Source organism: Micrococcaceae bacterium Sec5.1 (assembly GCA_039636795.1).
Lineage (GTDB): Bacteria > Actinomycetota > Actinomycetes > Actinomycetales > Micrococcaceae > Arthrobacter.
On sequence record CP143430.1, the window covers coordinates 2,239,041 to 2,296,711 of the forward strand.

Sequence of the window (57,671 nt, forward strand, 5' to 3'; positions counted from 1 at the left end):
GCCGAGACGCTGTCTTCGGAGAGTCTGGTGGGTTCTCCCGTGTGAAGGCTGTTGAACAACGGTCGCGTTGTCGGCGGGATCGCCTGTCGGGGATGGAACTCCTTAAGATAGGCCTGAAGGTATCCGACGGTCGCGTCATCCAGTGGCCCGATGCGGCTTTTGTCCCGTTTTCCGGTCAGCGTCAGGTGCGCCGGATGCTCTAGTTGGAGATCGCCCAGGGTCAGTGCGGTGAGCTCGCTGACGCGTGCGGCGCTTTCGTAGACGAGGATCAGGAGCATTCGATTGCGCAGCGATTTGATGCTGGAACCGTCGTAGGCCGCGAGGATCGCGGCGATTTCGTGCTCTCGCAGGTATTCGATGGGTATTTTGGGCGGGGCGGGGCCATGAGCGCCTTGGTCGCGTCATGCGGTGCGACCAGCCGGAGATCTTCGCTGGATGTGTAGTGCAGGAACGCTTTGATGGCGGTCATGCGCAGGTTCACGGTTTTTGGCTGGTAGTTCTTGGTCTGCTGCATCCAGGACAGCCATGCCTTGATGAATCGTCGTTCGAAGTGCTCGAAGCCGATGTCCTTACGCTCGATGTGCTGGACGCCGATCAGGTAGTCCACGTAGCACTCGAGAGAAATGCGGTAGGCCTCGATGGTTTTCGGGGACAGCGCCCTGACCTTGGGCATGTGGTCGTGCAGGTAGCTGCGCGCGTATCCCCAGAAGTTCGGACATCGTTGCGGGCGTGGCGTTTCATTCGAATCCGACCTGGGGCAGTATTCCGCGGGTATCGCGGTTCGCCTCGGCGTATCCGTCCATGAAATCCGGGGACGTGTGGATGTAGTAGTAGGTGCTTTTCAGCGAGGCGTGGCCCATATAACGGGCCAGATAGGGAAGCGTGGCATTGACGTCGACGCCCTCGGCCATCCACCGTTCGATGTTCGCGTAGGCGAAATGATGCCGGAAGGCGTAGGGCGTGGGTCGCTTTCCGTCCAGAGGCCGAGGCAGCCCGGCCCTATCCCAGATCCTTCCAAACTTATCCCGATAGCAGTCGCAGACACCTAGGTCCCCCTGGTGGAGACGAAGAACGTGGTGCGTGTCTGGCCAAAGGCCCGCTTCAGTTCCTGATCGCATGCGGCCACGATCCCCAGGATCTGCTCGGTGAGGGGTAGCTGTCGGCTGCGGTTGCCCTTGGACCAGCGCACGTCGATGTATCCGTCGGCGAGATTCACGTCGTTGACCGCCAACCGGCGGACCTCGCAGGTGCGCAGCCCACAGGAGTGCATCAGCGCGAAGAACGCGAGTCCCTGCCAATTCCACGGCGCTGCGATTCCCGCCTCGGCCGCCGCCTGAAAGAACCCGGTCATCTCCTCTCGTGTGAGCAGATACGGCTGCGGTTCGGACGGAACGGGCTTTCCACTGATCCGAGAGCAGGTACGCATTCTCGTCGCCGTTGATGCGGAGCCATCGTCCGAAGTCCCTGATGTATGACATCCAGTTCCGATTCGCGCCAGGGTGGGCCGAGGCTCTGGAGGCGACCCACCCTTCAACGCTGGGGCGGTCGAAATCCCTCGAATACCAGAGTCGGGAGGTTCCCTGAACGCCGATGCTTTCCTTGAAGGCCAGGTAGCGTTCCAGCTTCGTCGCGAACCCGCCGGTGAACTCGGGCTGCTTCATCGTCCCGCTCCCTGCAGGGCCGGGAGCGGGATGAGGAGGACACACGCGCGCACCTGTTCGGTGTCCATGCCTAGATACACGTTGGTCGAATCGGGGTTCGAATGCCCGAGGATCGCCGAAATGGTCGGCAGCGGTGTTCCGGCGCGCAGGAGCCTGGTTGCTGCGTTGTGGCGCAGCAACCGGGTCCCGACCCGTGCACGGTCGGTCCCGGCCGCTTTGAAGACCCGTCTGATCACGTCATAGATGGAGCAGTGGGCAGGGAACTCGGTATGGGGCGCAACCGACCGCACAAACACGTGCTCGTCCCCGGTATCGGGACGCTCCTTGAGCAGATACTCCGCCAGTCGGCCTGCGATCAGAGGGGGTAGCGGCAACGTCAACGGATTGCCGGTCTTTTGCTGCACGATCCCGACCGCCGGGTTTCTCCAGTCAAGGTCTTTCAACCGCAGGGCTATCAAGTCGCACGCCCGCAGGGCCCGTCACCAGCGCCAGCAAGGTCGTCGCCGCATCCCGAGCGGGAATCGTCCCACTCGCGCAGGCCTGGATGACAAGTTGCTCTTCCCCGCTGCCCAGCACGGGAATGATGCCGTAATGGCGTTTCGCCCCGACCATGTTCACCGCGCCGACCAGATCAAGGCGCTGGGAGAAGTTCAAGAACGGGCGAAGATTCGTCGCTCCGGCCCCACGTCGAGTTTTCCGACCAGCGTCCCCGCATCGATTCCAGGAATCCAAGCACGCAGGGGCCCCGGCGGCCCTCAGCGAGGCGATGCCGTTGGCCTCCAAATACAACAGGTAAGCCCGGGTCGTGGGCCATAGGCGCTTCGCGTCGCGGCTGCCAGTCCACGTTCTTCAATCTCATCAGACCAGGAGGCCAACAGCGGGATGAACTCCTGAGACTGCGGTACCGCCCGTTCCTCGCCGTGGCGCTTGAGCGAAAGGTCCACCGTCCCGCTGAGCAGGCAGGAGTCGAACAGATCCACCAACCGGCGGTGCGCTTTACGCCGCTGATTGCTGAATCTCCCCGTGCGCGGACTCATTGTCATCGAGGCGAATTCGGCGCCCAAACCAGGCGTATAAATGCCGTCTTGTTCTCGGGACAGATCCTCCAGTCGTCGAATCCATTTGTCGTATTCGAAGACCGTCAACCGCGCATAGCCAGCCGCCTCCAACGCGCCAACAACGCGCTCACCAATCTCCCTGACCGTCGCATCCATGACATCCCCTTCCAACCTGCCCTATGGATACGACGAAAGTAATCCCGTGGAAGGTAGCGAACACTAAGCCGAGGAAATTATCCCAATCCCCGGTACGTTGTGGGCCAGTGCAGGGACCCTCGGCTTAGCGTTTTCCTCGGCATAATGGGAACTAACCTCGATTTTTCATGCCGGTCGGTGATGGTTGCTGCTTCGGCCTGGCTGGTTGGTCATGGGTTGTTTTCTGTTTTCGAGCAGTGTGGTTTCGCCCTTTGGTTCGCCTTGGGGTTGGCGCCGGTTCCACTTCCGGTGATCTGGCTGGTTGTCGGGATGGGTTTGGGGTGTCCGCTCATCTGGAGGCAGCGATTAGCGTTTTGAGGCGGATGGTGTTTTCCAGGAGTAGTCTCAGGAGGTCTTTCTCCGGTGCTGATTGGGGTAGCAGCAGCTGATTGTGGCGGGCGCGGGTGATGATTTTCCTTGCGGTGGCGAAGAGTCGGTAGCGCCAGCGTTTGATATCCCAGGCTTTGGCGTGGTGGCTGTGCGGTAGGGCGGTGAGCTGGAGCCAGGAGATGAGGTTGAAGGCCAGGGTGGCGATGTTCGCCCAGGCCTGGTTCGCGGCGAAGTCGAAGAACGGCAGCTCGCCCAGGCCGGTGTTTTTTAGGGTTTTGATCCGGTTTTCACACCGGCCCCGGGCGGTGCCTGGCGTCCAGAAACGGTCCGTGCCAGCGTGGGGAATTGGTCAGCAGGGCGGTGATCCGGTGTCCGTCGATATTCGAGCAGGGTCGGCCGCGCGCCGGGGTGCAGCGGCTCTGCCCGGAGGTAGAGGTTGGTCCCTGGTGGGAAGTCGGTGAGTGGAATGACGTCGGTGGCGTTGATGACCCAGGCGTCGGTCCGGTCGGCTCCGTGCTGGTCCAGGGCCGGCTGCCAGTACTGTTTGTCAGCGATCCACTCGATCATGTGTGCCTTGCCGAACGGGAGGGTGTAGTTGGTGGAGAACTGCACTCCGAGGCTGTGTAGGTGCCACAGGAACTTCCTCGAGGCACCGGAGCTGTCGGTGCGGACCAGGACCTTCTCCGCGGCCAGCGCCCCGGTTTCGTCGTAGAACGCCTCGGGCAGTTGGGCGACAGCGGTGTGGAAGATGCCGATGTGGTCCTCGGCATTGTTCGCTCCGGCGTTGCCTGGGCGCAGCACTGCAGCGAGTATTTCGCCGGAACCGCCTGCACCGTAGTCGACGCTGGCGATGAAAGGGGCGAACCCGTAGCCGCCTTTGTACGTCCCGTCGACGTTTTCCTTGTCCAACTCGCACAGGTTCGTGGCAAGTTGTGCAAGGTGGTGCCTGCAGCGCCCGGGTTGGGTCAGCGTGTGTTGGTCCGGCTTCGGTGTAGCCGGTCGCGGTCGACGTTGTCGGCGAGGTATCGCACCAGCCCGGTGTCGCGCATGCCCAGAACGGTGGCTGTGAGCTTGGGGTCGAGGTCGGTGACCAGCTGGGTCAGGCGGGTCTGGCGGCAAACGGCGGGGTTGGTTCCGGCTGGTGCAAGGAGTCGTGTGATGTAGCTCGAGTGCACCGGGGCGTCTCTGCTCCTGGTGATCCGGCTGAAGATGAGGTGAGGATTCATTGTGCCGGTTGCCTCCCGATCACGGCGGCACGCTTGGACCGCGGCCCAGGTCGCGGGGTCCATTGGGACCGGTGAAGGGCGACCGTGCAAGGTCAGTGCCTGGCGGACATGGTCGATGTCAGCCACGGTGAGCGCGCGGATCTCGGTGTTGGTGGCGGCATGCAGGATTGCCAGCAGACCGACAAGCCGCTCTTGCGAGCTGATGGTTTCGGTTATCCATCGGCGGAACAGGGAACGCTGGGTCGCCAGATCCAGCACGATGCCGGTAAAGGCAGGTTGGGCGCCGAGGGCAAGTGTGCGGGCGGGGTTGGCCAGGACCAGCCGGCGGCCCTTGGCCCAGGCGAAGAACCGCCGAAGGGCGTAAGTCTGCTGGTGCAAGGCGGCGGGTCTGCTTGCCAGGAATCCTTCAAGGTCAGCGGTGGTCACTTCGGCCCATCCAGTGACCAGGCGGCCGGCGCAGATGTGCACGGCGAGGTCACGGAGGATGCGGAGCCTGGTCGCGAGCGTGATGTCGCTGAGGGTCCGCCGTCCGGTGCGCGTCCGGCGGTCCTGCTCGCTGACCTGGGCGTCGTTGTACTGAGCGAGGGCCTGGCGCAGCGGGGTACGGATGGCGTCCAGATACCGCTGGCGCGTCGCGGCCGCGCGTGCCCGGGTGTCCGACTGCGCCAGGGTCAGGCTCTGGCTGGTGAAGAACGTGGCCAGGACGCGTTCGGTCGTTGCGCTAATCACTGCGCCGGCCGCGCGGCGGAGCTGGTGCGGCGTTACGGTCGGGTTGACGAGGAGAATACGTCCGGTTTCGCGTAGGATCGCCACCGTCCCGCCAGGGTAATAGCGGGCCGCAGCGAAATCCACTAGCAGATTCCACCACGGCGGTCGCGGCCGCATCCGTTGAGCCAGTGACGCGGCGTAGCGAAACAGCCGGTCCGGGTCGGCGATCAGGCACCGGTTACACAGCCCACGCCCGGCGTTACGTCGCTGCAGGCCGCAGTGACTGCAGGTGATGGTCTTGGCCGGAGTGCGCGGCGCGGCGGCGCGGACGCATCCGGCGCATCTTCCCTTTTGCAGGTGACGTGACTGTCCGCACTCGACGCAGGCCCGCTTCAGGGCAGCGCGCCCCGCGCGGCGGTGGCAGACGTGGCAGTAGTCCCGATCCAGGAATTTCACCGGCGCCGGGCAGCCCAGGCACCGGCGATAGCCGCTCAAAGCGGCGGCATCGAGCGGCCGAGGGCTGCTGCCTTGGGCTCGGCCTTGGCCTGGGCCGGCTTTACCGGCTGCGTCACCGGGGGCATGTCGACCTCAATCAGGTCATTGGGAGTGCGCTCCAGCGCCGTGCAGAGCGCGGCGAGGGTGTCGAGCTTGACTTGGCTGGGCTGCTTGGCGAACAGGGCCGATACAGACGCCGAGGACAGCTCAAGGCCTGCGCGTTCGGCCAGGAGCCGGCGCAACTGTGCCCCGGTCCAGATCTCCCGCTGTGCTGCGGCCATGCGCAGCCGCCACCTAATCTCCATTTCCCTCTCCTCCCAGCTCGGCCAGAGTCCCTGAGACCGCCCGGCGGTAAGCATCTTCAATGAACGTGGCCGACGGCGTCACATACCGCATCGTCGTCCCAACGTGCCAGTGCCCGAGCATCTGCTGGATGGCCACGAGGTCAACGCCACGTTCGTAATTGCGGGTCGCGCAGGCATGACGCAGCGTGTGCGGGCTAAACCTGACCAGCGTGGCCGAGTCTGTGTGGTCTTCGCCGCGGGCCGCCTGCTCAAGCTCAAGCAAATGAGCCAACCGGTTACGGATAGTGCCCCGGCTGATCCGTCCTCCACCCTCGTCCGAAAACAGTGACGGTCCATCGCCGAGACGGGGCGCGATCTCCTCCAGGTACCACCCCAGGATCAGGACGAGGCCATCGAGCATCGGCACCCACCGCGGCCGGGGTCCGGAGGTCTTGGCTCCCTTGCCAAAGCGGACGTGGACCTTCCCGAAGGGGCCGCGACCGAAGTGCACGTCTGCCCGATCCAGCGACGCCGTCTCCTCCGCCCGCAGCCCCGCGAGGTAGAGCGTGCGGAACATGGCATAGTCACGTCCGGCGACCGCATACTTGCGCGCCCCGGCGATGCGCTCCTTGAGGAAGTCGAAGAACTCCTCCATCCGTTCATCACTGGCTGGTGCGATCGCGGAAGGCGAGGAGGAGTCGACATGGCGTGCAGCGTTGAAATCATCGATCGGGTCAACCAGCCGGACGCCAAACACAGACTCGATCTCGTTGGCCTTGCGCACTGACAAAAACGCGTGGAATCCCTTGAACGCCTGAACATACCCACGCCGAGTCGCAGCCGACAGGCCAAGCTCGACAAGCCCGGCAACGACCCTGTCGACGTCCTCGGCCGTAACTTCCCATGCCGGTCGACCGCAAGCGGTCAGGAACCGATCGAGCACGCCGGCGTTGTTCTCCATCGAAGTTTGAGCGAACCCTCGCACGGCCTGGGAGGTCCTGAACGCCTCCACACACGAGTCCTGGAATGCCACAGGGTCCACCGGCGGGTCGATGGCAGGAGTGGGCGCGGCACCGCCGTGAACAAGACGCAACCCGTCACTGACCACGCACACCTTCTTCCGGGCATGTAACTGAAAGTGCCACCTTATCGAGCAAGGTGCTACCTTGAGCATCGCGACACGACGAATGACTCTATATGCCGGGGCCAGAGGGAAGATTCCGCCAACGAACCTGTGCCCATGCCAGTTGAGTGCGAGGTCACCAGGGTCCCGAACCCGTAGCTGAAAAGCTCCGGGTTGATCACTGTGCGCTCGAAGAACCGTGACACCGTCGCGTTCGAGGGCAGCTGGCCAAAGACCCCGGGTGCTGAGCGAAGGATGTCCAGGTCCGAGGCGTGTTCGCCTCCGGCGGCGAGCATCGCGGCCAGGGAACCGAGCAGCTTGCCTGGGATGCCGCGCCCCGGGAGTAACAAACTGGCCAAGCCTGTCCTCACACAGCCGGCCGAAACCAAGGGCGTCCATGAAGCCCGTGAGGACCTTGACCCCGGCATGGGAGATCAGCGACTGGCCGGTGAAAGAGACCGGGACGGAGGGGAAAACAGGGGTAGAGTGGTGCATCGAAAAGGTGCTCCTTCACGACCGGGATTATTGGCTTAGACACCACTATTTTCCCTTGTCAGAGCACCTTTTCGCCTTTAAACCCCCGCCTGGCTTCACCCCCATGAAAACCCAGGGCTAACCGCAATACCGTTTACTTAGCGTAAGTTCTGTTAATCTCGGGCATGGCGCGCAGCGGATGGATTAAGGCCGAAACCCCGGAACGTTTGAGTGACCACGTCTCTCTGGGTGTTTTGACGCGGGCCTTTCCACCGGATGTGGTGGACCGGGTGATCGCCCGCGCCGGGGCGGGCCAGGCGCGGAACAGGCTGTTGCCTGTCGCGGCTGGTGGTCTATTACGTGATGGCGATGGCGTTGTTCGCGGCTGGCTCCTATGAAGAGGTGATGCGTTCGCTGCTGGCGGGCATGGAGTGGGTTACGGGCCGCTGCAGGGATTGGCGGATGCCGACGAAAGCCGCGATTTTCAAGGCGCGCACGAGGCTTGGCCCAACAGTAATGGCTGAACTTTCCGTAGGGGTCGCCAAGTCGCTCGCTGCGCCGGGAAGCAGCGGATTCTACAAGGCCTGGCGGCTGGTCAGCGTTGACGGGACATGCCTGGACATCGCCGATACGCCAGCGAACGAGAAGTACTACGGACGGCCAGGCACGGCCACCCTGATCAAGGGCGCGTACCGCAGGCGCGGGTGCTTGGACTCGTCGAATGCGGGACGCATGCGATGATCGGGGCTGTGGTCGCCGGCTACGACACGGCCGAGCAGGACATGTTCCCGGGGCTCCATGCTGACCTGGACGCTCGATGCTGGTGATGGCAGACCGCGGGTTCTTCAGCTACCACGCCTGGCGGGACAGCGCGCGAACCGGCGCGGCACTGCTGTGGCGCATGAAGGCCAGCAACGTCCTGCCCGTGCACGAAGAACTGCCCGACGGCTCGTACCGCTCCGCGGTCTACGCCAACCCCAAGGCCCGCCGGAACAACACCGGCGATCCCCGTCCGGGTAATCGAATACACCGTCACTACCGGCACCAACACCAGCGATTTCCGCCTCATCACCACCATCCTGGACCCTGACACCGCACCGGCACAGGACCTGGCAGACCTCTACGGACGGCGTTGGGAAATCGAGTCCTGCTTCGACGAACTCAAAACCCACCAGCGCGGCCCTGGAATCGTCTTGCGCTCCAAAACACCCGACGGGGTCCTCCAGGAAATCTACGGCTACCTTTGCGTCCACTACGCCCTACGGTCCCTCATCGGCGAAGTCGCTTTGCTCTTCGACGAAGACCCCTTACGGTTTTCCTTCACACGCACCCTCCGGGCAGCCCGGCGAACCCTCGCCGACCGCCCGGCTTTTTCCCCCTGAAAAGCTCCGGAAAGCCTTCGCCAGCTTCACCGGCGAAATCCTCCACGCCCTCCTGCCACCACGCCAACAACGCACCAACCCCCGCGTCGTCAAACGCAAGATGTCCGGCTGGCAACTCAAACGGACACCCAAACCGCCTAAGTAAACGGTATTGGGGCTAAGGCTGGGCTAAGCCGAGTTCGGCTTAATTCCGATAACGGCTCGGAGTTCATCAACTGCGAACTGCTGACCTGGTGCGAACAGGAGAACCTGACGTTCACCCGGTCCTGGTCCGGGAACAAGAACGACGGCGCGCATGTGGAACAGAAAAACTGGCACATCGTGCGCCAGACCGTCGGCTACCACCGCTACGACACCGCCGCGGAGCTGGAACTGCTGAACAGGATCTAGCCGCTCCAACGCCTGCTGACGGATCACTTCGGGCCACAACAAAAGCTCCAGGCCAAGATCCGGACCGGAGCGAAGATCAGCAAAACCTACGACCGGCCGGCAACCCCATTCCAGCGCGTTCTGGCCGACACCGGTACCGTCTCCCGGGACGTGAAGACGCGGCTGCGGCGGGACAACAAGCCCCTGAACCCGGCCGCCATCCAACGCAAGATACAGGCACTGAGCGCCGAACTCCTGACCCTGGCCACCGCGAAACGGGCCACCAAGCCCCAGCCCGCCGGCCGGGCAAAATCAAATGATTCCACGATCCGCTCTCAACGGGCATCTTGACATGATTCCCGGGGGGCAGCTGGTGCTAAGTGGTCTCGCGTCGAATGATATTGAGGGCGCTGGTCCTGTCATACGCTGTCGGCGCGGGGAGTCCGTCGATGAGCGCAACGACTTCTGCTGCGATTGCGGCGGCAGCGGCGGAGAGGTCGATCGCGATGGTCGACAGGGGAGGAGAAGCCAATCGTGCGAGTGTGATGTCATCGACCCCGATCACGGCGAACTGCTGGGGTACCGACAGTCCGCGGGTCGTCGCTGCGGAGAGGAGCGACAGCGCGATGACGTCGTTGAACGCCGCCACAGCTGTCACGGGGAGCTCCGGCGTGAGTAGCACGGACAGCGCTGCGCCCGCGCTACCGGGTTCGTACCCGACTGCCTCGACGCGGAGCTCCGGCAGCCCCAGCTCAGCAACAGCTGCACGCGCCCCCTCGATTCGGAATTCAGAGATCGGAGTCTCGAGGCCCTCCGCCGCCGCATAGCCGATTCGGGTGTGCCCCTGAGCGGCGAGGTGCCGAATCTGACTCGCACCGATGGTCCGCTGGTCGACAGCCCCGCCCTGGAGGACGAGTCCGTCGAGAAGAGGCACGCGGCTCTTGCGGACCGTCTCGGCATCATGCGGTGAGAGTTTGTCGAGTCCGATGACTGCTGCGGGGTCAATGTGATTCCAGAAGCTTGGGGGAAGCTCGACACCGTTCAAGGTATGGATCATGACGCAGACATATCCCGTATTGGTGAGCGCGGCGCTCAGCTCCCGCTTGAACACCTCGATCGCTTCGGACACCCTCATTTCAGGCACGACCAGTGCGACGACCTTGCTGTTCCCGGAGCGAAGTGCACGCCCCGAGGCGGACGGCACGTACCCGAGCGTCTCGGCAGCCTCGAGTACGGTCCGGCGAGTCTGCTCGCTGATTCTGTCCAAATGGCGCCCGTTGAGCACGAAACTCACCGTCGCCTGGGACACCCCAGCGACACGAGCTACATCCTTACTCGTCGTCCGGGTCACCATGTGCCTCCCACCATTCGCATTCGCGTTCCGCCATCGGACGACAGCGGACCGAGCCGATCATACCGCTCCGCCGCCCAGCAGAGGAGCTAACCAGGGTCGATCTGCTTACCTTGGCGACGACGTCCCTACAGCCCGCTTTGAACTGGACCTGGCTGCAGTCGTATCGAAGGGACGCCCCGCGCGAAGAATGTTGCATCGGTGGTCGTTGGTAATGCGTCAGAGATCACGAAGAACTTTGCGCCTGCAGCGCCTCGGATATTCTTTGATATGCAGGAAACATCATATCTGACGCTTTATCGGACAACTTTTCATGGCAACGTTCGTCAAATCCGCTGTCCATTGGTCAACTACTTTGGCAATCGACATTGATGGTAGGACCTGGAGTGGCGCCGCTCGTCCCATTCTGCGTAACGCCGATAATGGTGGATCTGTCAGCTGGGCCGCGCCGGGGGAGAGGTCACGCCGACTCAGGAGCAGGGCAGGTAGGCCTGTAAAAAAATGGCTGGCATGGACAGAAGCTCGTGACCGCCAAGCAACCGCATCGCAGACCTCGTGTAGATGTTCAGCGCAACCGCAATGCGCTGCTGGAAACCGCCCAACGACATTTTCGCGAGCGCGGCGTTGACACGTCCTTGGAGGCCATCGCGAAGGACGCCGGTGTTGGGCCGGCCACGCTGTACCGTCACTTTCCCACCAGGGACGATTTGCTGGCTGCTGTCCTGCAGGTGAACTCCGATGAGCTGGCGCGGCAAAGGAAAGAGATAGAGAGCCTGAAGGCCCCAGCCGAGGGGCTGGATCTGTGGCTGCGAGCTCTAGGGGACTATTTCAGCGCCTTTCAAGGGCTGTCTGGTCCCCTCATGACGGCGGTACAACGACCGGACTCCGGTAACCCGCTCACGATCCCTCGCGATGCCCTCGTTCTCGCGACAGAACACTTCGTCAAGGCCGCACGAGGCGCGGGCTGTGTACGTCCCGATGTTCAAGGTTCTGACCTATTCTTGACGGCGTGTTCTGTCGCCTCGATTAGGCGCAACGGGGCGGACGAGAATTCCCTAGCCCGTCTGCGTTCAATGATCGCGAGTGGTTATCGCGAGTCGGATACGACGTCGTGATCGGATCTGCGGACGCGTTACCACATCGCCTCGGACACGAATCCGGATCGAGTTGTCTCCGGTTTTCACACCGAAGGCCGCATCTACGCACCCACGTCGGGGTCGCACGCACCGCGGCGACTGGGTGAACAGACATCCGCGCGTCCCCTCTAGCGAGGCGGGCGAGCGCAGCCGGGCGCAACCGATTCACGTGACGACCACTCCCATTGAGCTTGAGCAACGACTCAATCCTCCCGCCTCTCGACCGTTTCGGGTCACTCTGGCGCGCCTTCGCGGCGCCGGAGACTGAAGTACCCCCACCCGGACCCTCGCGAGGATTCGACATTAAGGACATCAGCGCGATGACAAAACAGATGACAAAAGACCTGGACCGACGGATTGACGACGTTTCCACCGGCGATACACCAACGCATGACCGTTCGGGCACCACCGAGCTCTTCGCAGGTGCGAGAGACACTGAGCCCGAGGACCTAGCGACGGTCACCTTTGGGGAGTACGAGCCCGCCCGGCGGGCACTTGTGCCCGTCCTGGCCTTCAGCGGTATCGCTATTGCCGCCATGCAGACCCTCACCGTCCCCATCATCGCTGACCCTCCTCGCCTACTGAACGCCACAGCATCCGACTCGGCCTGGGTTGTCACCTCGACGCTCTTGGCAGGGACGGTCGCCGCCGCGGTTTTGGGGAAACTCGGCGACATGTATGGCAGACGCAAACTGTTCCTCATTGCTCTCGGATTGATGGTCGCGGGGTCACTGATCTCGGGATTCAACTCGGATCTTGTGCCGATGATCATCGGCCGTGCCGTGCAGGGCGTCGCCCTGGGAGCCATTCCGCTGGGCATCGGAATCATCTGGGAGCAGGTGCCTCCCGATCGGCGGAGCACCGCGATAGCGGTGATGAGCGGCTCCATCGGAGTCGGTGGTGCACTCGCCATCCCGATCGCTGCGCTCGTAGCCTAAGAACTCGACTCGCACTGGCTGTTCTTCGGCACGGCTGCCCTTGGTGTACTCGCCATGATCGGACTGGTGTTCGTGGTTCCCGAAAGCCGGAATCGTGTCTCGGGCCGGTTCGATCTTGTCGGCGCGCTCGGACTCACGCTCGGCCTTGTCGCTCTGCTGCTCGCGATCTCTCGGGGTGCTGAGTGGGGTTGGGGAATGCCCTCACAGTAGGACATTTCATCGCGGCAGTTGTCGTCTTGCTGGCCTGGGGACTCTACGAGTTGCGCGTCCAGGACCATCTGGTGAACCTGCGCTCTGCCTCACGCCGCCAGGTCCTTCTCACCAACCTCTCCGCGATCAACGTGGGGTTGGCGTTCTTGGCAGTGACGCTGGTTCTCCCCCAAATTAATTGCACTTGCCGACATCCACCGGGTACAGAATGGGTCTGTCCATGGTCGCCGCCGGAATCTGTGGGGCCCCGATGGGACTTTCGATGATTGCGGTCGCACCGCTCGCGGCACGCCTGTCAACTGCAGGCGACGCGTTGATGTTTAAGCGACGAAGTTTTCGGTTCCAAGGTCGGCGCGGTAGCGCCCTGGTTGCGTGGAGGGCCCGCCCAGCGATCATGCGGCATATCAGAATGACAAGCAGCGATGGAACTTCTGCCTGTCCATCGATGCCGAGCAACCAAGCGGCATGACTTATCAAGACAAGGTCGGTTCAGAACGCGGCCGCCATTGCGGCTCGGCGTGGGGGAGGCTCCACAAAGGGGAAAGTGGCGGATTTTAGGATTGCAAATGTCTGTTGAAGGGGGAGCCAAGTCTGTGAGGAGAAAGGAAAAGCGCATCCCTTCGTTTTCGGAATGCGGTCGTAGGTTGAAGGCTTCAAGGGGACGGAAATCGGGGTGTGGACATTGTCCACAGTCTTGGCCTCGGACTGCGTAATACTGCCACCGTACTGCTTCGAATTCCGCATGTTTCCGCCACTCCCAGTGTTTACAAGGCTTGGAATCCCGTTCGAGTCCCACCGCGGGCACGGCATACCCCCTCGCCAGAGAGGGTTTTTGCGCGTGTACATTCTGGTTGGTCGGGTTCCCTCTGACACGGGCCGCGGGGTGTGCCTGGCGCCGCGGGTCGCCTTTTTGGTTGTGGGGGAGCGGTTCAGGGTCGGGGCTAGTGGGCCCTCCACTTGCTCTGAACTGGGGTTATGGGTTCCTCTCTTGGTTCGTCGGGTAGGTCGTGGTTGTCCTACACCTCTTCATGGGTACGTGTGCTGGGGGCAACATGACTTCGAGAATCTGCGTCAAAGGCCTGGTCTTGGCTCGCTGCTGGCATAAGGAGATCCACCTGGCCCGGTCCTTTTGTCAGGCCAAAGGGGGTTTGGACATTGTTCACATTTAGGTCTGCTCTATTCTGACTGATTGGAAACATTGGCTTGTCCCTCCTCTGGCCTGCATTTGCACTTCATTGCATCGGAGTGGCCATTGCGACAGGCCGCCGACGCGCAAGCACTGCAAGCCCAGGGCCATTCCGCTGCGAGAGCTCCGTCGTTACAGCCGACGGAGTGCTTTCAGGTTTGGTTTCGTGCGCGCCGTCATGCCGCGCTACGAATGAAGAGGCGGGGTCCCGCGCAAATTAATAGGGCGTAGCTCGCCCTCCGGAGCCCCATTGCTCACGCGATTGTCCGCTGAGCTTGTAGAGGCCGAAGAGTTTGCCGATAAGAACCCCTATGTCTCCATTATCGATGTAGTCTCGAATGACTGGTTGCCTGACACTTTGCCTGGTCGATGACGGGTTCGTTATGACCTCCCAACGTGATTCTCGCCCCTATGCTCGAACAGACGCCTCCACTGATGTTGAGGGCCCGTCGTCTTCGTAGCAGGTGATGCCGGCCAGGTCGCGTCCGGCGATGTATCCGAAGGTGAGGGCGGGGCCGAGATTGATCCCTCCTGCGGGGTAGTGGCCACCCATGACTGAGGCTTGGTCGTTGCCGGCGACGTAGAGTCCATTGATGGCTCGCCCTGCGTTGTCCAGGGCACGTGCGCGTGGATCTGTGGCAAGGCCTGCGAAGGTGCCGAAGGAGCCGGGGAGAACCTTGACGGCGTAGAACGGACCCTTTTCCAGGGGTCGGAGAGATGGGTTGGGTGTGTTCTTAGGGTCTCCGCCGTATCGGTTGAATTCGGTGGTTCCCCTGTTGAATTCGGGGTCGATGCCTTTGCGGGCGTTTTCGTTGAAGTCCGCCACGGTTTGTGCCAATGCTGTTGGATTAATGCCGCAGACGGCGGCTAGTTCTTCGATGGTGTCGCCTTTTTTCAGGTAGCCGGATCGGAGGTAGGGGAATAGTGGGACGGGGCGTGGTTTGGCCATTCCCAGGGGGAACTTGCGGACGTAGGCGGCGTCGGCGATTTGCCAGGCTTCGACCGGTTCGCCGTCGGGTGTTGCTTTGAGCATTCCTTCGACGTAGTCGTAGTAGCCGTTCGCTTCATTGACGAAACGTTTGCCGTTGCGGAGCACGCCGATGCTGCCTGGTTTGGCCCGGTCCATGATGTGGGGGAATGTTCCTGTGCGGCCGTTGCGGTAGGGAACCAGGGAGACCGGGCACCAGGCGGCGGGTGATTCGACGTTGGTGTCAAAGCTGGCCCCGACGGCTTGGGCCATCGTTATGCCGTCTCCGGTGGTTTCCTTGGGAGCCAAGGTCCAGTGTTCCTGGCCCGTGGGGGTTTTAGGGAATAGTTCTGCGCGGCGTGCCACGTCGTTGGGGAAGCCGCCCGTGGCGAGCACGACGCCGCGCGAAGCGTTGATGGTATACCTTCCGTCGGGTGAATGTACGACGGCGCCGCTCACCTTGCCTTCCTTGTCGGTGAGTAAGTGTTGGGCTGGTGTGGAGACGCGGATGTCAACACCAAGGTCGTCAGCTGATTTCAGGAGCCTGGCGATGAGTGCGGTGCCGTTGACGAGTTGCATGTTCCGACGGTGGATGAGCAGATCCAGAACGTGGAGTCCCACCCGCCATGTTGCATGGAGAAGGCCTTGGATGTTGCCCTGGGATGCGGAGAGGAATTTAGTCAGGTCGGGTCCGGCCATGACGCCCATGCCAAGGAATGAGGTTTCGTAGAGCTGGTGGCGCGCCTTTGCCCGTAGCTCGGGCTTGATATTGCGTGCATTGAGGGGTCTGGGGCCTACGGAGCGGTTTCCTGTGCCCGCGCCAGGGGTCTGCCCATAGATGTCTTTGATCTTGGCCCCGGGGACGAATTGGAGGCTGGTCTTGTTGTGGAAAAAGCCGACCATGTGAGGTACTGCTTCAAGGAAGGCCTCGATCCTATCCGCGTTATAGTTCCTGCCGATGCGGTGGCGCAGGTACGTGCGGAAAAGTTCCCGGTCCTCGTTGATTCCCGCGGCTTTGGCCAAGGGGTTACCTGGAGTCCAGGCCCACCCACCGGACCAGGACGTGGCACCGCCACAGACGTCCGCCTTTTCCACGACGATGACCTTCAGCCCGTGGTAGGCCGCTGTGACCGCTGCCGACAGGCCGCCTGCCCCCGAGCCGACGACGAGGACGTCGCAGTCAAACGTGGTGCCGGAGGTTGCGCTTGATTCATTGGTTCTTATGGTCATCACTCGGTTATGGCCTTCAGTGTTGTTGGGTGGTTTCGTGGCTGCTTTGGGTTTAGCGGTGTTCTTTGTTGGCCCACTTATAGGACCAAAGGCTTGAGACCAGTGCTATGAGGCAAAGCCCTGCGAGGAGTGCTGCTGCCGGCACCCAGCTGCCGCTGCTTGCCATCAGGGCGGTGGCGATCAGGGGAATGAAACCGCCGACGGCGCCAGCCAGTGCGTAGGCAAATCCGGCGCCGCTGTATCGGATCCGGACGTCGAACATGTCGGTGAACCACGTTTGCTGGACGCAGGTGGAGATGTTGTGTCCGAGGTTGATCAACGCGACGAAGCCAAGGATCATCGGGAACAGATCGCCGCTTTCAAGGGCCGCGAAGAACGGGGCTGCTGCAAGCGCTGCGGCCAGTGGGCCGATGATGTAGAACCATTTCCGGCCGAACTTGTCGGCGAGTCGGCCCCAGAGGGCAAGGAAGGGAATGGCCAGGACCATGGCGACCATGGAAGCGGTCAGGACGGTTGAGGATGGGGTATCAGTGAAGTTCTTGACATAGGCAAGTGAGAACGTGAAGCCCATGTAGAAGGTGCTTTGGTCCACCATTCTCATGCCGATCACTGCCAGGATCTTTTTCGGGCTTGTCCGCAGGGCTTCGGCCAAAGGTGCCTGGGCGGCTTTGTGTTCTTCCTTGGCTGCGGCAAACTCCGCTGATTCCGGCACGCCTGCCCTGATCCAGAGGCCGACGAGGGCGAAGAGGATGCTGATCACGAATGGCAGCCGCCAGCCCCAGGCAAGGAACTGTTCTGGGGTGGTCATGGCGGTGACCAGCGAGAACGCCGCGGTGCCGAGCAGCAAGCCAACGAACGAGCCGATCTGCACGCCGGTCGCCAGGAAGTTCCGCTTACCTGCGGGTGCGTTTTCCACCGCCATCAGGGCCGCGCCGCCCCATTCCCCGCCGACAGCCATACCTTGGATGGCCCGCAGGGTCACCAGCAGGATGGGCGCGGCGACACCGATGGCGGTGTAACCGGGGAGCAACCCGATGGCCGTGCTGGCCAGGCCCATCATGATGACGGTGATGAAGAGCATGGTGCGGCGGCCGTACTTGTCACCGAAGTGGCCGAAGATGGCCCCGCCCAGCGGGCGGAACAGGAACCCGACGGCGAAGGAACCCATGGATGCCAGCAGGCCGGCAACTTGGTTGTCGGACGGGAAGTACAGGGGACCGAAGACAACGGCAGCGGCTGTGCCATAGAGAAAGAAGTCGTACCAGTCAACGACTGCGCCGACTGTGCTGGCCAGTGCTGCACGGCGGCCTGCCCTGGCGCTGATCGTTACCGGGGGATGGGTGGGAGTGCTCATGGCGGCAGTGCTCCCTGTGCTGGGGGTTTGGGGACTCGTCATTGCGGTTCACCGCAACCTTTCTGTAGCTCGGCACCTTTGCCGGCGAGTGGGATAAGTGCTTTAATGACTACGCAGTCATTTAGTGATTTTGATCATACGCGCATCGTTGGATCGCGGTCAAACACCCATTAAGCAGGACGGAAGTTATGAACAGAACCATTGGTCTGGCCCACTTGTCAGCGTTGCATCTGAGCCCGCCCGAACTGGTCCAGGCTGCGGCCAACGCCGGCTTCACCTCTGTGGGCATCCGCGTTTACCCCGCGACAAAGGGCGAATCGAGCTACCCCATGGCGATTGGCTCCACCATGTTTGAACAGACGATTGATCGTCTCGCAGGGACGGGAATAGCGGTGCGTGATGTGGAGGTATTCACGCTCAACGGGAACCGTGGGCGCGCCGAATGGGAGGCCGTGCTTGAAGCGGGAGCTGCCCTGGGTGCGAGTGTTTTGAATGTGATCGGCAGTGATCCGGAGGGGGGCCGCCTAAGGGACAGCCTTGCGGCGCTGGTCGAAGATGCCCGCGCGTTCGGGATCAGGCCCTCCGTTGAGCCGATCTCCTACCAGCCCCTGGCATCCGTGCCTGGAGCGGGACTGCTTGTTCAGCAAACGGGATGTGGAATCATGCTCGATGTTCTTCACTTCGTGCGTGCTGGCGGCCGGATTGGCGAACTGAAGGAACTGCCGGCAGGGGCAGTGACTGTAATCCAGCTATGTGACGGCCCAGCCGACACCCCGGACTTGCCGGTCCCGCGTGCCATGCCCTTGGGACAGGACGTCAACGGATCCCCCCGGCAGATCGAATCCCGGTCAAAGAGGCTTGCCCCAGGGGAGGGTGTCTTCCCACTCAGGGAGATCCTGGACCTCTTCCCGGACACGCCGATCAGCGTCGAAGTCCCTGACGTCCTGGCTGTAGAGGCGCAAGGCACAGTTGCCCACCTCCAACATCTCTATGAGGCAGCCGCAACGCTGACCCGCACCCCCCCGAATACCGAAACGAAGTGAACACCATGAGCGAACTCACCCAAGAAACAACAACCCGAACCGCAACCCCGGAGACCTATTGGCCCGGTCGCTTCCAGGACCAGGTGATCCTGGTGACCGGCGCCGCTGGCGGCCTCGGCTCGGACACCGCGGACCGGCTGGCACGCGAAGGTGCCACAGTTGTCTGCACGGATGTCAGCGCCGGCGGCAGGGGTGACGGCAGCAGTCCGTCGAACTGCATGGCACTGAATGTCACCCAAAGGCCGGACTGGGACCACACCGTGCAGGCCGTTCTGCAGCGGTACGGCAGGATCGACGGGGCGCTCTTTGCCCACGGCATCCAGGGACCGGAGGTTCCCGTGACGGAGATGCCGGCAGAGGGATGGGCCAGGACTCTGAGCGTGAATCTGGACGGCTGCCTCCACGGCTTGGCCAGCATCCTGCCGGTCCTCACCAAGCAGGCCTACGGCAGGATTGCCATCCTGTCATCTATTTCCGCGCGTGAAGGGAATCCGCACCAGGCGGCCTACTCGGCGTCAAAGGCTGGCCTGGTTGCACTGGTGAAAACGGCGGCCAAAGAGGTGGCCCCTTACGGTGTTACGGTCAATTCCATCGCCCCGTCCATGATGAAAACCCGGCTCCTTCAGGACCTGAGCCCTGAACGAAACGCCCAGCTCCTCGCCAAGGTTCCCATGGGAAGGGTCGGGCTACCGGAAGAATTCTCGGCTCTGGCCTCATGGCTGCTATCCACCGAGGCCAGCTACATGACAGGCCAGACACTGGACCTCAGCGGCGGCCGCAACACCGCCTAAGCGGGCGGGCCCGTCGTCCCCCGCACCTGCATATGGACCGGAAACACCGTCTTCATCGTTTCGCTGGGAGGCTCACCTTCGATCCTCCCAGCAAGACGGTCCACTGCCAGATACGACATCTCCGGGATCGGCTGATGCACAGTGGTGAGGTTGATGAAAGCCCACCGCGCCGGCCCGGAATCATCGAACCCCACCACGGAAAGCTGCTGGGGAACACTGATCCCCAGTTGCGCAGCGGCGTCCAACACGGCAAACGCCAAAGCATCCGTCACGCAATAAATTGCCGTCGGCCGGTCTTGGGTATCCAACAACTCGAGCGCGGCCCGGACCCCTTCTTCATGGGTTAGCCTAAGATGCCGAATCCAGTCCTCACGAACCTGAAGTCCACGCCGTCCCATGGCCGCCCGGAACCCGTCCTCACGGTCCCGGCCATTGGACCGGTCCCTCAACGTGGTCAGGAGACCGATGCTCTTGTGCCCCAGGCCTTCGAGATGGGCCACGACGAGCTCGCCAGCGCGTCGGTCATCGGCAAGGACCGCCTCGACCTCAACAGTCGTATCGTCACGGCTAAGCAAAACCGCCGGTGTCCCGCGATCCAACACCCTGCGGACGGCGGCAGAAGATTCCCGGGCCGAAACAAAAATCATTCCGTCCACCGTTGCACTGTCCAGGACATCAACTGCCTCAGGGTCAGGTGAAATGTCCGGGTCCCGGATGAGGACCATCCGATACCCGCGCTCAAGAAGCCGATTCTGCAACGACTCAACAATGACCGGATAGATAGGGCTGGTCAGGTCAGCAACCACTACGCCCACAGCGTGTGTCCGCCGCGTCACCATCATCCGGGCAGCAGCATCGGGCACATACCCAAGCTCTCGTGCCACGGAAAGAATCCGCGCTTTCGTAGCCGGGGCAACGGATGGATGGCCCCGAAGGGCACGGGATACTGTCGACTGCGACAATCCCAAATGACGGGCCACGTCAACGCTGGTTACCATTCCACCATCGTATTTCACCTGCTGTAACGGGCGGGTGACACACCCGCCGTAAGGGAATCGGCGCTTATGGACGCGGTACCTTCCATCATGTTCGGGAGAATCGAGTGTCTTTAAGGGAGCTCCCTGACGTACAGGGCTGCTCCGACCAGGCCGGCGTTTTTGGCCGAGAGTGGCAGGGACAATGCGGGGCGACGATGAAAGGTCAGCAGTTCGTCCATCGCTTTTCGTAAGGCGACCAGCAGGCTTCCCCGGCTTGGGAGAGTCCACCACCGATGACGAAAACCTCCATGCGTAGGATGCTGACATACTGGCTGATGCCAAAGATCCCAGCGTCCCAGTTCCTCCGCCAGGCAGGCGCGGAGGCCGCGCGGCGTCGAGAGCCGCTCAGCTGGCTTGACCCGACTGGGCCAGCTCGGCCACGGAAAGTCAGTGTGGAAGAGTTGGACGCCTCCGACGAGGCCGGAGAGCCGGACGCTGCGGATGCCTGTCCCGCCAGGTCCGCCACGATGGCTATCGGTGCTTCAAGGGCGAGGGTGAGCCAGGTCCGCGAGGAGCATGGTGGATGGCAAGTCCGAAGAGTCCTCGACGCGTCTGAAGTGTTGCCATGACCAGTCCGGCCAGGCTTGATCGGACAGGTACCCCGCTATGCGTCACGTCGGGTGTGGAAGTGGGGGTGTCCCTATGCTTTTCACAAAGCGGCCTAGTACTAGAGTCGCGCTTATTTTCGGTGTTGTCGGGGTTCTAATCCGACTTCGGCCCTGGATCCTGTTAATCATGACGGGTGAGCGATGATGTTTGGGTGGCAGAAATCCGGGAATGGGCTCAGGGCCTTGAGGAAATCAGGGATCTGATCGGGGGTGAGTTCGCGCGCACGGAGCCGCGGAACAATGCGGTCAACTACATCCGCGGCCTGCTTTCGGATGAGGAGCGAAAGAACTCCTGGACCTTGTCCGAGCGCGCCGGGCAGGGCACTCCCGATGGGATGCAACGGCTGCTCTCGACCACGGACCTGGGACCCTGACGCCGTACGTGATGCCCTGGTTGTTACCTGAGAAGGCATCTGGGCGACGCCAAGGGGATTTTGGCCATTGATGAGACCGGGTTCCTGAAAAAGGGGACTGCCTCGGCCGGAGTGGCCCGCCAGTATTCAGGCACTGCGGGGCGGGTGGAAAACTGCCAGATCGGGTGTTCCTGACCCATGCCTCACCGGCCGGGCGGACGTTCCTGGACCGGGAACAGTACCTGCCCAAGGCCTGGATCGAGGACCGTGCCCGCTGCAATCGCGCGGGCGTCCCGGAGGAGCAGGTGATGGCCACCAAACCCGCTCTCGCGGCCGAGATGATTGAGCGTGCACCGGATGCCGGCATCCAGGCCGAATGGGCTACCGGGGACGCGGTCTACGGCCAACACGCCGGGCTGCGCCGTCGGCTGGAGGCCCGCGGCCTGCACTACGTCATGGCCGTTACCATGAACCAGCGCGTTATCGCCCCGGCTCCCGGTTCATTCGGCGCCGAGGGCAGGGCCGATGAACTCTTCGCCGCCCTCGACGGACGGTCCTGGCACACCCGGACTGCCGGGACCGGGACCAAGGGTGAACGGCTCTACGCCTGGGCGCGGATCCGCATCAACGGCCCGACCGAAACCGGGGAACACTGGCTGCTGGCCCGCCGCTCCCTGAAAGACCCCACAGACCTGGCGTACTTCATTTGCTTCACGCCCGAGAACGTCACCCTGATCGAAATGGCCAGAGCCGCCGGGGCACGCTGGGCCATCGAGGAAACCTTCCAAACCTCCAAGGGCGAAACAGGGCTGGACCACTACCAAGTACGTCAATACACCGGGGGTACCGGCACATCACGCTCTCCATGTTCGCCCACGCCTTCCTCAGCGTCATCCGCTCAAAAAAGGGGGGCCTTACCCGGGCTCCGTGCAGCTGGTAAGGCTCTCACTGCCCGAAATCAGGCACCTCATCACACGAATCGTCTGGCACCGACAACCAGACCCCCACCACGTTAGCCACTGCTCGTTCTGGCGACGAAAACACCAACACCGCGCCCAGCAATGCCACTACAAAGCACGCAGACAGACCCTACAAACGCGACTGTAGTACTAGGGGCGTAGCATCTTCCGTTGTCGGACTCGGCGTGCCACTGGGCGTCCGTATCTTCGTCAATGTCGTCGTCCATACCGGATAATTCTGGGGTTATGCGCCACTAGGAATATTCCTCGTCGTCGCAACCGTCGCGCTGATCGTGATCGCGCCGGAAGGAAGGGCTGATCGCCTCCTGCCGCCGGCACCCCAAACGAGGCGGACGACGCTGCAGGCGATTGGCGCCTTCCTGTCAGGCTTCGCCAAGCGGGCCTTCACCCTGGTCTTTCTGTCGCGCCTGTTCTTCTCGGTTGGCATCTTCTCCGTCTTCAATTTTGTCTACTACATCATCACCGACTACACTGGCGTGGCGAATATCCCTGCCGGTAGCCCCAAGGCTGCGGTGGCAACGATTGCATCGATGAACGTGATTAGCCAGATCGCGCCATCGCCTTGATCGGGTGGATTGTCGACCGGACGAACCGCCGGAAGCTGATTGTGGCCCTGGCTTCCGTCGGGACAGGCGTCGCCTTCCTGGCGCAGTGGTGTCGCCGAACTGGGCCGGGATGGTCTTCTATGCGATCCTCGGCGATGCGGCTACCGGCGTCTACCTTGCCGTCGACGTCGCCATCATGTTCCTAGTGTTACCGAACAAGGGGTATGAGGTCCGGGACATGGCGTTGCTTGCGTTGGCCACCATCGTTCCTGCCGCCATTGCGCCGCTTGTCGCTGCGGGGATATTCCAAGTGACAGGTGGATATATCGCCGTGTTCCTTTTCGCCGTGGTGTTTACGGTCCTCGGTGCGGTGTTCATGCTCCTTGTGAGGGGTGTCCGATGACCAACCTGCCTCAGAGAGACTCTGCCGTGTTGGGCGGCATTGCCTCTCCCGCCACGCAGGGCGGACCCGACTTCTCCGCGATCCGCCTGACGCGCCACGTGACGCGCATCTACGACCGGTTGATGAGCGTACAGATGTATCTCGTCGAGGGGGAGGATCGCGCCCTTCGCGTCGATACCGGCTTTGGCGTGGGTGAGCTGCGGTCGTTTGTGTCCGCCCTCACCGACCAGCCCCTGAGTGTCTTCGTAACGCACGGGCACCTCGGCCATGCTTTCGGCGTAGGGTGGTTTGACGACGTGTACATGAGCCATGCGGACCTCGGCACTCTTAGTCAGCAGACAACGCTGCTGCAGCAGGTGCACGACGAAGCTCTTAACGAGGGCCGCATACTGGGGCCGCCCATCCATTCGGCAGAGATGAAGGACATTGTTCCCGGTCAGATTTTCCAGCTTGGCTGTCTCACTGTACGGGCCGTTCCATTCCCGGCCACAGCCCGGGCATGTATGCACTTCTTCTCGAAGAGGAACGCACACTCATCACAGGGGATGCGGCAAATCAACTAACGTTCCAATTTATCCCGGGTTCTTCAACTATCTCCGAGTACCGCGAGACGCTTCGTGCAGTCGATGCAGAGACTGCCAGACGATATTACTGGATATACATCTCGCACGGGACGGGGAACGTGCCCATCTCCTTGTTCGCAGACCTTGATGCTCTGTGCGAGCAAATCCAAGATCGGACAGACGACGCCATCCCGTTTGAATTCATGGGTGCCAAGGGTCTCGTGGCTCGCCGCCCGTTGGAAGGCATAGAGGACCCCGGAGCGAACATCGTGTACCTCGCCGACCGGATCTGACCTAGGCAGACGCGGCGCAACCCGGCACACCGCGTCTGCCTAGGCGCGTCTCGGTCATGACCGAAGAGCACTTTCCCCGGGGGCACGCAGTTCGCTACGGCGGCAATTTCAATGCAACGCACCCGTCTGCATTCTGAGCTCAACATCGAAGGAGCTCCGCGAGGCTCCAAGGCCTAAGCCCTGTGTCCTGTCGGGATCAATCCCGTGCAGCCTACGCTCTTCATGGGCCGGGTCATACCCGGAATTATCACTTTTCCCGCGTTTCATATTTTCCCTCTCCGTTGCTAGCAGTTGCGCCGGTTCAGTGATGGCCTGCAGGATTGGTGTCCACAATTGCCTCACGTCAGGGTATCTAATGAAGGGAAGCCATGCGTTCCATGAGTCGATCACGCCTGCATGATGATTTGTCCTTCTGGGCGGCGGCGAGAGCCTGGCCGAAGTCCTCAAGCGCCAGCTCAGTGCAGTAGGCCGGAGTTCCGGGTTGCTGGCGCCACGGTTCAGCGAGGGAACCGTCGTCATAGGCCTCAAAGCCTGTGTGGTGCACCCACCGCATCAAGACTTCACGCTGAAGATATTCCCGCGGAGCCCTGCTTTGGTGACTTTCCGTTACTCCGGAATGATGTTGTACGTGTCACATCTATTTGCTTCCGGCAGTGTGCGGCCACGATCCTTGCAAGACCTAGTTTTTTTAGCGCTTGTCAGAGCGTGCCCAATGGAGGACACAATTAATGACTAACGTTCTTTGGTTTTCTGAGCTTGGCTTGTCCGACCTTGACCAGGTTGGCGGCAAAAATGCATCGCTTGGGGAAATGGTTCGGAATCTCGCCTCTGCAGGGGTGAAGGTTCCGGGCGGTTTCGCGACGACGGCGGACGCTTACCGGCGTTTTCTGGCGGAGTCAGGCCTGGATGCACGGATTGAAGGCATTCTTGAGGGTCTGGACAGTGCCGATGTGACTGCTTTGGCCAAGGCCGGCCAGGAAATCCGGACCCTGATCCGTGAGACGCCGTTCCCTGCCGGTTTCGAAGACGACATCCGCACCGCCTATCAGCGCCTGACCCAGGAGCATGGCTGGGACGTGTCGTGGGCGGTACGTTCCAGTGCCACGGCAGAGGATCTTCCGGATGCTTCGTTTGCGGGCCAGCAGGAGACGTTCCTGAATATCCGCGGCATCGGGAACATCCTGCTCGCCATCAAGGACGTGTTCGCGTCCTTGTACAACGACCGGGCCATTGCCTACCGCGTGCACCATGGGTTCACCCACTCTGAAGTGGCGCTTTCGGCTGGTATTCAGCGGATGGTGCGTTCCGACGTCGGCGCTTCCGGGGTGATGTTCACCATGGACACCGAAACCGGCTTCACTGACGCTGTCTTCATCACGTCCTCGTATGGTCTGGGGGAGGCCGTGGTCCAGGGCGCTGTGAACCCGGATGAGTTCTACGTGTACAAGCCGGCCTTGGCGGCCGGACGGCCCGGCGTGCTCAAGCGCGGACTGGGGGACAAAGCGGTGCAGATGGTCTACACCGATTCCGACGAGGTTGGCCGGACTGTTGACTTCATTCCGGTGCCCCAGGATTTGCGGTCCCGTTTCAGCCTGACTGATGCCGAAGTTGAAGAGCTTGCCCGGCATGCGGTGGCTATCGAAGCGCACTATGGGCGCCCGATGGATATCGAGTGGGGCAAGGACGGGGTGGACGGAGAGCTGTACATCCTGCAGGCTCGTCCCGAAACCGTGGAATCACGCAAGGCTGCCGGGACCACTTCCCGGTACACCCTTGCCGAGCGCTCCAAGGTACTGGTGGAAGGCCGGGCCATCGGGGCCCGGATTGGCGCCGGACAGGTACGCGTGTTGTCCTCGCTTGACCAGATGGCCTCGTTCCAGGAAGGCGATGTGCTGGTGGCCAACATGACGGATCCGGACTGGGAACCCATCATGAAGAAGGCCGCAGCAATCGTCACGGACCGCGGTGGGCGCACCTGCCACGCCGCCATCATTGCCCGCGAACTCGGCATTCCCGCCGTCGTCGGCACCGGTTACGCATCCCAGATCCTGAAGGACGGCATTCCAGTGACCGTTAGTTGCGCGGAGGGAGAGGCTGGGCTGGTCTATGACGGGTTGCTGGAATACTCGCTGCACGAAACCAGCCTGGAGACCATGCCGGAGGCTCCGGTGAAGATCATGATGAACGTTGGCACTCCGGAGCAGGCGTTCAGTTTCGCCAAACTTCCCAACCATGGTGTTGGCTTGGCCCGGCTTGAGTTCATCATCAATCGGCAGATCGGCGTCCACCCCAACGCCTTGCTTGCCGTTGCTGGTGAGATCGAGCGCCCTGCAACCCTGGATGACTTCACTGTCCGGCAGATCCAGGAGAAAACTGCCGCCTACGACGGTCCACGCGATTACTACATCAGGCGCCTGGCCGAGGGAATCTCGACCATCGCCGCGGCATTTGCGCCTGAGCCGGTGATCATCAGGCTCTCGGACTTCAAGTCCAACGAGTACGCCAACCTCATGGGTGGTCCTGCGTTTGAACCGGACGAGGAGAACCCCATGATTGGGTACCGGGGAGCGTCCCGGTACCTTTCTGCAGCCTTCCGGCAGGCCTTCGAACTTGAATGCGAAGCACTGAAGTACGTGCGCAACGACATGGGTTTGACCAACATCAAGCTCATGGTTCCGTTCGTGCGGACCCTGGAGGAGGCCAGCGGTGTGATCGACCTGCTGGCCGCCAACGGGCTGCGCCGGGGCGAGAACGGTCTGGAGATCGTGATGATGTGCGAGTTGCCGGCCAACGCGCTCCTTGCCGATGAGTTCCTCGAGTACTTTGACGGCTTCTCCATCGGCTCCAACGACCTCACCCAGCTCACCTTGGGCCTGGACCGTGACTCCGCTTTGGTGGCCGAAGGCTTCGATGAGCGGAACCCGGCCGTGACCAAACTGCTGGAAATGGCGATTACGGCGTGCCGGGCCAAGGGCCGCTATGTGGGGATCTGCGGCCAGGGACCCAGCGACCACCCGGATTTTGCCGAGTGGTTGCTGGGACAGGGCATCAGCTCGATTTCACTGAACCCTGACGCCGTCACCGAGACCTGGCTGCGGCTGGCACGCACCACGAGCACCGCGGTCTAAATGGCAGAGCATCACAGCGTGGGGGCGGGTTCACCGCCCGCCCCCACGGTGTTCTTCCTTTCGGACAGCACCGGGATCACCGCCGAGACGCTGGGCAACACGCTGTTGACCCAGTTCCCCGGTCAGCGGCTGGAACGGCGGACCATCCCGTTCATCACTACCGTGGAGCAGGCACGTGACGTTGTTGCCTTGATCGACAAGGTGGCGGCCTCCGGCCCGGTACCGATCATCTTCTCGACGGCGGTGGGGCCTGACATCCGTGCCGTCCTCGCCCAAAGCCGTGGTCGGCTTTTTGACCTGTTCGGTACCCACATTGGCCAGCTCGAAGAAACCCTCGGCGCCGCGGCCAACGGCAAGCCCGGCCAAGCCCACGGCGTAGGAGACGCTGTCCGCTACCAATCCCGCATGGCAGCCGTTGAATACGCCATCGAACACGACGACGGTCAGTCGCTCCGTGCGCTCGAACGCGCCGAATTGATTCTCATCGCTCCTTCCCGATGTGGGAAGACTCCCACCACCATGTACCTGGCCTTGCAGCACGGCATCCTGGCCGCTAACTTCCCTTTGGTCGAAGAGGATTTCGACAACATGGCGCTCCCGAAGCCAATTCAGCCATTCGCGGGCAAGTGTTTCGGACTGACATCCCAGCCCGTCCGTCTGAGCCAGATCCGTCAGGAGCGACGACCCGGCAGCAACTATGCATCGCTGAACCAATGCACGTTTGAGTTGCGCAACGCCGAGGACATGTACCGGGCCAACAACATTCCTTATGTGAACTCTGCCTCCATGTCCGTGGAAGAAATTTCCGCCACGGTCCTCCAACGCATGCGACTCCATCACTGACAGGACAATGGCGCGAGTGACTCCGTTTTGAGTCGTTGCCAGAAACTGGTGGAATGCAGCGAGTGCTCACTGTTTGTCTCTTCGGTGTCCGGGGTTCCGAGCTGGCAGAAGGAAAAGCCATGGCGAGATAACGGGCGGCTGCCAAGCACTTAGATCTTTACGAAGTTTGCCCGCGGTTCTTCGAGTCCAAGGCCTGCTGGTCGCAGTATTGACTGAGGACTCACCCGATGTCGAGGTGGGTTTTGTAGGCGGTGTCTTTGTTGGTGTTCCAGCCGGAGATGATTCCGGCTCCGAGCATTTGGTCGCTGAGTCTGGCGAAGCGGTAGCCGGGGTCGGTGTCGAGGGCTAGTTGCATGTATTGGTGTGCTTTGGATCCTCGGCCTTGCCACCAGTTGATGTAGCCGATGGTGGTGAGGATGGGTGCTGCGTGTTGGGGGCTGGTTCTGGTGTAGGCGTGGATGAGGAGTTGTTGCGCCCATTCGATGCGGGACCACTTCGGTGGGGTGTTGGTTTGGGCGAAGAGGATGTGTTGTGGTGGTTCGTCGATTCCGGGAATGTCTGCGATGAGCCGGTCGCGGACGTGAGGGAATTGGAAGTATGTGATAAGGGTGAGACAGTCCTTGTCGGTGGGGAAGTCCGGTGACTCCAACATGCTTGTCCAGAGCTGGCTTGCTTCTCGGACTGCTTCGTCAGGGGGCTGTGTGCGGATGGTGTTCATGCGTTCTTCGAGGGAGGTTGATTTTGCGGCTTCCTGTGTTGGGGCTGGTAGCACGATTTTGTTGGTGGGTTCGATGGTGCTGCCGTGGTAGATGAATTCGGCGTTGACTTGGCTGTACTGGGTGGTGCTGATGGGCAGGTTGATGTCCTGTCCGGGTTCGCTGTCATAGGGGGAGTAGGCCTCGTTGTCGACGAAGATCCCGTCTCGGATGGTGATGCCGTTTTCTGCGAGGACGCCCGTGAGGGCGGCGATGGTTGCCGCGTGCGGTTTGGGCTGGCCTGGTTCGCAGTGGGTCGAGGTGTAGACGGCGAAGAGGATGCTTGTCGCGGTGGTGTCGCTGGTGAGGTAGCTGGTGACGGTGCGGGCGTAGGGGAGTTCGTTGCCTGGTTGGCGGGGGAGGTCGATGCGTAGGGTGGCGCCGACCCTGTTGTCATCCAGGGTGATGCAGACGAGGCTTTCCTTGGGCCAGAAGCCCAGGGTGTGCCCGATGAAGCAGAGCAGATCTGCGGGGTCTTTGATGGTGAGCTCATTCATTGTCCTGTTCCTTTGCCCTGTGTGTATTTCCTGTGGTCGTTGGTTTTGTGCGTCGTTCTGATAGGGGACCTGGGCGCTGGGGTTAGGGGCTGGAGTGCAACTTGGGGGACCGGGGCAGGGGCGGAAAGTTCGGGAGGATGGGAGCGACGCAGGAGTGCCGAGCGAAGTTTCCGGTCCGGGTCCGGCGCGTGAGCGCCCTGGTTGCGCGGAGGACACGCCCAGCGATGATCGGAATATCAGAATGACAAACAGCGGTTTTGCTTCTGCCCGTTCATGGACGGACCTGCCCTCCACGCCATGACGCCAACGGCTCCTGATCCTCGGCTTGGACTCACAAGAATGAGTGATGGACCCGGCGCCGGTTGCAGGTACGGCTACGTCAGCGTTGTGCGCCTGGCGTCGAAATGCCAGGCCGACGCTGCCGGCTCAGTTTTCAAAGCCGCGGTGCGTACCGGCGTCCTGGATATTGCCGACGGGAAGGGCCAAGACGGTGAACGTGGATGAGTGGTGTGCTGGTTCTGTACATGCAGACATATGCGCCGTTATCGGCATCCCGCCAAGTGAGTTAGTGGCACGCTTGGACGTCGTTCCGATATTGCGGATGGTCGGTGCCTGCAACCGATCCACGGAAGCAGCTCACAGTGCATATCCGTCCGCCTTTGAGGCGGCATTGGGCGCTTGGAGAATAATCAAAAGGCCCGAGGAGGCATGCGTGGCCGCTGACTTCCCGGAGGCGGGCGTGGTGGAAGGGTGCCAGCACTTGCAATGTACGCTCAGCAGCGTGTTGACGTGCAGGTTGTCATTACTAATCGCCTTGTTAGCCGGGCTCACGCTACCAGCCACGAATCCTTTTGTTTTGGGGGGATCGACGAGGGTGCCCTTCGGCACCGCGTCGCTCCGACACGGCAACGAGGTTTGCACAACGATGCCTTGAATTCGGGGTTAGGCTAGCGGAACTAATCGAAATCCTTCCTGCGCCACAGAAAGACTCGACAAATGTTTCTTCTTACACCTGTGATCAGTGCGGCTCTAGGAGTCGCTGCCAAACGCACGGCTGACGCTCTGTTGGACCCTCAGCACAGGCTGGAGGACCGGCTCGTGTTAGAGGAGTACGTTCAAATTGGCGATCTTATGGAAGATGAAGAAGCAGTAATCATCACTGCGGAACAGGAAAATCTCGTCCTTAATGCCCTTCGGTCCGCTGAGTGTGGGCGGCTGATTCAGACGTTCATTCTCTCTAGGATGATCTTGGATCCTGCTGATCTGGACGGCATACGCGTCGAGTTCACTGAAGCGTTGAAGCGCCTGCTGGAGGTGGAGTTCAAAGACCAGGTCTTTATTGCTGGCGAGTTGGCACTATCCATTTGGCCGTTACTTGAAAACTTTGTGGCCCACGTTGGATCAGATGCACTGTCAAGCAACGTTAAGGGTCTACTGACTGCCAGGAGAGCCATAGACGCAGCCTCCGAGATATTGCAAGACAGCGCACCCGTTCCGTTGTACGTCCGCCAGCTCCTCGAGTCAATTTCCGATTTGGAACGCATCAAACTTGCTAGGAATGCAGCTTCTGACATCCGTCGTGAGATCCTGAGTTCATTCGATCAGATGTATATGGAACATCTACTCGAAGGAGATTTCCGTGTGGATAAGAAGGACGTCTTTATCCACCGCACCCTAACGGAAAGAGGACAGTCCACAAAGAGTGTGGAGACGACCGAATTGCCAATAGGACCCAATGGAATTGGTAGAGTTGTTGTCCTTGGTGATCCCGGCGTTGGCAAAACGACATTACTTCGCCACATCGTTGCAGAGATCTCTGCAAACGAAGACGGGGCTATGGTGCCTATTCTTGTAACATGCAGGAACTTTAGCCCGGATAACGCCTTTGAGATGGATAAGTGGGTCACCCGCGACTTTAGAGTAGTCCGGAGCTTGAATATCGAAGGTGCAGTGATCAAAGACCTTCTGGCAACGGGTCAAGCCGTGGTCCTCTTCGACGGCTTGGATGAAGTCATTGATCCAGGCCGTCGTAGTCAGCTGGTATCAGAGATAGAGGGCTTCGTTCGCAGATATCCGTTGTGCCCGGTCCTCGTCACAGCACGTCGAGTTGGCTATGAACGTATTGCACTAAAGGAAAACTTCCGAGTGTTCGGCCTGCAGGAGTTCACGAATGAGCAGGTTCGCGAATATGCGCGACTTTGGTTTCTTAAAAGAAATGCGCCTGAAGTCACGCCCCGCTTTCTTATGAATTCAGAATCGATTAAAGATATCCGCTCCAACCCCCTCATGCTCTCACTGCTCTGTGATGTATACCGAGCCAGAGGTCACCTCCCGCGTAATCGCTTCGAGGTGTACGGGAACTGTGCAGATCTACTGTTCACGCGTTGGGACTCGATGAGGGATATAGAGGCACCGCCAGACCACAGAAGTTATGGAGGCAGGCTTTTCGAAGAGCTAGCGTGGTTGTTTCATTCTAGCCAAAATGCACGCTCGGGTGTGGAGGAGCGACAGTTGGTCCGGCTTTTGGCGGAGTTTTTTAGGAGAAATGCCGGCGTCGACGTTAGTGAGTCTTCAGTAAGAGCGCGTCGGTTTCTTGATTTCTGTGCTAATAGGGCTTGGTTGCTTTCTGCACAATACCGCAATGATCGCGGTGAGAGGATTTTCAGCTTCACACACCGCACCTTCCTAGAATATTATGCAGCTCAAGCAATCGTTAAGCGTTCTGAACATCTAAATGAAATCGTCACGGCCATTCGTAATGCTTTTGTTCATGACCCCAGTTCGGTCCTTTGCGACCTGATTCTTCAATACTACGACAGCACTAAGTATGATGGCGGGGCAGATATACTCCTGGCGCTGCTCAAGTCCCACGAACACGAAGCCGAGCAGGCAGCCGAGGCGCGACTTTCACTGTGCCTTCGTCTCGCCGATGCCATAGCGCTACCGAGCCATGTAATGGATGTTCTTGTTGATTCTATCCGCAGCGCATGGTCCCACATGTTAGCCTCCTCCACTCGGGAGTCGTCGTTTGCGCTATTTGCGCTGAACCGCGATGCGCGGACCAGGATTATCTTGCGCGCCAAGGAGACCTACTCATTGAGACCGCATGCCGGCAAGCGTAGCCAGGACAATTTGTCTTTTCTCGAAGGGCTTGTTGAGCGATGGGTCTGGTTCGACGCTCTCGGCATGACAGCGCTGGCAGATGAAGGGTGGACAGAATCGATCAACGAAATAATTCTGTTGGGCCACGAACATGAACCCTGGAAGTCCGGGGAGGTCCTGAGCTACATACTTCGACACGCCCTTAAATGCGAAGTGACTTTAGCGGAGGTAACATTCCAGGACCTCCTAGCTCTCAACGCGTTTAACCAAGGTGCTCCGGGGTTGATAATAGACGCACTGTTCGCTCCACCGATGCATCCCGGTTCTCCCGTTGCCTGGGAGGACTTGGCTGTTCCCTTTAAGTCGTCAAGCAGCCGGGCTAGGAAAGTTGACTACGGGCTGGCACGACTAATCTGCGGCGCGTTGGAAGTAGGCAACTATAGGAGCTTGCAGCATGCGTCACGAGAAATGCTCTATTGGTTTGCCTTCGTCTCGTATGAATACTCAGGCGAAGCGTCCTTCTGCGAAGAAGTAGAGGATATGGCTTTCGATCGTTCACTTCTACCTGATATTTTGGATCAACGAAGTGCTGCTGAGGGGCGCGGCAAGGTGGAATCCCAAAGAGATCCTGTTCTGGACTCCCTGCTTAACGCAGTCAACGATGTCATTCCGGACGCCCAGGACCGGCGTTGGATAAGGCAATGGATAAGAGGGAACTCATCGTTGTTGACCGATAAGTAGCGTTGCTGGCTGCGAGCATCGCCTTTCCTCAGAATTGAGGAAATAGTTGCTACGCCTACTGACAATCAAAAGTCGATTCGTAGCTACATCGTTGGAGAACGCCGCCAGATTGCGGAGTAGTCCACTCCGAATGCAGACGTGGCAGCCACCACGGCGCTGCCGGGATCCTGCCGCCCTATGATGACATGCACCTGGGGAACAACCCAACCGCCCGGCCCGGTTACGAGATGTCGGTCGTGTAGATCACTGTAATCGGTATCTGTCATCGGCATGGTCTTTGTAGTTCAGGCCCACGCAGAGGATCTTGCCGGCCCTCGGTGACGCCGCGCGCAAGGTCACTTCGGATAGGGGAACCCGGGATTCGGTCAGACGGGCGGCACTGGCAAGGAGATCGGCGGAGGTTTCCGGTCCGATGTCGGTGAGCCCGGCTAGCGGGATGAGGTAATCGCCGTGAACTTCGCCGAGGTAGTTGTGACCCTTATACCGGTAGTTTGCGTAAGCCATTCGTTCTCTCTGGATGGTTGTGTTTGCTGATGAGGCTGCTGGGGTCGGACGTGCGAAGGGCATGGTTGTTCGCCTTGGCCGCCTCATGCAGGCGTCCGCGTCGGGAGCGGGCGTTAGTGTGCCGGGTGCACGCCAAAGGCGACGGCCAGTTTCATGATCTTTTCGGCGCGGCCCAGGCGGGGCAGGTCGGAACCGTCGCGGATGACGCGGCCGTTGGCTTCGAAGTCATTCATGAAGTCGGTGGCCCAGGCAACGTCTGACGGGGTGGGGCTGATGACCTCGTTGATCACGGGGGTCTGATCGATGGCCAGGCACAGCTTGCCGGTCATGCCCATGGTCACGGTGATACCGGTCTGCTCTCGAAGGATGGGGTGGTTGGTGCCTACAGTCGGGCCATCGATGGGGCCCGGCAGATTGCCCACGCGGCTGGCAACGACGAGCTTGGCACGCGGGTACGCCATGGCCTCGGGGTAGCGGCCATGCCGGTGTCGCGGCGGAAATCGCCGGAACCGAAGGCCACGCGGAACGCACCCTGGGCCCGGGCAATGTGGTTGGCTTCCTCGATGCCGAGGGCCGATTCCACCAGCGGGATCACGGGAGTCTTGCCGTCCATGCGGTGGTAGCTCTCGGTGACCTGGTCCGCGGACTCGGTCTTGGCGAGCATCACGCCCAGCAGCCCCGTGCCGCGCAGGCCGGCCAGGTCATCGGCCCAGAACGGGCTGGTGGCGTCGTTGATCCGGACCCAGGCCTTGCCACCGGCGGTCAGCCAGTCGATGACGTTGTTCCGGGCCTGGTCCTTCTGCGAGCGGTCCACGGCATCTTCAATATCCAGGATGATCGAGTCGGCGCGGGAAACGGCCGACTGGTCAAACAGTTCCGTTTTCATGGCATTGACCAGCAGCCAGGAACGGGCGATCTCTGCGGGGATATTGCGTTCAAGGACGACGCCCGGGAGCACGTTCCTTAGGACCGGGGTGGAGTAGGAGGTGTCGTCGGTGCTTTGGGGCATGTAGGTGGGCTGGGTCATGGGTCTCCGTGCTAGGTCAGTTCTGTGATGGTGCTGTCGATGTCGTCCGGTAGCAGATCCCGTCTTCGGCCTCTTCCGGGTGGGCCCACACTTCGACCCCGTGTGCGGCTTCGTACATGGAGCGTGGTTGGGTGGCGTCCCCTGCGATCCAGAGCGCTGTGGAGTCTGCCATGGCGTCATCCACGATTCCGATGCGGATGAGTTGGCCGTGCTGGCGGATCTGAACGGTCGCTCCTATGAGCCGTCGCCAGTGGAGGTGCTGGCGGAGCATGATCCGCTCTCCGACGGCGGGTGTGCGCCCGTTTCTGGGGCCGGTCGAGGGGGTCATGATGCAGTCAGGGCCGATGCCACGGCTTCGCCCAGTTCCTTTGTGGTGGCATTGCCACCCATGTCGGGTGTGAGTGCCTGATGTCCATCGGCGAGCACGGTTTCCATGGCGGTGGTGATGGCGGTTGCGGCCTCGGGTTCCCCCAGGTGGTCCAGCATCATTGCGGCGCACCAGATCTGGCCGATGGGGTTGGCGATGCCCTTGCCGGCAATGTCCGGCGCGGAGCCGTGGACGGGCTCGAAGAGGCTGGGGAATTTGCGTTCGGGGTTGATGTTGCCGCTGGGGGCGATGCCGATGGTCCCGGTGCAGGCCGGTCCGAGGTCCGAGAGGATGTCGCCGAAGAGGTTGCTGGCGACGACGACGTCGAACCAGTCCGGGTGCATGACGAAGTTCGCCGCGAGGATGTCGATGTGGTATTTGTCCACCTTCAGGTCCGTGAAACCCTTCGCCATGGCTTCCACGCGCTCGTCCCAGTAGGGCATGGTGATGGAGATGCCGTTGCTCTTCGTGGCGGAGGTCAGGTGCTTCTTGGGCCGGCTTTGGGCGAGGTCGAAGGCGTACTTGAGGATCCGGTCCACGCCGGTGCGGGTCATGACGGTTTCCTGGACCACGGTTTCGCGGTCGGTGCCTTCGAAGATTTTCCCACCGATGCTGGAGTATTCGCCTTCGGTGTTTTCGCGCACGACGTAGAAGTCCACGTCGCCCGGGACGCGCCCGGTGAGGGGGCTGGGCACCCCGGGAAGGAGCTTGACCGGGCGCAGGCTGACGTACTGGTCGAAATGGCGGCGGAACTGGAGCAGGCTTCCCCACAGCGATACGTGGTCAGGGACGACGTCGGGCCAGCCCACGGCGCCGAAGAAGATGGAGTCGAACTGGTTCAGTTCCTCAAACCACCCGTCGGGCAGCATTTTGCCGTGCCCGGCGTAGTAGTCAGCCGAGGCGTAGTCGAAGTGCTCGTATTTGAGGTTCAGGTCGAAGGCTGAGGCTGCGGCGTCCAGGACGCGCAGGCCTTCGGGCACGACTTCTGTGCCGATTCCGTCGCCGGGAATGACTGCGATGCGGTGGGGTTTCGACATCAGGGAACCTTCTTCGTCTTTGTCGGGTGTTTGGGGTTAGCGGTCGACCGGGTGGGCCGGTTCGCGGTTTTCGAGGACGTCGATGACGGCGTGTGCGGCAGCCAGACCGGCTCGTGCCCGTGCCTCAATCGTTTGTCCGGCGAGGTGGGAAGTGATGAGCACATTCTCCAGGCCGCGTAGGGGGCTGTCGCCGGACAGTGGTTCGCTCTCGAGCACGTCCAGCGCAGCGCCGGCGATGGTTCCGTCGTACAGCGCCGCGGCCAGGGCCTCTTCGTCCACGAGGGAGCCGCGTGCGGTGTTGATAAGGACTGCGGTGGGTTTCATTGTTTGCAGCCGGGGCGCGTCGATGAGTTTGCCGGTGCTTTGGCCTCCGCTGGTATGCAGGGAGAGGTAGTCCGCGCCGGCGATGACGGTGTCGAGATCCGTGAACTGGAACGTGGTATTCGCTGGGTCCGGGTGGGCGGTGCTGACCAGCACGTTCATGCCCAGGGCTGCGCCCAGGTTCGCGGTGGCGCGTCCGCTGGGACCGAAGCCGATAATTCCCAGGGTGGAACCCCGCAGTTCGTGGCCGGCTTCCCGGGGCCAGCCGCCCTGGCGGACAGCGGTGGTAACGTCCGCGAGATGGCGTGCGGACATGATGATCAGTCCGATGGCCAGTTCGGCGGCCGAGTGGTGGTTTGTTCCGGGGGCGTTGCAGACCCTGATTCCTTGTACGGCCGCGGCCTGGACGTCGATGGAGTCGTAGCCCACGCCGCTGCGGGCGATGACTTTCAGGGATGCGGCGGCGGACAGCATGTCTGCTGTGACCGGTTCGCTGGCGAGGATGGCTCCGGAGATGCCGTCGAACAGTGAGCGGCGTTCCTCCAGTGTCCGTGAGCCTTTGGACGGTGCGTAGACGGGTTCCAGGCCATGGTCGCGGAGGAGGTCGTAGACGGTATCTCCGGCGTGCAGGTAGTCGGTAGTGATGAGTATGCGCCGGGCCATGGTGTGGTGTTCCTCGTCGGTATAGCGGTGGGCTGGTGCTGGGTAAAGTGCACACTGGGCAGGGGGCCGCCCCCCGGGGAGAGAGGCGGCCCTGACAGGGTTTAGTGGGCGTCGACCGTCTCGGTCTCGACGTGGTCGTCCGTCCTTGGCGGAAGTTCGTTTTTCTTTCGACCCGATGCGTGTATCACGTTGCGGGCCTGTCCCAGGTCGAAGTCTTTCTCCCATTTGCCGACGACGACTGTTGCCAGCACGTTGCCGATGACGTTGATGAAGACGCGGCCTTCGTTCAGGAGGCGGTCAACGCCGACGATGAGGGCGAGGGCCGCGGTGGGGATCGCGCTGACGGCTCCCAGGGAGCCGGCGAGCACGATGAAGGCTCCGCCGGCGACGCCGGCTGTTCCCTTGCTGGAAATCATCATGATGCCGACCATGGCCAGCTGCTGTTCCCAGGAGAGGTGGATCCCGACGGCCTGGGCCAGGAAGACGGATGCCATGGTCAGGTAGATCGCGGATCCGTCGAGGTTGAAGGAGAACGCGGACGGGATGACGATGCCGACGGTCGGCTTGCCGACGCCCATGTTTTCGAGCTTCTTCATGACCTGCGGGAGCACGGCCTCGCTGGAGCATGTTGCCAGGGCGATCAGGAGCTCGTCTTTGAAGTAGCGCATGACGGTGAAGATGTTCAGGCCGCAGGTCCGGGCGATGATGCCGAGGACGACGAGGACGTAAACGATGCAGGTGGCGGTGAAGAGCAGGATGAGGAAGCCGAGCTGCTGAAGGCTGGTGGCCCCGTACTTGGCCACGGTAGCGGCGAGGGCGCCGAAGGTGCCGATGGGTGCCAGGCGCATGAGCCAGCCAACGATCCGGAAAATAACGGTGGATAGGGCGCGGATGCCGCCGGTGAGCAGGACACCGGATTCGCCTGAGAGGTTCAGTGCTGCGCCGAAGACGATGGAGACCAGGAGGGCGGCCGGGATGGCGCTGCTGGTGAGGGCGCCGAAGAATGACGTGGGGATCAGGCTGTTGACGAACTCGATGCCGTCAAAGCTCTTGCCGGCGCCGGGGATCTTGTCGGCGTTCAGCTTGGACACGTCAATGTTCATGCCGTCGCCGGGGTGGAAGATGTTGGCGACAAGCAGGCCGATGAGCATCGAGATGAGGGAGAGGACGATGAAGTAACCGAGGGCCTTGATGCCGATTCGTCCTGCTTTGCGGAGGCTGTCCATGGACGCAACGCCGAGGGTGACGACGCAGAAGACGACCGGGATGATGATCATCTTGACCAGGGCGATGAACCAGTCGCTGAGCGGGGTCAGCTGCGAGCCGACCTGCGGGATGAACATGCCTACGAGGATGCCGAGGACTCCTCCGAGGAGTACCTGGAACCAGAGTTCACGGATCAGACGCCCGAACCGGGACGACTGTTTGGGCGGGTGTGGGGAATGCTGGTGATCCTGCACAGTGTGGGAAGACATCTTGGGTGCTCCTTTGCACGTCAGACAGAGAAGTTAGCGGTGGTTGCCTGGTCCCGGGCAGTTCTGCTGCCCGGGACCAGACAGGTGTGGGTGGTTTACTCGTGCAGGCTGCGCAGGACCTTGTAGAACTCGGCCTTGCCTTCCAGACCAATGCCGGGCAGGTCGCCGGGGGCTACGCGGCTGTTGACGACGACTGCGTCGTCGGTGAAGCCGCCGGTGGGCTGGAATTCGCCGGGGTAGGACTCGTTGCCGCCGAGCTTGAGGGCTGCGGCGATGTGCAGGGAGAACTGGTGTCCGCCGTGCGGGATGCAACGGCGGGAGGACCAGCCGTGCTGAGCAAGCATGTCCTGGATCCGGCGGTATTCGGTAAGGCCGTAGCTCAGGGCAGGGTCAACCTGGATGAAGTCCCGGTCCGGGCGCATGCCGCCGTAGCGGACCAGGTTCCGCGCGTCCTGGAGGGAGAACAGGTTCTCTCCCGTGGCGATGGGGTTCCTGTAGTGCTCGGAAAGGGTGGCGTTCAGGGCGTAGTCCAGCGGGTCGCCGACTTCTTCGTACCAGAACAGTCCGTACTTATCGATGGCTTTTCCATATTCCAGGGCGGTGTCCAGGTCGAACTTGCCGTTGACGTCCACCATCAGGCGGGAAGCATCGCCGTCGAGGACCTCGATCACGGCCTCGATGCGGCGAAGGTCCTCTGCCAGGTCGGCGCCGCCGATCTTCATCTTGACAATGTTGTAGCCCTGGTCAAGGAAGCCGCGCATTTCGTTCTGCAGGTCTTCCAAGGTCTTGCCGGGGGCGTAGTAGCCGCCGGCGGCATAAACGAAGACGTCCTTGTCCGGATTGCCGTCACCGTAGTGGTCCGAGATCCAGCGGTACAAGGGGACGCCGGCGATCTTTGCGGCGAGGTCGTGCAGGGCCATGTCGGCCACGCCGACGGCGACCGACCGTTCGCCGTGGCCACCGGGCTTTTCGTTGGACATCATGATGTCCCATGCTTTTTCCGGTGACAGTTCGCCGTTCTCATCCATGAGATCCTCGGCAGGAGCATCCATCAGGCGCGGCAGGATGCGGTCCTGCAGGATGCCCGTCGCGTTGTAGCGGCCGTTGGAGTTGAAGCCGTAGCCGACCAGCGGCTTGCCGTCAACGAACACATCGGAGACGAGCGCGATGATTGTGCAGTCCATCTTGGTGAAGTCAATGAACGCGTTCCGGATGGAGGAACTGATGGGGATGGTGCCTACGTGGGCGGAAACGATTTTCATCTTCGAATCTCTCTTGGTCGGATCTTATTTCTTATAAGATAGATACTCGCGGCATGGCACTGGCCGCGTATCCGGCGGGTGGGGTATGCAAATATCTTATAAGACGTTGAATCGAGGTTAGCGGGCCGTGACCGGGAACACAAGCTCGGCGACGAGATTTCTTATAAGATGTTGATTGGAGGGCTACACTTAGCGGGACGGGGGCAACGCTCCCACAGATTTGGAGCGGCAGATGAGTACCAACGTCTTTTCGAGCAAGGGCAGCCTGGCGTACAGCGAATTGCGTCAGATGATCCTCTCCGGCGCCTTAGCCCCCGGCTCGCGCATCTCTCAATACGAGTTGGCCGAAAACATGCAGATGAGCATCACCCCCCTGCGTGAAGCCATCCGCCGGCTCTCGAGTGAGGGCCTGATCACGATGGACACCCACCGCGACTCCAAGGTGGCTGACATGAGCGCCGCCGAAGCCCGCGAACTGCTGGAAGTACGCCTTTCCCTGGAGCCGTCCGCAACGGAACTGGCCGCCTACCGCCGGACCGACGCTGACATTGCCATCATCCGGGCGGCCGCCGAAAAACTACTCCCCGTCACGCGCGTGTGGGGCGAAGACGCCATCATCGCTCACCGCGACTTCCACCGCGCCGTCTACACGGCTTCTCACAACGCAACCCTGATCAAGCTCCTGGATGACCTCTGGGACAAGTCCGACCGCTACCGGCGCATCGGCCTGGAGCTGCCTTCCGGTGACGAGCCCCGCACCATCGACCTGAACCAACACCACCAAATCCTTGAACTCGTCACCGCGGGAGACGGGCCCGGCGCGGCAGAACTCGCTCGCACCCACATCGCAAACAGCCTCTCAGCATCGGTGACAGGTGCCTTGGAGGAGCGGGAGAACGAATCCCCGTCCGACCTTGAGAGAACCGCCTAAAACCGCGCCGGCTTTTTGGGTCCGAGCTTCCTCATTCGCAGCGTCATCTGGGGCGACATTTAGTGTCGTGAAAATGCCGCCATATAGCGTCGCGAGTCACAGGCGAGGTTTCTCCTGAAGTACTGGGCGCGGGAGATCGTCGAAGGACGCGTCGATCTCCTCTCCGGGGCGAGGCTAATGAAGCAAAGCGGCTGGTTCCCCCTGGGACAACCCGCCGAACTGAACGAGCTCGTGTACCTCTTGGACGCCTGGGACGATATGCCGCAGCGCCGCGAGAAGATCGACCTTGAAATCCTCGAGATTTTTCCAGAAGTTCTTGAGCCGCGAAAGCTGACACAAGGCACAGTACTTCCAGATCTTTCCCGATCCTTCGGCAATTGGCGTATTAGCGGAGGACTCGTGATCGGTGCAGGCCTGTGCCAACTGCGGCCACCTGCCGATCACCGAGTAGGCTGGCGTTGCCGGGCCCACTCTCCTGCGTCCAGTTTCGAATGCTTCGGCACCATTCCTCACCTTCAGTCACTAGGAGCCTGAGCTGCCCGGAATCCACGAACCCAGCGTGATCGATCTCGTGACGCACGATCCGGTGCACGACGAATACAAGCTGATCATGGTCGAAGATCGACGGTGGGAGGGTGCACCCGACCAACTGGCACAGCTGAGGGAGAAGATCAACAACTACGCCATATTCGTCCTCGATCAGGGTCTCCTCCGCTCATACCCAGAGACGGCGGGACATTCTCTATGCATCCAACTGGATTGCGTGAGTACGCCTACGGCAGAGGTTCACGAACTCATTGACCTGGCCTCTGAAAGACTCCTCGTTCACGGCATCCGGTTCGCGGTAAATCTGCTCGATTGAAGATCGCCTAAGGAACCGATTGTCTGTGGCTTAGACTTTGCTGTCATGTTCAGCGTGTCGAGCAAAGTCCTCGCGTGCTTGCGATGGGATCCCACCATGTATCGGCTTGAATCCAGCGGCGAGCACAATTGCACGACTTTGCATGCGCTTGTTGCACTTCGCGCCTCGGAAGGATCGGGCAGTATGTCGTTTACCTGTCAGGCTCGTGGCGTGACGACATCACAACCCTTGGGCTAGAAACCGAGGTCTCGACCGGATTCTGACACCTGAGACAAGGATCTCGGATCACTTGCAGTTTTTGGATGACCGAAATACCCGAACCATGGGCTGAGTTGGTTGGCTTCATCCCCAAGACCTTGAGCGGGAAGCACCCGGATCAAATCAAGCTGACCTGTTGCTGACGGCCACGGCAGCCGTCGGCCGCTCCGGCTAAAGAACCGTCCGGCCGATAACCGGCGTTCTCTCGTCGGGTCGGTCGAAAGGTCTTGTCATGATGCTCGTGGCCTTCTCCGCCATGTAAATAATGAAGGAGGTGCCGCCATCGTGTTGGATGTTTCATCGTTCTGCCGGGAGGAGTGTGGCCGGATTTTGGGTTGTTCGTCCGATCGGTGTGAGTCCTGCCCCGGGGGCCGCCGCCTCATACCGGCAGGACACTCCCAGCGGGCTAAAAGGCTGAGTCTGAGCAGACGAACTGTAGTTTGTGGCGGCTCCTATTTGCTCGTGCCGGCCGGAGTGTGCAGATCAGCGTTGGGTCCCTTTCTCCGGTGGCGATCGAGCAAAAAAGAAGTGTGGACAATGTCCACACTTTCCACCTCCGACTGGCCCGTAAAGCCACCGGACTGGCCCGGATTCCGCATGTTTCCGCCACTTCCCAGTGTTTGCAAGGCTCGGAATCCCGTTCGAGTCCCACCTCGGGCACGGCATACCCCCTCGTCAGAGGGGGTTTTTGCTTTAAGGTGTGTACAAATCAGGTGGTCAGGTTCCTCTGACACTGGCCGCGGTGTGTGCCTGGCGCCACGGGTCGCCTGTTTGGTTGTAGGGGAGCGGGTTCAGGGTCGCGGCGGTGGGCCCTCCGCTTGCTCTGCACTGGAGTTATGCGTTCCTCTCTTGGTTCGTTCGGTAGGTCGTGGTTGGCCTACACCTCTTCATGGATAGGAGGACTGAGCACAACATGACCTCGAGACCCTGGGTCAAAGTTCTTGGTTTTGGCTCGTTGCTGGGGCGGGGGAGGCGTGGCTGGGAAAGCTTTGTCAGGCCAAAGGGGGTGTGGACATTGTCCACACTTAAATCTTCTTTATTTAGATCGTTTGCAGTCATCGCCGTCCCTCGTTCCGCCAACAATTACATTGCATTTGAGTGGCCACAGCGACATGACGGCCATCTGCAAGCGGAAGAAGTGCAGGGGTGCTCCCGACAGGCAGGCTCAGTCGCTGAGTTCGGCAGAGCGGTCTCGGGTTGGTCCCGAGTGCATCGTCGATGCGACGATATAGCATGAATAGGGAAGCGGTCCGCGAGCATACTAATAGGCCCTAGTGGGGCCTCCGGAGCCTTGCAGTTCAGGCGATTCTCGGTTGAGCATATCGAAGCATCAGCGTGCCGATAAGGGCCCACATGTCGCGCGGACGCCGGTCGTGTCAGGTTTGGATATAAGAGATTCTCAGACGGCTGTCCATGATGAACGTTTTCGACGGCAATCTGACGAGGTTTCGGCTGACGATCTGACATTAGGTGGGGTGTGCTCCATCCGGGATCCCTGGCGACTAGCCACTTTGGGGCTGTAGCTCTCTTCACCGACTCTGTGAGGGCTTCTACGCGCGCATAGCCTTCCGAATCGTCTGAAGCCTGGACAGCGGCGCCTGTTGCTTCACTGAGCCGCATCGAAAAGTGATTTTTGCTCATCTACCAGCTCAGGTATGGGTCTGGAACGGCTGAATGGGGTTATTCATTCACCGCTACCGCCTGCTCACTTGCGTGGGGCGAGGACTGGGCGAGCGCTTTTCGTCTGTTGGTCAAGATTTGGATCAACGCGACCAGCCAGAACGGGTACTGCAGGAGCCAGGCACACCGGAACGCGTCGAAGCTGTAGCCCCCCATCAGGTCGAGAATCAGCCCAATCAGCACGAGTAGAGCAAGAGTCGCCAGGAATCCACCGGAATTGGCCACAGCTTGGGCAACAGGCGAGCTGTCCGGGGGATTGGATGTTCGTCCGATGTCGAGTGCAACAACAGACGCTGGCCCGCCTCCAGCCAGTACACACACCAAGAAGACAAGAAGCCACAGCGGAGCCGGTTGGGGCAGCACCAAGATGACGCTCCACACCAAAGCTGGTGCCAAACTCATTCCTAACAGCAACCAGGGTCTCGCCCGGGGTGCTCTGGCAGAGAGGAGGCCCATGAGCGGGGCGATGATGATGGCAACGACCACCAGCAGCACCATCAAACCGCTCGCGGTTGCAGGTGACAGGCCCTGAGCAGAGATTAAGTAGGGAACGCCCCACAACAAGGTGAAGACCATCATCCAGAACTGCGTCGCCATATGGCCAAAGAAGCCCAGACGGCTTCCTGGCCGGTGCCAGACGCGATGCAGGTCTTTGAGGACGTCTTTGAATGCCCGCGTTTGGCATACCGGTTCAGACCCCACGGGCCCGTTGCGCAGGACCATCACCGAAAGGATGGCCACCAGCAGGCTTGTGGAAGCAGCCGCTACGAACGCCGTGGGCCAATCCGCAACATGCAGCAACAGCAAAAATGGTACTGCCGACAGCATCTGGCCGAGCTGCCCGGTCATCCCCGTCAGCTGGGTGATGATAGGAACGGCGCGTGGCGGAAACCAGCGAGGAATCAGGGACATCACTGCCACGAACGTAAGTCCGTCGCCCAGACCGATGATCACTCGGGCGGCAATTGCTAATCCGATGTGTGTGCTGATAGCCACGGTCAGCTGGCCTGCAGCGATCAGGATGCAACTGAAGAAAACCATACTGCGCGAACCCCACCGTTCAACCAGTATGCCGGCAGGAATCTGTACTGCAACATAGACCGCGACCTGGACAAAAACGAGCCACGACAGCGATGAAGGCGAAACCGAAAAGTGCTTCGTCGCTTCAAGCCCCGCCATGCCAAGAGTAGTACGCTGCATGACACTGACGATGAACGCCGTCACCCCGACAATCCATATACTGTACGACCTGGCAGAGGGTAACTTTATGGGGATCATCGGAGGGATATCGTCAAGTGAGCCGTCACTGACTGGGTGATTGCGGTCTATGAAATTCATGCCGGATTTTCTCCTGGTATCCGTCGCAGCTGCCTAAAGTCACGGCTTGTCAGGCCAAACTCAAATGCACGGTGCGCACGGGGAAGATCCACCGTGCGCACCAAGGGCATAGTTACCCAGCCATCACTTTGACAGGTCGCGGCCCCGCGGCTCCTTGATCATGCGAGCTGTTACCAAGGCAATTAATGCCAAGACGATGACGTAACCGGTAAACCACCAGGTGTTGAGATTAACTTCCGCCCAAGATCGAAGGAAGGGCGCGGTGCCCCCGAAAACTACGGCTCCAATGGATGACGGGATGCTCATGACCTGAGCTCGTACCTTGTTGGGGACAAGTTCATTATTCATTGCGAGTTCAGTGGAGCTGGCGCAGCCAAACAGCACCAAGCCGACCGTCATCGGGACGACGAGGCTCCAAAATGATGGTCCAAGAAGCAGCTGCAACGGTATCGCAAGGAGTGCGGTTCCACCGAAGGCCAGGGTGTAGTTGAACCGACGTCCTTTGGCGTCTGACAGCTTTGTCCAGAGTGGGACCGAGATGACGTACAGAACTTGAGCAATGAGGCCGGCCCAGAATGCGGTGTTCGCGTTAGCCCCTACACTCGTGATCGCGTATGCGGGGTAACCAACGGCAAAGGTGTAGTAGCCCAGAGCCATACCTGGCCAGAGCAGGAACAGGATTCCGATGGTACGGCGGTGAGTCCACACGTTCCGCCAGTAGCCTTTGTCCTCTTGGGCTGCCTGAACTTTCGAGTTTTCGAACGTGACCGGCTCCGGAAGTTTGCGGCGCATCAGAACGATGAACAGGCCGTACAGTGCGCCAAGGAAGAACGGAATTCGCCAAGCCCAACTGTGCATCTGCCCATCGGTAAACAGCGAGGTCAGTATGACGCCAAGCAAGCTGGCCTGGACCAACCCAAGTGTGAGCATCACCTGGTATGCGCTTGTCTGGAACGCACGGTGCTTGGGATCAGCTACTTCTGCCACATAGGTATATGCGGAGATGCTCTCCACGCCATGCCCGCCGCCCTGGGCAAGACGTGCAACCAGAAGGATTACAACAGCCGCGATACCAATCGAGTTATAAGTTGGCGTCACCGCAATTGCAAGGCTGCCTGCTGCGCTCAGGGCCAGTCCCACCATCATCAGCGGTTTTCGGCCGATGCGGTCAGCGAGTCGCCCGGCGATCATCGCACCGAGCGGTCGCATCACAAACCCGAGGGCGAACACCAGAAGCGTATTCAGAACATTCGCCGTGCTATCACCGCTGACAAAGAACTGGCTTGCGAAGAACGGGGCAAAAATGGCGAAGACAGCGTAATCGTAGTACTCGAACCCCACGCCAAAGCAGGCGCGGAGGATCATATTCCGTCGCTGTGAACGGGTCAGCCCGTGACCTTGTGCGGGATGGTCCGATGTCTCGGCTGGGACGCCGGGGGCTGTCTTATCGGGTGCTGTCATCTTGTTAAACCCTCCTCATTGAGAAACCTGATTGTGCTGCCCAGATCATGGCCCATCCTTGAATGGCTCAGATCTGATCAAGCGAGATATTGCGCTGTCGCGGTCAAATGTTGGTCGATCCGCTGCCGCACCTGGTGCTGAATCTCCCGGTTCCCGCTAGTTCAAGCAGGCTTTTGGGATCGGTTTGGGTGCGTGAGTTTCACCCTGTATGTAAATGTATACAGTCATGCTGGGGGAAGTGTCAAGAATCACAAGCCAGGTCTCTGTTCTCTCCTAAGGTGCGGGTATTTTCGCGATACCTAGCCTTCTTGGAGGGATCCTTGACATGCGAAACGCAGGGCTTCAGACTGTATACATCTGGATGCAGAGCGGGTTCGGAGCTTGCGGCTTCGCTGTTGCGGCTTCCCTGTTGTGGCTCTGGAACGCAGGAAAACTTAGGTGACAAATGCCGATAGGAAACCATCCGTTGACTTCTGACGGGCATGTCCGTTCAGAAATGGTTGCCGGATCGAGAAAGGAATGAGGATGCTCGATACAGTGTGCGGAAAGCACAGCGACGATGGGGCGCGCCCTGCTCACAAAATGGTATTGGGGGGAGTTGGATCGTGAGGCATCCAACTCCGGTGATGATCATGGTGGCGCCCACCGGCTCAAAGGTTCTCAAGAAGGACAACCCACACGTTCCTCTTTCCCCGGCGGAGATCGCGAATGATGTGGTCCGTTGTGCGCAAGCTGGCGCCTCTATTGCTCACCTACACGCCCGGGATGTTATGGGCCGGCCGACCCAAGACAGCGGCGTTTTCAAGGAGATCGTCGACAGGATTCGTGAACGCAGCGACATCGTGCTTCAGATCTCCCTCGGATCGCCCGGCTTTTCAGTTGAGGAGGCCGTAGCACCCTTGGTCCTGGATCCGGAGATGATCGCGTTCCCGTTGCGCTCATTCTCAACGCATGGCGCCGGAAGTATTCCGGGAGACGTTAGGGATATGGCCTCGGCAGTGAACGCCATTGCCACCATTCCGGAGCTGGACATTGTCGACTTTGAGAGCCGCAAAGGCGTGGACGTCGTGCTTCAATCCGGCCTTATTGGCTCACAAGTAGCCTTCGGTGTGAATGTCCAGAATCCCGAGACAATGCGTGTAGGCAGCGAACGTTTGCTGAGCCTTACCGGTGGGTTGCCCGAGGGCAGCCCATGGTGGGTGATGAAGGGAGGGGCCTGTATGCGTGGATTGGCAGCCCTCACTCTCGAGCTCGGCGGACACCTCCGTGTGGGCCTCGAGGACCTTGTTGTGGACTTTGACGGAACGAGCCCGGCCGAATCCAATGTGTTGCTGGTTGAGAGCGCCGTTCGAGTTTGCGCTTCCCTTGACAGGCCTATCGCGACGCCGGCTGATGTTCGCGATTTCTTTTCAATACCCTGCCCAGAAAATTCGATGGTGCAGGGCCAATCCCTTACGCATAAGGCGGGTTAGCAATGGGCAAAACGATCATTGAAACTCTCGCGGAGTTCTCCAGTGAGACACCGTTTTCAGAACTCCCTGATTTTGTCGTGGAAGAGAGCAAGCGCGTTCTGCTTGACTCTGTGGGTTGTGCAGTCGGAGGCGTCACCTCACCGAAAGGCCGGATGGGTGTCGATTATGGCCGGATTCTTGGCGCCTCCTCGGGAGAAGCAACGATCATAGGGACTTCCCATCGATCCTCCGCCGTTGGCGCGGGATTCGCCAACGGCGAGCTGATTAACGCCTTGGATTTTGATGCCGTGCTGCCGCCGGGCCACGTCTCGCCATACGTCATTCCAGGCCTATTGGCCGTAGCTGAAGGCCGGCACTCATCCGGCCGGGAGATAATCACTGCCGTGGCCATTGCCCACGAATTGTCCTTCCGTTTCAGCAAGTCAATGGACTACCACCGCGATATCAAGAACGGCGAATTCCGCGTTCCAGCGGTGCTCGGCTGCACCAGCACCGTCTTCGGCGCGACCGCGGCCATCGGACGGATCAAAGGCCTCAGCTCTGATGTTGTCGCAGATGCCCTGGGAATTGCAGGCAGCATCTCGCCCGTCAACTCTCAGCGGTCGTGGCTGGAACACACACCACTGTCCACGATCAAGTACACTATGGCTGGCCCTGTGGTCCAGACGGCTATCACTGCGGCATATGCGGCCGAACTTGGCCACCGCGGCGACCGAGAGATTCTGGACGACGCCGAATACGGATACCCACGCTTCATTGGAACGACTCGTTGGGAAGCGGAGAATCTCACCGACGAGCTCGGCGTCGACTGGCGTTTTCCTGCCGCCAACTCTTACAAGCCCTATCCGCACTGCCGCAACATGCATGCCCCATTTGATGCGCTCACAAGTGTGATTGAGGAGAACGACATCAAGCCGGAGGAGATTACGGCGATTCGGGCCTGGGGCGAGGCTTGGATCAAACTGCCGCTTTTCCTCAACAACAACATCGGGCACGTACTTGACGGGCAAATGAGCATTGCCCACGGACTGGCAGTCGCAGCCCAACGCATCCCTCCTGGGCCTGCATGGCAGGACCCGAAGGTCGCGTTCAGTCCCGCAGTTCTTGACCTGATGAAGCGCGTCACCTTTGACGGCCATCCGGACTACGTTAGTGCCATCAGCCAAGATCCGGCGGCACGGCCCTCACGCGTTGAGGTCGACACCCGGGGTGCCACGTTCGTAGCCGAGCGCCACTATCCAAAAGGCTCCAGGTCCTCGGACCCGGCCTCTTATATGACCACACAAGAGCTGGTCGATAAGTTCCTCGTCAATGCCGAAGGGATCCTGCCAAATCCACAGGCAAAAGAGGCGGTACAAGCCATTCTCGAGTTGGAAAATGCAGATGACATCAGACCAGTGATGCGGCTTCTTGCTGCATCGGAGCAGTAAGTCCGCGTTGCGGACGGGCGTGCAACCCCAGGTAGTTAGCTATTTCAAGTGAGGAGAATTACGTGATGGCTGAATGGTCATTTTGGATGCTGGAGTACGCAAGGGTGGAGGACCACCCGACGCGCAAGTCGTTGTATGGTGTCGGCTTTGATGAACGAGGATATATGCCATACTGCTACGTTCTGATGGAAGGCGAAGGCCACCGCGTTCTCATAGACACGGGCTTCGATCCAAGCGCGGAATTCGTGAGCCGATTTTTGCCTGAGAGTGTAGTCAATGGTGCGGCGAGTGCCTCGTCTGTCCTGGCGAAAGTGGGGTTAACGCCTGAGGACATCGACACGATTCTCATTACACATGCCCATTTCGATCACATGGGTAATCTGCAAGCTTTTCCGAACGCTCAGGTTTGGATTCAAGAGCGAGAGGTCCAGCAATGGGAGTACGCATTATCTCTGCCGGAACGCTTCGGAACCTTGAGCCAGGCGACGGATCCGGCCGATCTCTCGTACCTCAAGCAGTTACAGAAGGAAGGCCGACTTAACCTGGTGGACGGTCGTGTAGAGGATGTGCTTCCGGGCGTCGATCTGGTTCCGGCTTTCGATTCACATACGGACGGGTCACAGTACATCACCATCCATACGGGAGGTGAGACTTGGGTGATGCCGGGAGATAACGTGTATTCCTACCGGAACGTCGAAACCGGTTCCTCCAACCCCTTCTACCGAGGTATTGGAGTAGGAAACGGCAGTCTATGGCGAAGCCTGTTCGTCATCGATGAGATGATGCAGTGCGCCGGTGAATCGAGCCGGCTAATGATTCCCCATGAAGGGCAACTGTTTGAACGCTTTCCGTCGATTCGCGGCGAGGATAACCTGGCGGTGGCCGAAATGCGATTGGCCCCCGATACTCGTAGTCGTCTCGATACTGCCCAGTTCCGCAGCGGCGACGGAAGTGTGGGTGCCGCAGGCCTAGGATCAGCTGACGTTCGCAACAAATAAGGAGTCGTGAGCCGCCGTCTCCCGTCGATTCCTCTGAGTCGGCGGGAGACTTTCCGGACTGCACTTTCCGGTGTCAGAAAGGATCGACCGTTGGTGCGAGATCATGATAGCGCCGGTGTTTGATGTCACAGGCCTTGGCCCGATGGCCGTCCGGGAGGGCGGCAATGTTGGTCCAGGCATGCGTCGCGGCGAAGTCGAAGAAGGGCGGCTTGCCCTGGCCGATGTTTCTCGGGGTTTAAATCCCGATCTCACAGCTGGCCAGGGGTCCGTGCCCGGCGGCAAGGAAGGCTCGTGCCAGCGCCGGAAGTTTTGGAAAGGTCGCATTCGAGGGTAGTTGGCCCAAAGCATTTGGTGACGATCTCAGAATGTCCAGCTCTGAGGCGTGCTCGGCCCCGGCTGAGCATCGCAGCGAGGGAACAGAGGATCGTGCCGGACAACGCCTTCTCCCGTTTGAACACGCCCGGAATGCCGACTTATGAATAGCCGGAGTTAGTCTTGAACGAGGCTTCTGGATTCCCTGTCGACGGCGATGCGACAGGTGGCAGCAACGTCGCAGAGACACGTCTAACGTGGAGGACGGTTCGTGCGCTCTTTCCTAGACGGAAGACTGGGCCCGGGCAGGAGTGTCTGCGCCGTATCCACTTCCCTGTGTGATCATCTCCAACCTCAAGTTACGCGCCGAGGTCGTATGTGCGATACTCGCTTCCTTTGCTGCTACATCCTCGCCCGCCTCAATGGCGTCCAAGATCGTGCGGTGCTCCTGGATTGCCTCCTCCCACCGTCCAGGCTGGGCTACAGCGGGCTCGGGATACCGGCGTATGTGAACCATGAGCCTTTCGAGCAAATCACACAATGTGGCGTTGTGGCTGGCCTGCCACACACTGACGTGAAAGGCGTGGTCCATCGCAGCCATGTCCGCCGGGTTCCTCTCACGAAGTTCGACCATTTGGCCGTGCATACGCCGCATTACAGCCATGTCATAGTCGGTGCTCATCCGTGCCGCCCATTGCGCAGCCATTCCTTCCAGGACCGTGAGACAATCATAAATTTCAAGTGCCTCCTGCGGCGTCGGCTCATGGACTACGAGCTTACGTCCATTTCGCTGCAGGAGACCGTCCTGTTCAAGCCTGCGAAATGCCTCGCGGACCGGAGTCCTACTCACCCCGAATTCTTCCGCGACCGATGTCTCGATCAGGACGTCACCCGGACGGTAACCGCCGTACATGATGGCAGTACGGAGGCGTTCGTAGAGGGAAGGATCAGCTGGCATCGCTTTGCTCCTTTCACTTATCGTCGGTGAGGCGAAGGGTCACCGGAACAAGCATTAGTCAGCCCGGCTCTTACTGCATACTACTGCATACTACGTCTTTCTCCAGCTATCTCCCGCTTCGATTCAAGCTGAAAGAGATTTAGACTCTTCTTGTGTTGACTGTATACAGAGGGATACAATGATCCCGACGCCGAAAATTCGCTCTGCGCAGTGTTGTCGTAAAAGAAGAGCAACGTCACGATCAATCTAGTCGGAGGTTCAAATTGCTGGTGAGATTACGGAGATCTGCTAATACTGCAGAGGCGCATCACTTGGTTACGAGTGGGTTCCCTGTCGCTGGCAGGTTGTCATGACCTTCGAGGAAAAGGTTGTGGTCGTTACTGGTGCAGCTCGGGGGATTGGTCTTGCTACCGTTCAGCTAGCCTCCCGATTGGGTGCCCGGCTTGCCGTTTGTGATGTCGATGCCGCAGCGATCGATAAGGCGGTCACCGCGATAAAGTCAGACGGCGGCGAGGCTGTGGGGATCGTGGGAGACGTTAGCTCACGGGCAAAGGTCAAGGAAAATGTCGATGAGATCATGGATTCCTTCGGCCGAATAGACGTTCTCGTGAACAATGCGGCCACTCAAGTGGTTACACCTGCGCGCGAATTGTCGGAAGAGCACTGGCGGCGCGAGCTGGATGTCTGCTTGACCGGAGCGTTTTTCTGGTCCCAGGCAGTGGCGACGTCTTCCATGATTCCCCGCCTCGATGGCTCCATTGTAAATGTGGGCTCCGGGGCAAGCCTCGCTGCAATGCCCAACAGTGTCTCGTACGTCGCAGCTAAGCACGGAGTGGTGGGGCTTACAAAGGGATTGGCGGTCGATTGGGCCCAGTACAGCATCCGCGTAAACTGCGTATGCCCTGGCTTTACGTGGACAGATCTAGCCAAGAGTGTCGTCGAGGCAAATCCGGAAATGATGAGACAGCGGGTGGACCGGATTCCGCTCGGCAACGGAGCCCAGCCCGAGGACGTAGCCCGCGCGATCATCTTCTTGGCTTCGGCCCAGGAAGCAGGGGCCATTAGCGGAGCGGTACTGCCCGTAGACGGGGGGACGTTGGCGCTCTCCTCCGGTTATTCACCTCCACGGGATGATCAGTAAAGAGGTGCGCCCCTGTGGTCAGGAACTATTGAATGGTTCCTGCTGCAACTGTCGGTGACTCAAGCGCGGATATTCCTAGGGAACGACTATTGCTCACGCGGTCCGGATTCTCAGCAGCACATCCGGTCACCTCTTCGGGAAAAACAAACACCCGCGTTCCGCACCATCGGCGGCCAACCAGAATCCTGAGCGATAGTCCATCACGGCCTCAATGCCCCCGTGACGTAAGCGGTCGGGGACCTGCGCATTTGCATGTTCACCTGTGGCAGGACGGCCTGAGGTCATCTTCGCGCATCCTGATAGAGACCGGCGGCACATGCGCGTTGTGTTGGCTGTGCCGGCGATCGTGGGCTTGTTGAGGACATCCCTCATGGGGGAGGCGCTCAGTGTGGCCAGGGAACCCCCAACTAGGTTTATGACCAGTTTGCCCCAAATGGGGTCACGGATCTTGGCCGTGACGCTGACCTCGATCCCGGTGGGCTTCAGCAGCGGTGCCAGGGTGTCCAGCCATGGGACAGTAGTGCCGTCGGGATGGCCGATGATGAGGCGGTTACGTACATTCTCTGCGCGGACGACTCCAGGCGCAACAACGGTGCACGGCACCGACCGCCCGTTCGGGGCGGACACATGACCATAGTGGACTTTCAGGATCCAGCTGCGGGAGTTGGGTACCGTCCAAGTCTACGCCGTGGGAGTGGAAGTATCACCAGGGGATGCCGTTCATGACGAACAGCACCAGGCTGTTCTCGTGAAGAAGTGAGGCAATGTGTTCGGCAGTGCCCGGCAAGGCGGGGCCTGCACAGACTCAAGGTGTGCCAACCTAGCGCGGCGCTCGGACAGGCGAGGTGAAGGCCCATGATGGGACCACTCTCCCGCTCGATCAGCCGCGCTCGTTGGTTCCTGCGCGCTGCCTCGCTGGATCTGCTTCGGCATCGCTGGCCTTCTATGGTCTGTGCAGTGTCTTCGGGGACTGGGCGACATCCGGGCGCGCTTGTCCATTGACGACCCCTTCTCCAGCTGTCGGGTCACGGGCGATAGAGGTACTGCAAGGGACTCCCTCAGAAATGTGAGTTGGCCTAGCGTGGATGACATGGAAAATCGAGCCGAAGTACGCGAATTCCTGATTTCCCGCCGCGCCCAGGTCTCACCGGAGCGGGTCGGACTGCCTGCAGGGAGGAACCGTCGTGTCAATGGCCTGCGTCGTAGCGAGGTAGCCACCCTGGCCGGATTGAGCGTGGACTACTACACCCGCATGGAGCGCGGAGCAATCAGCGGAGCCTCCTCACAGGTGCTGGAAAGCATCGCCAAGGCCCTGTGTCTGGACGACGCCGAGCGGGCCCACCTGTTCGACCTTGCCCACGCCGCCAGCCCCATTGCACGGCCTCAGCGCCGACGGAGCTCGAAAACCTATGCGCCGCATCAGAGCCTGCAGTGGGCGCTCGATGCGATCACGGCCGGTCCGGCATTCGTTCGAAATGGCCGGATGGACCTGCTGGCGGTCAACCCTTTGGCACGCGCGTTCTACAAGGACTGCTTCGACATGCCCGGTCAACCGCCGAACATAGCCCGTTTCACCTTCCTGGCAGAACGTGCTTACGACTTCTACCCCGACTGGGACGCTTTCGCGGAGGTGACGGTCTCCATTCTGCGCACAGAGGCCGCCCGGGACCCGCACAACAAGGAGCTTCACGACCTCATCGGTGAGCTCGGCACCCGAAGCGAGGAGTTCCGGAAGCTGTGGGGTGCGCACAACGTCCGCCACCACGGCACTGGAATTAAGACGTTCAACCATCCCATCGTTGGCGAGATGACACTCGCTTTCGAGGGGCTGGAGATGACTGCTGAACCTGGCCTGACACTCACGATCTATACCGCAGAACCCGGTTCACCGTCGGCCGAGCGCATGCAACTGCTCGCCTCCTGGGCGGCCAGCGAATACCGAACGGTCGTCCAGCCCGCGTCCGAACGTACACGAAAGGACGGCTGACGACGACGGTGGTGCCACCACTAAGCGGTGACTCGCCGTCGATTGAAAGTTGCAATTCCGAGCCACAGCTTTACGGGGACTAACCACTTACATGTCTGCAGACGGCACTATTCCCGACCCAGGGGGCATTTCGTCCCACATTCACGGAAGAAGGAACACCATGAACACAACGATCGCAGTCATTGGGGCCGGACCAGGCCTGGGGATGGCCTCTGCTCGCCGCTTCGGAGCCGAAGGCTTCAATGTTGCGCTCCTCTCCCGTACTCAGGAACACGTGGATACACTCGCCGCGGAACTTGCCGACGCCGGCATCAACGCCCGCGGTTACGCCGCCGACGTCCGTGATAATGACTCACTTAGTATTGCTATTGACCGGGCCGGCGACGAGTTGGGGATCATCGAAATTCTCCACTACAGCCCGGTGCCGTCTAAGGAATATCTGAGGCCCGTCCTTGAAACGACGCGCGAAGAACTGCGCTCGGCACTCGAATTCTCCGCTCTTGGCGCGGCAGCCGCCATCCAAGCGGTACTTCCCGGCATGCGTGCGCTCGGACGCGGAACTGCTCTGTTCGTCAATGGCTCCAGCGCGGTCCGGCCTAACCACAACTACGCCGGCACGTCCGCGGCGTTCGCCGCTGAATCCGCGTACGCTCAAATGCTCCACGATGCCCTGGCACCGGAACGAATCCACGTCGCGCAGCTAATCATTCCTTTGGGCATCGGTGGAGGCGACCCCGCGCACGAACCGGCGGCCCTGTCCGAAACTCTCTGGCGCGTCTACAGGGAAGGCAAGGATTTCCGTACTTTCGTGACACCGCTCGACTGAGCTTTGCACGCACGATCGGGCGGCTGACCGCTGTCCAGGATCTCCGTGGCCGCGGGGCGAGGGTCGTTGTCGGCGACCTTCCCGATCCCGCTGAGGTGCGCCGACTGGCGAAGCAGGCAAACTCTCTGGGCCGATTCGACGCCGTAATCCACAACAGAGGTGTTATCGGTGCGTCGCTCCTTCCAGTGAACGTGATCGTTCCCTTCATCCTCACAGCGGAAATGGAACGGCCTCACCGGCTGATTTACCTCAGCAGCAGCATGCATCACGGCGGCCGTGCGGACCTCGCCGGGGTCGACTGGAGTGGGGGACGGGAAGCCCGCTCATATTCCACAGCAAGCTGTTCGTCACCGCATTCGCGTCGACCGTTGGACGGTTGTGGCCTGAAATGGGCGTGGACGCCATGGATCCTGGCTGGGTGCCGACCCGGAAGGGCGGCCCGGGAGCCGGCGACGGCCTTCGGCACGGCCACATCACGCAGGCCTGGCTCGCGCTGGGCGAGGACCCAGAAGCGCTGCCGGGTAGTCATTATTTGCACGACCAGAAAACTCAAGAACCGCATCAGGCCGTATGTGATGAACGCTTCCAGCCAGCGCTCCCCACCTCCGCGATTCGGAAAAATCCTATAATTTGGGATATTATCTATACAATCCTAGCAACAAGGGAGTTGTTCGGACTTATGATTCGCCAATTCTCTCGCCGAAAGGGGACATCTTGGTCACCCGCAAAGACATGCCCGCCAGAGTTCCGGGGATCGGCCTGGGCTTAACCCTTCTCTTTGCCTTCGTTGGCGGCGTCGGCGTAGGAAACCTGTACTGGGCCCAACCGCTTCTGGGAATCATAGCTGCAGAGCTAGGAGTCGGGCCAGGCGCGGCCGGGCTGCTCGTCACCCTGTCGCAAGTCGGCTATGCGCTCGGCGTGTTCTTCGTTGTGCCGCTCGGCGACACCATGCAGCGGAAGCGCCTGATCCCGGCCATCATGATCTGCTGTTCCCTGTCATTGGTGGGCTGCGCGTTGGCACCCGACTTCGCTCTTCTTTTGTCAACTCTTGCCCTGGTTGGCTTCACCAATGTTGCCGGTCAAATGCTGCTGCCGCTCGCCGGTGACCTGGCCACGGATGCGCAGCGCGCACGCGTACTCGGGACGGTGGCTTCCGGGCTTTTATCGGGCATCCTGCTTTCCCGATTAGTTAGCGGTATGGTGGCGGACGTCTTGGGATGGCGCATGATTTACGTTTTGGCGTCAGGGACGATTCTGGTTCTTGCCGTCATCATGTGGTTCGCAATTCCAGTCCTCAAGCCCAGGGAGCGGCTATCCTACGGCCGGCTCCTCCACTCGGTTCTCCAGGTGGCTTTTTGGTATCGGCAGGCCAGGGTGATCCCACTCTTTGGAGCGTCGTTGATGTGCGTATTCACCGCATTCTGGACTGGGCTCACGCTGTTGCTGTCTGCGCCTCCGTTCGCCTTCCAGTCATCACACGTTGGCCTGGTGAGCCTGCTCGGGGTCCTGGGAATCATCGGCGCCCGGTTCACTGGACGGGTATATGACCGCGGGTGGGCGGTGCCTGCCATCGGCATTGGGTTAATTGTTGCCTTGGTGGGGATCGCTTGCGCCGGTTTCGGCGGCGCGTCCATCGTCGCCATACTTATTGCTGTTTCATTACTCTCCGTCGGCACCCAATCCGTACTAGTGCTCCTCCAAACGATGATGGTCTCGATTGACCCCGCCGCACGCAGCCGCCTAAACACGGTCCACATTGTCAGCAATTTCATTGGCGGTGCCCTCGGTTCAACCCTGACCGCTCTACTTTGGCAGGTCGGCCAGTGGACGGCGGTCATGGCGTGCTCTGCACTCGTCATCATTTTTGCGCTCACATTATGGCTTCGCCACAGAAAGCGGGGCCTCGCCGCCTCCACTAAACAGATCGAGGGAGTTGAGTCGCCGAAGCAACAATGCCAGGACAGACCGTGCCAGCGGCGGGCCGAATCAAGTGTTATTTGAG

52 protein-coding genes and 4 pseudogenes (1 of these 56 only partly in view) are annotated in these 57,671 nt (G+C 60.6%); 25 read left to right on the forward strand and 31 right to left on the reverse strand.

Annotated elements, in window-relative coordinates; all coding sequences use genetic code 11:
* From VUN82_10345 to VUN82_10400, 12 genes and pseudogenes are all read right to left on the reverse strand, one after another.
* Nucleotides 1–365 carry the 5' portion of a tyrosine-type recombinase/integrase gene (locus VUN82_10345; protein XAS74666.1) on the reverse strand. It extends 325 nt beyond the left edge of the window, so the window shows 365 of its 690 coding nt (coding positions 1–365); it begins with the start codon at nucleotides 363–365; its stop codon lies off the left edge, out of view.
* Nucleotides 269–673: a site-specific integrase gene (locus VUN82_10350; protein ID XAS74186.1), complete on the reverse strand. Its 405-nt coding sequence runs from the start codon at nucleotides 671–673 to the stop codon at nucleotides 269–271. The genes VUN82_10345 and VUN82_10350 overlap by 97 nt, the downstream gene beginning before the upstream one ends.
* 64 nt (nucleotides 674–737) lie before the next feature.
* A complete protein-coding gene (locus VUN82_10355) occupies nucleotides 738–911 on the reverse strand; it encodes a hypothetical protein (protein ID XAS74187.1) in 174 nt (57 codons plus the stop codon).
* A 134-nt stretch (nucleotides 912–1,045) separates the two neighbouring features.
* Entirely contained in the window at nucleotides 1,046–1,351 is a 306-nt protein-coding gene (locus VUN82_10360; protein ID XAS74188.1) for a tyrosine-type recombinase/integrase, read from the reverse strand.
* A gap of 306 nt (nucleotides 1,352–1,657) precedes the next feature.
* Nucleotides 1,658–2,119, reverse strand: coding sequence for a tyrosine-type recombinase/integrase (locus VUN82_10365; GenBank protein ID XAS74189.1), 462 nt, complete (start codon nucleotides 2,117–2,119; stop codon nucleotides 1,658–1,660).
* A complete protein-coding gene (locus VUN82_10370) occupies nucleotides 2,091–2,315 on the reverse strand; it encodes a hypothetical protein (protein ID XAS74190.1) in 225 nt (74 codons plus the stop codon). The genes VUN82_10365 and VUN82_10370 overlap by 29 nt, the downstream gene beginning before the upstream one ends.
* A 101-nt stretch (nucleotides 2,316–2,416) precedes the next feature.
* Nucleotides 2,417–2,875, reverse strand: a complete 459-nt coding sequence (locus VUN82_10375; protein XAS74191.1) for a hypothetical protein — start codon at nucleotides 2,873–2,875, stop codon at nucleotides 2,417–2,419.
* 328 nt (nucleotides 2,876–3,203) lie between these two features.
* Nucleotides 3,204–4,150, reverse strand: a pseudogene (locus tag VUN82_10380) (transposase).
* Nucleotides 4,151–4,209: 59 nt separating this feature from the next.
* Nucleotides 4,210–5,322: a hypothetical protein gene (locus VUN82_10385; GenBank protein XAS74192.1), complete on the reverse strand. Its 1,113-nt coding sequence runs from the start codon at nucleotides 5,320–5,322 to the stop codon at nucleotides 4,210–4,212.
* Nucleotides 5,323–5,669: 347 nt separating this feature from the next.
* A complete protein-coding gene (locus VUN82_10390; protein ID XAS74193.1) occupies nucleotides 5,670–5,978 on the reverse strand; it encodes a helix-turn-helix transcriptional regulator in 309 nt (102 codons plus the stop codon).
* On the reverse strand, nucleotides 5,968–7,065 hold the full coding sequence (locus tag VUN82_10395) for a tyrosine-type recombinase/integrase (protein XAS74194.1): 1,098 nt from the start codon (nucleotides 7,063–7,065) through the stop codon (nucleotides 5,968–5,970). Before VUN82_10395 ends, VUN82_10390 begins: the two co-directional genes overlap by 11 nt.
* 53 nt (nucleotides 7,066–7,118) lie before the next feature.
* The gene (locus VUN82_10400) at nucleotides 7,119–7,439 is read right to left on the reverse strand and encodes a hypothetical protein (protein ID XAS74195.1); all 321 of its coding nucleotides are present in this window, start codon (nucleotides 7,437–7,439) and stop codon (nucleotides 7,119–7,121) included.
* A 300-nt stretch (nucleotides 7,440–7,739) separates the two neighbouring features.
* On the opposite strand from VUN82_10400, the pseudogene VUN82_10405 reads away from it, so the two are divergent.
* Both VUN82_10405 and VUN82_10410 read left to right on the forward strand, forming a co-directional pair.
* Nucleotides 7,740–8,936: pseudogene (locus VUN82_10405) on the forward strand (IS4 family transposase).
* A gap of 540 nt (nucleotides 8,937–9,476) precedes the next feature.
* Complete coding sequence (locus tag VUN82_10410; GenBank protein ID XAS74196.1) at nucleotides 9,477–9,656, forward strand: hypothetical protein; 180 nt, start codon at nucleotides 9,477–9,479, stop codon at nucleotides 9,654–9,656.
* A gap of 25 nt (nucleotides 9,657–9,681) precedes the next feature.
* Here VUN82_10410 and VUN82_10415 read toward each other — a convergent pair whose 3' ends face one another.
* A complete protein-coding gene (locus tag VUN82_10415; protein XAS74197.1) occupies nucleotides 9,682–10,659 on the reverse strand; it encodes a LacI family DNA-binding transcriptional regulator in 978 nt (325 codons plus the stop codon).
* A gap of 521 nt (nucleotides 10,660–11,180) precedes the next feature.
* Between VUN82_10415 and VUN82_10420 the strand changes: the two genes are divergently transcribed.
* The 3 genes from VUN82_10420 (at nucleotide 11,181) to VUN82_10430 (ending at nucleotide 12,940) form a co-directional block, all read left to right on the forward strand.
* The gene (locus VUN82_10420; GenBank protein ID XAS74198.1) at nucleotides 11,181–11,771 is read left to right on the forward strand and encodes a TetR/AcrR family transcriptional regulator; all 591 of its coding nucleotides are present in this window, start codon (nucleotides 11,181–11,183) and stop codon (nucleotides 11,769–11,771) included.
* A 341-nt stretch (nucleotides 11,772–12,112) separates the two neighbouring features.
* Nucleotides 12,113–12,730, forward strand: coding sequence for an MFS transporter (locus VUN82_10425; GenBank protein ID XAS74199.1), 618 nt, complete (start codon nucleotides 12,113–12,115; stop codon nucleotides 12,728–12,730).
* A 54-nt stretch (nucleotides 12,731–12,784) separates the two neighbouring features.
* Nucleotides 12,785–12,940: a hypothetical protein gene (locus VUN82_10430; protein ID XAS74200.1), complete on the forward strand. Its 156-nt coding sequence runs from the start codon at nucleotides 12,785–12,787 to the stop codon at nucleotides 12,938–12,940.
* Nucleotides 12,941–14,535: 1,595 nt separating this feature from the next.
* Here the strand turns inward: VUN82_10430 and VUN82_10435 are convergent.
* On the reverse strand, nucleotides 14,536–16,323 hold the full coding sequence (locus VUN82_10435; GenBank protein XAS74201.1) for an FAD-dependent oxidoreductase: 1,788 nt from the start codon (nucleotides 16,321–16,323) through the stop codon (nucleotides 14,536–14,538).
* A 52-nt stretch (nucleotides 16,324–16,375) separates the two neighbouring features.
* The gene (locus VUN82_10440) at nucleotides 16,376–17,677 is read right to left on the reverse strand and encodes an MFS transporter (GenBank protein ID XAS74202.1); all 1,302 of its coding nucleotides are present in this window, start codon (nucleotides 17,675–17,677) and stop codon (nucleotides 16,376–16,378) included.
* 188 nt (nucleotides 17,678–17,865) lie between these two features.
* Between VUN82_10440 and VUN82_10445 the strand changes: the two genes are divergently transcribed.
* Nucleotides 17,866–18,720, forward strand: a complete 855-nt coding sequence (locus VUN82_10445; protein ID XAS74203.1) for a TIM barrel protein — start codon at nucleotides 17,866–17,868, stop codon at nucleotides 18,718–18,720.
* Nucleotides 18,721–18,725: 5 nt separating this feature from the next.
* Nucleotides 18,726–19,511, forward strand: a complete 786-nt coding sequence (locus VUN82_10450; GenBank protein ID XAS74204.1) for an SDR family NAD(P)-dependent oxidoreductase — start codon at nucleotides 18,726–18,728, stop codon at nucleotides 19,509–19,511.
* Here the strand turns inward: VUN82_10450 and VUN82_10455 are convergent.
* Entirely contained in the window at nucleotides 19,508–20,509 is a 1,002-nt protein-coding gene (locus tag VUN82_10455) for a LacI family DNA-binding transcriptional regulator (protein ID XAS74205.1), read from the reverse strand. The genes VUN82_10450 and VUN82_10455 overlap by 4 nt on opposite strands.
* A gap of 808 nt (nucleotides 20,510–21,317) precedes the next feature.
* On the opposite strand from VUN82_10455, the pseudogene VUN82_10460 reads away from it, so the two are divergent.
* From VUN82_10460 to VUN82_10480, 5 genes and pseudogenes are all read left to right on the forward strand, one after another.
* Nucleotides 21,318–22,449, forward strand: a pseudogene (locus tag VUN82_10460) (IS701 family transposase).
* Nucleotides 22,450–22,761: 312 nt separating this feature from the next.
* A complete protein-coding gene (locus tag VUN82_10465) occupies nucleotides 22,762–23,055 on the forward strand; it encodes a hypothetical protein (GenBank protein ID XAS74206.1) in 294 nt (97 codons plus the stop codon).
* A gap of 88 nt (nucleotides 23,056–23,143) precedes the next feature.
* Nucleotides 23,144–23,437 carry a hypothetical protein gene (locus tag VUN82_10470; protein XAS74207.1) on the forward strand — a complete coding sequence of 98 codons (294 nt, stop codon included), beginning with the start codon at nucleotides 23,144–23,146 and terminating at the stop codon, nucleotides 23,435–23,437.
* The gene (locus VUN82_10475; protein XAS74208.1) at nucleotides 23,434–24,000 is read left to right on the forward strand and encodes an MBL fold metallo-hydrolase; all 567 of its coding nucleotides are present in this window, start codon (nucleotides 23,434–23,436) and stop codon (nucleotides 23,998–24,000) included. The genes VUN82_10470 and VUN82_10475 overlap by 4 nt, the downstream gene beginning before the upstream one ends.
* Nucleotides 24,001–24,119: 119 nt before the next feature.
* The gene (locus tag VUN82_10480; GenBank protein XAS74209.1) at nucleotides 24,120–24,293 is read left to right on the forward strand and encodes a hypothetical protein; all 174 of its coding nucleotides are present in this window, start codon (nucleotides 24,120–24,122) and stop codon (nucleotides 24,291–24,293) included.
* Between the two features lie 352 nt (nucleotides 24,294–24,645).
* On the opposite strand, the gene VUN82_10485 is transcribed toward VUN82_10480, so the two are convergent.
* Nucleotides 24,646–24,846 carry a hypothetical protein gene (locus VUN82_10485; GenBank protein XAS74210.1) on the reverse strand — a complete coding sequence of 67 codons (201 nt, stop codon included), beginning with the start codon at nucleotides 24,844–24,846 and terminating at the stop codon, nucleotides 24,646–24,648.
* Nucleotides 24,847–25,021: 175 nt separating this feature from the next.
* Here VUN82_10485 and ppsA point away from each other — a divergent pair, with 175 nt between their 5' ends.
* Nucleotides 25,022–27,421, forward strand: coding sequence for a phosphoenolpyruvate synthase (ppsA, locus tag VUN82_10490; protein XAS74211.1), 2,400 nt, complete (start codon nucleotides 25,022–25,024; stop codon nucleotides 27,419–27,421).
* The gene (locus VUN82_10495) at nucleotides 27,422–28,264 is read left to right on the forward strand and encodes a pyruvate, water dikinase regulatory protein (protein XAS74212.1); all 843 of its coding nucleotides are present in this window, start codon (nucleotides 27,422–27,424) and stop codon (nucleotides 28,262–28,264) included.
* Between the two features lie 220 nt (nucleotides 28,265–28,484).
* Here VUN82_10495 and VUN82_10500 read toward each other — a convergent pair whose 3' ends face one another.
* Complete coding sequence (locus tag VUN82_10500; GenBank protein ID XAS74213.1) at nucleotides 28,485–29,516, reverse strand: DUF4192 domain-containing protein; 1,032 nt, start codon at nucleotides 29,514–29,516, stop codon at nucleotides 28,485–28,487.
* 339 nt (nucleotides 29,517–29,855) lie between these two features.
* Here VUN82_10500 and VUN82_10505 point away from each other — a divergent pair, with 339 nt between their 5' ends.
* Together VUN82_10505 and VUN82_10510 are read left to right on the forward strand one after the other, a co-directional pair.
* Nucleotides 29,856–30,020 carry a hypothetical protein gene (locus tag VUN82_10505; GenBank protein ID XAS74214.1) on the forward strand — a complete coding sequence of 55 codons (165 nt, stop codon included), beginning with the start codon at nucleotides 29,856–29,858 and terminating at the stop codon, nucleotides 30,018–30,020.
* 492 nt (nucleotides 30,021–30,512) lie between these two features.
* Complete coding sequence (locus VUN82_10510) at nucleotides 30,513–33,359, forward strand: NACHT domain-containing protein (protein ID XAS74215.1); 2,847 nt, start codon at nucleotides 30,513–30,515, stop codon at nucleotides 33,357–33,359.
* Between the two features lie 243 nt (nucleotides 33,360–33,602).
* On the opposite strand, the gene VUN82_10515 is transcribed toward VUN82_10510, so the two are convergent.
* The 7 genes and pseudogenes from VUN82_10515 to VUN82_10545 form a co-directional block, all read right to left on the reverse strand.
* Complete coding sequence (locus VUN82_10515; protein ID XAS74216.1) at nucleotides 33,603–33,863, reverse strand: hypothetical protein; 261 nt, start codon at nucleotides 33,861–33,863, stop codon at nucleotides 33,603–33,605.
* 113 nt (nucleotides 33,864–33,976) lie between these two features.
* A pseudogene (locus VUN82_10520) lies at nucleotides 33,977–34,821 on the reverse strand (CoA ester lyase).
* 85 nt (nucleotides 34,822–34,906) lie between these two features.
* Nucleotides 34,907–35,218, reverse strand: coding sequence for a hypothetical protein (locus VUN82_10525; protein ID XAS74217.1), 312 nt, complete (start codon nucleotides 35,216–35,218; stop codon nucleotides 34,907–34,909).
* Nucleotides 35,215–36,294 carry a tartrate dehydrogenase gene (locus VUN82_10530; GenBank protein XAS74218.1) on the reverse strand — a complete coding sequence of 360 codons (1,080 nt, stop codon included), beginning with the start codon at nucleotides 36,292–36,294 and terminating at the stop codon, nucleotides 35,215–35,217. Before VUN82_10530 ends, VUN82_10525 begins: the two co-directional genes overlap by 4 nt.
* Nucleotides 36,295–36,330: 36 nt before the next feature.
* A complete protein-coding gene (locus tag VUN82_10535) occupies nucleotides 36,331–37,278 on the reverse strand; it encodes a phosphoglycerate dehydrogenase (GenBank protein ID XAS74219.1) in 948 nt (315 codons plus the stop codon).
* Nucleotides 37,279–37,379: 101 nt separating this feature from the next.
* Nucleotides 37,380–38,753, reverse strand: coding sequence for a cation:dicarboxylase symporter family transporter (locus VUN82_10540; protein ID XAS74220.1), 1,374 nt, complete (start codon nucleotides 38,751–38,753; stop codon nucleotides 37,380–37,382).
* Between the two features lie 95 nt (nucleotides 38,754–38,848).
* Complete coding sequence (locus VUN82_10545; GenBank protein XAS74221.1) at nucleotides 38,849–40,015, reverse strand: mandelate racemase/muconate lactonizing enzyme family protein; 1,167 nt, start codon at nucleotides 40,013–40,015, stop codon at nucleotides 38,849–38,851.
* Nucleotides 40,016–40,247: 232 nt separating this feature from the next.
* Here VUN82_10545 and VUN82_10550 point away from each other — a divergent pair, with 232 nt between their 5' ends.
* Nucleotides 40,248–40,946 carry a GntR family transcriptional regulator gene (locus VUN82_10550; GenBank protein XAS74222.1) on the forward strand — a complete coding sequence of 233 codons (699 nt, stop codon included), beginning with the start codon at nucleotides 40,248–40,250 and terminating at the stop codon, nucleotides 40,944–40,946.
* A 174-nt stretch (nucleotides 40,947–41,120) separates the two neighbouring features.
* Here the strand turns inward: VUN82_10550 and VUN82_10555 are convergent, their stop codons facing one another.
* Nucleotides 41,121–41,417 (reverse strand): hypothetical protein, encoded by a 297-nt coding sequence (locus VUN82_10555; GenBank protein XAS74223.1) that lies wholly within the window; start codon nucleotides 41,415–41,417, stop codon nucleotides 41,121–41,123.
* A gap of 88 nt (nucleotides 41,418–41,505) precedes the next feature.
* Between VUN82_10555 and VUN82_10560 the strand changes: the two genes are divergently transcribed.
* Nucleotides 41,506–41,808: a DUF6572 domain-containing protein gene (locus VUN82_10560; protein ID XAS74224.1), complete on the forward strand. Its 303-nt coding sequence runs from the start codon at nucleotides 41,506–41,508 to the stop codon at nucleotides 41,806–41,808.
* A 1,938-nt stretch (nucleotides 41,809–43,746) separates the two neighbouring features.
* Here VUN82_10560 and VUN82_10565 read toward each other — a convergent pair.
* Both VUN82_10565 and VUN82_10570 read right to left on the reverse strand, forming a co-directional pair.
* Nucleotides 43,747–45,084, reverse strand: a complete 1,338-nt coding sequence (locus VUN82_10565; GenBank protein XAS74225.1) for an MFS transporter — start codon at nucleotides 45,082–45,084, stop codon at nucleotides 43,747–43,749.
* 123 nt (nucleotides 45,085–45,207) lie between these two features.
* Entirely contained in the window at nucleotides 45,208–46,545 is a 1,338-nt protein-coding gene (locus tag VUN82_10570) for an MFS transporter (GenBank protein XAS74226.1), read from the reverse strand.
* 605 nt (nucleotides 46,546–47,150) lie between these two features.
* Between VUN82_10570 and VUN82_10575 the strand changes: the two genes are divergently transcribed.
* The 3 genes from VUN82_10575 (at nucleotide 47,151) to VUN82_10585 (ending at nucleotide 50,445) form a co-directional block, all read left to right on the forward strand.
* Nucleotides 47,151–48,017 carry a 3-keto-5-aminohexanoate cleavage protein gene (locus VUN82_10575; protein XAS74227.1) on the forward strand — a complete coding sequence of 289 codons (867 nt, stop codon included), beginning with the start codon at nucleotides 47,151–47,153 and terminating at the stop codon, nucleotides 48,015–48,017.
* A 2-nt stretch (nucleotides 48,018–48,019) separates the two neighbouring features.
* On the forward strand, nucleotides 48,020–49,447 hold the full coding sequence (locus tag VUN82_10580; protein XAS74228.1) for an MmgE/PrpD family protein: 1,428 nt from the start codon (nucleotides 48,020–48,022) through the stop codon (nucleotides 49,445–49,447).
* A 65-nt stretch (nucleotides 49,448–49,512) separates the two neighbouring features.
* Nucleotides 49,513–50,445, forward strand: a complete 933-nt coding sequence (locus VUN82_10585; protein ID XAS74229.1) for an N-acyl homoserine lactonase family protein — start codon at nucleotides 49,513–49,515, stop codon at nucleotides 50,443–50,445.
* 595 nt (nucleotides 50,446–51,040) lie between these two features.
* Here VUN82_10585 and VUN82_10590 read toward each other — a convergent pair.
* A complete protein-coding gene (locus VUN82_10590; GenBank protein XAS74230.1) occupies nucleotides 51,041–51,715 on the reverse strand; it encodes a GntR family transcriptional regulator in 675 nt (224 codons plus the stop codon).
* 349 nt (nucleotides 51,716–52,064) lie between these two features.
* Here VUN82_10590 and VUN82_10595 point away from each other — a divergent pair, with 349 nt between their 5' ends.
* The gene (locus VUN82_10595; GenBank protein ID XAS74231.1) at nucleotides 52,065–52,856 is read left to right on the forward strand and encodes an SDR family oxidoreductase; all 792 of its coding nucleotides are present in this window, start codon (nucleotides 52,065–52,067) and stop codon (nucleotides 52,854–52,856) included.
* A 126-nt stretch (nucleotides 52,857–52,982) separates the two neighbouring features.
* Here VUN82_10595 and VUN82_10600 read toward each other — a convergent pair whose 3' ends face one another.
* Entirely contained in the window at nucleotides 52,983–53,483 is a 501-nt protein-coding gene (locus VUN82_10600; protein XAS74232.1) for a hypothetical protein, read from the reverse strand.
* A gap of 463 nt (nucleotides 53,484–53,946) precedes the next feature.
* On the opposite strand from VUN82_10600, the gene VUN82_10605 reads away from it, so the two are divergent.
* Both VUN82_10605 and VUN82_10610 read left to right on the forward strand, forming a co-directional pair.
* A complete protein-coding gene (locus VUN82_10605) occupies nucleotides 53,947–54,843 on the forward strand; it encodes a helix-turn-helix transcriptional regulator (GenBank protein ID XAS74233.1) in 897 nt (298 codons plus the stop codon).
* A gap of 160 nt (nucleotides 54,844–55,003) precedes the next feature.
* Nucleotides 55,004–55,669 (forward strand): SDR family NAD(P)-dependent oxidoreductase, encoded by a 666-nt coding sequence (locus tag VUN82_10610; GenBank protein ID XAS74234.1) that lies wholly within the window; start codon nucleotides 55,004–55,006, stop codon nucleotides 55,667–55,669.
* A 265-nt stretch (nucleotides 55,670–55,934) separates the two neighbouring features.
* On the opposite strand, the gene VUN82_10615 is transcribed toward VUN82_10610, so the two are convergent.
* Nucleotides 55,935–56,198, reverse strand: a complete 264-nt coding sequence (locus VUN82_10615; protein ID XAS74235.1) for a hypothetical protein — start codon at nucleotides 56,196–56,198, stop codon at nucleotides 55,935–55,937.
* A 185-nt stretch (nucleotides 56,199–56,383) separates the two neighbouring features.
* On the opposite strand from VUN82_10615, the gene VUN82_10620 reads away from it, so the two are divergent.
* On the forward strand, nucleotides 56,384–57,670 hold the full coding sequence (locus VUN82_10620; GenBank protein XAS74236.1) for an MFS transporter: 1,287 nt from the start codon (nucleotides 56,384–56,386) through the stop codon (nucleotides 57,668–57,670).
* Nucleotide 57,671 lies beyond the last annotated feature (1 nt).

Coding starts and splice junctions, on each gene's coding strand:
- VUN82_10590 (XAS74230.1), bottom strand. CDS start 51,715: ATGCCAGCTGATCCTTCCCTCTACGAACGCCTCCGTACTGCCATCATG.
- VUN82_10390 (XAS74193.1), bottom strand. CDS start 5,978: ATGGAGATTAGGTGGCGGCTGCGCATGGCCGCAGCACAGCGGGAGATC.
- VUN82_10425 (XAS74199.1), top strand. CDS start 12,113: ATGACAAAACAGATGACAAAAGACCTGGACCGACGGATTGACGACGTT.
- VUN82_10525 (XAS74217.1), bottom strand. CDS start 35,218: ATGACCCCCTCGACCGGCCCCAGAAACGGGCGCACACCCGCCGTCGGA.
- VUN82_10595 (XAS74231.1), top strand. CDS start 52,065: ATGACCTTCGAGGAAAAGGTTGTGGTCGTTACTGGTGCAGCTCGGGGG.
- VUN82_10430 (XAS74200.1), top strand. CDS start 12,785: ATGATCGGACTGGTGTTCGTGGTTCCCGAAAGCCGGAATCGTGTCTCG.
- VUN82_10375 (XAS74191.1), bottom strand. CDS start 2,875: ATGGATGCGACGGTCAGGGAGATTGGTGAGCGCGTTGTTGGCGCGTTG.
- VUN82_10570 (XAS74226.1), bottom strand. CDS start 46,545: ATGACAGCACCCGATAAGACAGCCCCCGGCGTCCCAGCCGAGACATCG.
- VUN82_10485 (XAS74210.1), bottom strand. CDS start 24,846: ATGCGGTGGGTGCACCACACAGGCTTTGAGGCCTATGACGACGGTTCC.
- VUN82_10360 (XAS74188.1), bottom strand. CDS start 1,351: ATGACCGGGTTCTTTCAGGCGGCGGCCGAGGCGGGAATCGCAGCGCCG.
- VUN82_10615 (XAS74235.1), bottom strand. CDS start 56,198: ATGACTACCCGGCAGCGCTTCTGGGTCCTCGCCCAGCGCGAGCCAGGC.
- VUN82_10565 (XAS74225.1), bottom strand. CDS start 45,084: ATGAATTTCATAGACCGCAATCACCCAGTCAGTGACGGCTCACTTGAC.
- VUN82_10455 (XAS74205.1), bottom strand. CDS start 20,509: ATGGTAACCAGCGTTGACGTGGCCCGTCATTTGGGATTGTCGCAGTCG.
- VUN82_10545 (XAS74221.1), bottom strand. CDS start 40,015: ATGAAAATCGTTTCCGCCCACGTAGGCACCATCCCCATCAGTTCCTCC.
- VUN82_10450 (XAS74204.1), top strand. CDS start 18,726: ATGAGCGAACTCACCCAAGAAACAACAACCCGAACCGCAACCCCGGAG.
- VUN82_10510 (XAS74215.1), top strand. CDS start 30,513: ATGTTTCTTCTTACACCTGTGATCAGTGCGGCTCTAGGAGTCGCTGCC.
- VUN82_10515 (XAS74216.1), bottom strand. CDS start 33,863: ATGGCTTACGCAAACTACCGGTATAAGGGTCACAACTACCTCGGCGAA.
- VUN82_10550 (XAS74222.1), top strand. CDS start 40,248: ATGAGTACCAACGTCTTTTCGAGCAAGGGCAGCCTGGCGTACAGCGAA.
- VUN82_10355 (XAS74187.1), bottom strand. CDS start 911: ATGGCCGAGGGCGTCGACGTCAATGCCACGCTTCCCTATCTGGCCCGT.
- VUN82_10605 (XAS74233.1), top strand. CDS start 53,947: ATGGAAAATCGAGCCGAAGTACGCGAATTCCTGATTTCCCGCCGCGCC.
- VUN82_10610 (XAS74234.1), top strand. CDS start 55,004: ATGAACACAACGATCGCAGTCATTGGGGCCGGACCAGGCCTGGGGATG.
- VUN82_10500 (XAS74213.1), bottom strand. CDS start 29,516: ATGAATGAGCTCACCATCAAAGACCCCGCAGATCTGCTCTGCTTCATC.
- VUN82_10540 (XAS74220.1), bottom strand. CDS start 38,753: ATGTCTTCCCACACTGTGCAGGATCACCAGCATTCCCCACACCCGCCC.
- VUN82_10535 (XAS74219.1), bottom strand. CDS start 37,278: ATGGCCCGGCGCATACTCATCACTACCGACTACCTGCACGCCGGAGAT.
- VUN82_10585 (XAS74229.1), top strand. CDS start 49,513: ATGGCTGAATGGTCATTTTGGATGCTGGAGTACGCAAGGGTGGAGGAC.
- VUN82_10505 (XAS74214.1), top strand. CDS start 29,856: ATGAGTGATGGACCCGGCGCCGGTTGCAGGTACGGCTACGTCAGCGTT.
- VUN82_10530 (XAS74218.1), bottom strand. CDS start 36,294: ATGTCGAAACCCCACCGCATCGCAGTCATTCCCGGCGACGGAATCGGC.
- VUN82_10415 (XAS74197.1), bottom strand. CDS start 10,659: ATGGTGACCCGGACGACGAGTAAGGATGTAGCTCGTGTCGCTGGGGTG.
- VUN82_10435 (XAS74201.1), bottom strand. CDS start 16,323: ATGACCATAAGAACCAATGAATCAAGCGCAACCTCCGGCACCACGTTT.
- VUN82_10475 (XAS74208.1), top strand. CDS start 23,434: ATGACCAACCTGCCTCAGAGAGACTCTGCCGTGTTGGGCGGCATTGCC.
- VUN82_10580 (XAS74228.1), top strand. CDS start 48,020: ATGGGCAAAACGATCATTGAAACTCTCGCGGAGTTCTCCAGTGAGACA.
- VUN82_10350 (XAS74186.1), bottom strand. CDS start 673: ATGCCCAAGGTCAGGGCGCTGTCCCCGAAAACCATCGAGGCCTACCGC.
- VUN82_10440 (XAS74202.1), bottom strand. CDS start 17,677: ATGAGCACTCCCACCCATCCCCCGGTAACGATCAGCGCCAGGGCAGGC.
- ppsA (XAS74211.1), top strand. CDS start 25,022: ATGACTAACGTTCTTTGGTTTTCTGAGCTTGGCTTGTCCGACCTTGAC.
- VUN82_10445 (XAS74203.1), top strand. CDS start 17,866: ATGAACAGAACCATTGGTCTGGCCCACTTGTCAGCGTTGCATCTGAGC.
- VUN82_10495 (XAS74212.1), top strand. CDS start 27,422: ATGGCAGAGCATCACAGCGTGGGGGCGGGTTCACCGCCCGCCCCCACG.